General features: G+C 73.3%; 48 protein-coding genes. 23 read left to right on the forward strand and 25 right to left on the reverse strand.

Going from position 1 to position 51,225, the window contains the following annotated elements; genetic code table 11:
* The first annotated feature begins 119 nt into the window (after positions 1 to 119).
* From fahA to glpK, 3 genes are all read left to right on the forward strand, one after another.
* Positions 120 to 1,358: a fumarylacetoacetase gene (gene fahA, locus ACZ37P_RS28560; protein ID WP_467349250.1), complete on the forward strand. Its 1,239-nt coding sequence runs from the start codon at positions 120 to 122 to the stop codon at positions 1,356 to 1,358.
* Between the two features lie 255 nt (positions 1,359 to 1,613).
* Positions 1,614 to 2,468 (forward strand): MIP/aquaporin family protein, encoded by an 855-nt coding sequence (locus tag ACZ37P_RS28565; RefSeq protein ID WP_391048412.1) that lies wholly within the window; start codon positions 1,614 to 1,616, stop codon positions 2,466 to 2,468.
* A 141-nt stretch (positions 2,469 to 2,609) separates the two neighbouring features.
* On the forward strand, positions 2,610 to 4,127 hold the full coding sequence (glpK, locus tag ACZ37P_RS28570) for a glycerol kinase GlpK (RefSeq protein WP_467349252.1): 1,518 nt from the start codon (positions 2,610 to 2,612) through the stop codon (positions 4,125 to 4,127).
* Between the two features lie 135 nt (positions 4,128 to 4,262).
* Here the strand turns inward: glpK and ACZ37P_RS28575 are convergent, their stop codons facing one another.
* From ACZ37P_RS28575 to ACZ37P_RS28585, 3 genes are read right to left on the reverse strand one after another with little or no spacing between them, the layout of a single operon-like run.
* A complete protein-coding gene (locus ACZ37P_RS28575; protein WP_467349254.1) occupies positions 4,263 to 4,841 on the reverse strand; it encodes a hypothetical protein in 579 nt (192 codons plus the stop codon).
* Complete coding sequence (locus ACZ37P_RS28580) at positions 4,838 to 6,418, reverse strand: sensor histidine kinase (RefSeq protein ID WP_467349256.1); 1,581 nt, start codon at positions 6,416 to 6,418, stop codon at positions 4,838 to 4,840. Before ACZ37P_RS28580 ends, ACZ37P_RS28575 begins: the two co-directional genes overlap by 4 nt.
* A complete protein-coding gene (locus tag ACZ37P_RS28585; RefSeq protein WP_391048419.1) occupies positions 6,415 to 7,134 on the reverse strand; it encodes a response regulator transcription factor in 720 nt (239 codons plus the stop codon). The genes ACZ37P_RS28580 and ACZ37P_RS28585 overlap by 4 nt, the downstream gene beginning before the upstream one ends.
* A gap of 162 nt (positions 7,135 to 7,296) precedes the next feature.
* Between ACZ37P_RS28585 and ACZ37P_RS28590 the strand changes: the two genes are divergently transcribed.
* Positions 7,297 to 8,214, forward strand: a complete 918-nt coding sequence (locus ACZ37P_RS28590; protein WP_467349258.1) for a DUF3152 domain-containing protein — start codon at positions 7,297 to 7,299, stop codon at positions 8,212 to 8,214.
* A gap of 172 nt (positions 8,215 to 8,386) precedes the next feature.
* On the opposite strand, the gene ACZ37P_RS28595 is transcribed toward ACZ37P_RS28590, so the two are convergent.
* The gene (locus tag ACZ37P_RS28595; RefSeq protein ID WP_402713001.1) at positions 8,387 to 9,586 is read right to left on the reverse strand and encodes a L,D-transpeptidase; all 1,200 of its coding nucleotides are present in this window, start codon (positions 9,584 to 9,586) and stop codon (positions 8,387 to 8,389) included.
* Positions 9,587 to 9,984: 398 nt separating this feature from the next.
* Here ACZ37P_RS28595 and ACZ37P_RS28600 point away from each other — a divergent pair, with 398 nt between their 5' ends.
* Positions 9,985 to 10,959: an ABC transporter permease gene (locus tag ACZ37P_RS28600; protein ID WP_467349366.1), complete on the forward strand. Its 975-nt coding sequence runs from the start codon at positions 9,985 to 9,987 to the stop codon at positions 10,957 to 10,959.
* Between the two features lie 167 nt (positions 10,960 to 11,126).
* Here ACZ37P_RS28600 and ACZ37P_RS28605 read toward each other — a convergent pair whose 3' ends face one another.
* From ACZ37P_RS28605 to ACZ37P_RS28640, 8 genes are all read right to left on the reverse strand, one after another.
* Positions 11,127 to 11,444: a hypothetical protein gene (locus ACZ37P_RS28605; protein ID WP_401313612.1), complete on the reverse strand. Its 318-nt coding sequence runs from the start codon at positions 11,442 to 11,444 to the stop codon at positions 11,127 to 11,129.
* Positions 11,445 to 11,494: 50 nt separating this feature from the next.
* A complete protein-coding gene (locus tag ACZ37P_RS28610; protein ID WP_467349260.1) occupies positions 11,495 to 12,880 on the reverse strand; it encodes a protoporphyrinogen/coproporphyrinogen oxidase in 1,386 nt (461 codons plus the stop codon).
* Positions 12,871 to 14,502: a class I adenylate-forming enzyme family protein gene (locus ACZ37P_RS28615; RefSeq protein ID WP_467349261.1), complete on the reverse strand. Its 1,632-nt coding sequence runs from the start codon at positions 14,500 to 14,502 to the stop codon at positions 12,871 to 12,873. Before ACZ37P_RS28615 ends, ACZ37P_RS28610 begins: the two co-directional genes overlap by 10 nt.
* Positions 14,499 to 15,542 carry a UbiA family prenyltransferase gene (locus tag ACZ37P_RS28620; RefSeq protein ID WP_391048430.1) on the reverse strand — a complete coding sequence of 348 codons (1,044 nt, stop codon included), beginning with the start codon at positions 15,540 to 15,542 and terminating at the stop codon, positions 14,499 to 14,501. The genes ACZ37P_RS28615 and ACZ37P_RS28620 overlap by 4 nt, the downstream gene beginning before the upstream one ends.
* A 43-nt stretch (positions 15,543 to 15,585) precedes the next feature.
* Positions 15,586 to 17,334 carry a class I adenylate-forming enzyme family protein gene (locus ACZ37P_RS28625; protein WP_467349264.1) on the reverse strand — a complete coding sequence of 583 codons (1,749 nt, stop codon included), beginning with the start codon at positions 17,332 to 17,334 and terminating at the stop codon, positions 15,586 to 15,588.
* A complete protein-coding gene (locus ACZ37P_RS28630) occupies positions 17,331 to 18,947 on the reverse strand; it encodes a CoA transferase (protein ID WP_467349266.1) in 1,617 nt (538 codons plus the stop codon). Before ACZ37P_RS28630 ends, ACZ37P_RS28625 begins: the two co-directional genes overlap by 4 nt.
* Positions 18,944 to 19,783, reverse strand: coding sequence for a class I SAM-dependent methyltransferase (locus tag ACZ37P_RS28635; RefSeq protein WP_391048437.1), 840 nt, complete (start codon positions 19,781 to 19,783; stop codon positions 18,944 to 18,946). The genes ACZ37P_RS28630 and ACZ37P_RS28635 overlap by 4 nt, the downstream gene beginning before the upstream one ends.
* Before the next feature lie 77 nt (positions 19,784 to 19,860).
* Positions 19,861 to 20,367: a hypothetical protein gene (locus ACZ37P_RS28640; protein ID WP_355333292.1), complete on the reverse strand. Its 507-nt coding sequence runs from the start codon at positions 20,365 to 20,367 to the stop codon at positions 19,861 to 19,863.
* A gap of 364 nt (positions 20,368 to 20,731) precedes the next feature.
* Here ACZ37P_RS28640 and ACZ37P_RS28645 point away from each other — a divergent pair, with 364 nt between their 5' ends.
* Positions 20,732 to 21,982 carry a nucleotide sugar dehydrogenase gene (locus ACZ37P_RS28645; RefSeq protein WP_467349267.1) on the forward strand — a complete coding sequence of 417 codons (1,251 nt, stop codon included), beginning with the start codon at positions 20,732 to 20,734 and terminating at the stop codon, positions 21,980 to 21,982.
* 23 nt (positions 21,983 to 22,005) lie between these two features.
* Here ACZ37P_RS28645 and ACZ37P_RS28650 read toward each other — a convergent pair whose 3' ends face one another.
* Together ACZ37P_RS28650 and ACZ37P_RS28655 are read right to left on the reverse strand one after the other, a co-directional pair.
* Positions 22,006 to 23,229, reverse strand: a complete 1,224-nt coding sequence (locus tag ACZ37P_RS28650) for a DegT/DnrJ/EryC1/StrS family aminotransferase (RefSeq protein WP_467349269.1) — start codon at positions 23,227 to 23,229, stop codon at positions 22,006 to 22,008.
* Entirely contained in the window at positions 23,226 to 24,428 is a 1,203-nt protein-coding gene (locus ACZ37P_RS28655) for a DegT/DnrJ/EryC1/StrS family aminotransferase (RefSeq protein WP_467349271.1), read from the reverse strand. The genes ACZ37P_RS28650 and ACZ37P_RS28655 overlap by 4 nt, the downstream gene beginning before the upstream one ends.
* Positions 24,429 to 24,837: 409 nt before the next feature.
* Between ACZ37P_RS28655 and ACZ37P_RS28660 the strand changes: the two genes are divergently transcribed.
* The 7 genes from ACZ37P_RS28660 to ACZ37P_RS28690 are packed head-to-tail and all read left to right on the forward strand — an operon-like array spanning position 24,838 to position 31,315.
* Positions 24,838 to 25,884 (forward strand): Gfo/Idh/MocA family oxidoreductase, encoded by a 1,047-nt coding sequence (locus tag ACZ37P_RS28660; protein ID WP_467349273.1) that lies wholly within the window; start codon positions 24,838 to 24,840, stop codon positions 25,882 to 25,884.
* Positions 25,874 to 26,821, forward strand: a complete 948-nt coding sequence (locus ACZ37P_RS28665) for a sugar phosphate isomerase/epimerase family protein (protein WP_467349275.1) — start codon at positions 25,874 to 25,876, stop codon at positions 26,819 to 26,821. The genes ACZ37P_RS28660 and ACZ37P_RS28665 overlap by 11 nt, the downstream gene beginning before the upstream one ends.
* Positions 26,818 to 28,290, forward strand: coding sequence for a M20/M25/M40 family metallo-hydrolase (locus tag ACZ37P_RS28670; RefSeq protein ID WP_467349277.1), 1,473 nt, complete (start codon positions 26,818 to 26,820; stop codon positions 28,288 to 28,290). The genes ACZ37P_RS28665 and ACZ37P_RS28670 overlap by 4 nt, the downstream gene beginning before the upstream one ends.
* Positions 28,274 to 29,380 (forward strand): Ldh family oxidoreductase, encoded by a 1,107-nt coding sequence (locus ACZ37P_RS28675; protein ID WP_467349279.1) that lies wholly within the window; start codon positions 28,274 to 28,276, stop codon positions 29,378 to 29,380. The genes ACZ37P_RS28670 and ACZ37P_RS28675 overlap by 17 nt, the downstream gene beginning before the upstream one ends.
* Positions 29,377 to 30,315 carry a Gfo/Idh/MocA family protein gene (locus tag ACZ37P_RS28680; RefSeq protein ID WP_467349281.1) on the forward strand — a complete coding sequence of 313 codons (939 nt, stop codon included), beginning with the start codon at positions 29,377 to 29,379 and terminating at the stop codon, positions 30,313 to 30,315. The genes ACZ37P_RS28675 and ACZ37P_RS28680 overlap by 4 nt, the downstream gene beginning before the upstream one ends.
* Positions 30,309 to 30,848, forward strand: coding sequence for a DUF6917 domain-containing protein (locus ACZ37P_RS28685; RefSeq protein WP_467349283.1), 540 nt, complete (start codon positions 30,309 to 30,311; stop codon positions 30,846 to 30,848). The genes ACZ37P_RS28680 and ACZ37P_RS28685 overlap by 7 nt, the downstream gene beginning before the upstream one ends.
* Positions 30,849 to 30,859: 11 nt before the next feature.
* Positions 30,860 to 31,315, forward strand: a complete 456-nt coding sequence (locus tag ACZ37P_RS28690) for a carboxymuconolactone decarboxylase family protein (protein ID WP_391048458.1) — start codon at positions 30,860 to 30,862, stop codon at positions 31,313 to 31,315.
* 12 nt (positions 31,316 to 31,327) lie between these two features.
* On the opposite strand, the gene ACZ37P_RS28695 is transcribed toward ACZ37P_RS28690, so the two are convergent.
* The 5 genes from ACZ37P_RS28695 to ACZ37P_RS28715 form a co-directional block, all read right to left on the reverse strand.
* Complete coding sequence (locus ACZ37P_RS28695; protein WP_355333319.1) at positions 31,328 to 32,095, reverse strand: class I SAM-dependent methyltransferase; 768 nt, start codon at positions 32,093 to 32,095, stop codon at positions 31,328 to 31,330.
* Positions 32,096 to 32,190: 95 nt separating this feature from the next.
* On the reverse strand, positions 32,191 to 32,553 hold the full coding sequence (locus tag ACZ37P_RS28700; RefSeq protein ID WP_188283832.1) for a DUF742 domain-containing protein: 363 nt from the start codon (positions 32,551 to 32,553) through the stop codon (positions 32,191 to 32,193).
* A gap of 49 nt (positions 32,554 to 32,602) precedes the next feature.
* Positions 32,603 to 33,025 carry a roadblock/LC7 domain-containing protein gene (locus tag ACZ37P_RS28705; protein ID WP_355333321.1) on the reverse strand — a complete coding sequence of 141 codons (423 nt, stop codon included), beginning with the start codon at positions 33,023 to 33,025 and terminating at the stop codon, positions 32,603 to 32,605.
* A 99-nt stretch (positions 33,026 to 33,124) separates the two neighbouring features.
* Positions 33,125 to 35,989: a sensor histidine kinase gene (locus tag ACZ37P_RS28710; RefSeq protein WP_467349286.1), complete on the reverse strand. Its 2,865-nt coding sequence runs from the start codon at positions 35,987 to 35,989 to the stop codon at positions 33,125 to 33,127.
* 285 nt (positions 35,990 to 36,274) lie between these two features.
* Positions 36,275 to 37,489 carry a transposase domain-containing protein gene (locus ACZ37P_RS28715; RefSeq protein ID WP_391161235.1) on the reverse strand — a complete coding sequence of 405 codons (1,215 nt, stop codon included), beginning with the start codon at positions 37,487 to 37,489 and terminating at the stop codon, positions 36,275 to 36,277.
* 271 nt (positions 37,490 to 37,760) lie between these two features.
* Here ACZ37P_RS28715 and ACZ37P_RS28720 point away from each other — a divergent pair, with 271 nt between their 5' ends.
* The 3 genes from ACZ37P_RS28720 (at position 37,761) to ACZ37P_RS28730 (ending at position 40,753) form a co-directional block, all read left to right on the forward strand.
* Complete coding sequence (locus ACZ37P_RS28720) at positions 37,761 to 38,585, forward strand: ABC transporter ATP-binding protein (protein ID WP_391048467.1); 825 nt, start codon at positions 37,761 to 37,763, stop codon at positions 38,583 to 38,585.
* A gap of 28 nt (positions 38,586 to 38,613) precedes the next feature.
* The gene (locus ACZ37P_RS28725; protein ID WP_391048469.1) at positions 38,614 to 39,519 is read left to right on the forward strand and encodes an ABC transporter permease; all 906 of its coding nucleotides are present in this window, start codon (positions 38,614 to 38,616) and stop codon (positions 39,517 to 39,519) included.
* A gap of 172 nt (positions 39,520 to 39,691) precedes the next feature.
* Positions 39,692 to 40,753 carry an ABC transporter substrate-binding protein gene (locus ACZ37P_RS28730; protein ID WP_401856319.1) on the forward strand — a complete coding sequence of 354 codons (1,062 nt, stop codon included), beginning with the start codon at positions 39,692 to 39,694 and terminating at the stop codon, positions 40,751 to 40,753.
* 84 nt (positions 40,754 to 40,837) lie between these two features.
* On the opposite strand, the gene ACZ37P_RS28735 is transcribed toward ACZ37P_RS28730, so the two are convergent.
* The 3 genes from ACZ37P_RS28735 to ACZ37P_RS28745 form a co-directional block, all read right to left on the reverse strand.
* Positions 40,838 to 41,806, reverse strand: a complete 969-nt coding sequence (locus tag ACZ37P_RS28735; protein WP_467349289.1) for a pirin family protein — start codon at positions 41,804 to 41,806, stop codon at positions 40,838 to 40,840.
* A gap of 120 nt (positions 41,807 to 41,926) precedes the next feature.
* Entirely contained in the window at positions 41,927 to 42,118 is a 192-nt protein-coding gene (locus tag ACZ37P_RS28740) for a hypothetical protein (protein ID WP_188283824.1), read from the reverse strand.
* Positions 42,119 to 42,187: 69 nt separating this feature from the next.
* Positions 42,188 to 44,110: an acyclic terpene utilization AtuA family protein gene (locus ACZ37P_RS28745; protein WP_467349290.1), complete on the reverse strand. Its 1,923-nt coding sequence runs from the start codon at positions 44,108 to 44,110 to the stop codon at positions 42,188 to 42,190.
* Between the two features lie 126 nt (positions 44,111 to 44,236).
* On the opposite strand from ACZ37P_RS28745, the gene ACZ37P_RS28750 reads away from it, so the two are divergent.
* A complete protein-coding gene (locus ACZ37P_RS28750; RefSeq protein WP_391048478.1) occupies positions 44,237 to 44,779 on the forward strand; it encodes an NUDIX hydrolase in 543 nt (180 codons plus the stop codon).
* Between the two features lie 12 nt (positions 44,780 to 44,791).
* Here the strand turns inward: ACZ37P_RS28750 and ACZ37P_RS28755 are convergent, their stop codons facing one another.
* The gene (locus ACZ37P_RS28755) at positions 44,792 to 45,124 is read right to left on the reverse strand and encodes a hypothetical protein (protein ID WP_391161247.1); all 333 of its coding nucleotides are present in this window, start codon (positions 45,122 to 45,124) and stop codon (positions 44,792 to 44,794) included.
* Between the two features lie 29 nt (positions 45,125 to 45,153).
* On the opposite strand from ACZ37P_RS28755, the gene ACZ37P_RS28760 reads away from it, so the two are divergent.
* From ACZ37P_RS28760 to ACZ37P_RS28775, 4 genes are all read left to right on the forward strand, one after another.
* Positions 45,154 to 46,329, forward strand: coding sequence for a hypothetical protein (locus ACZ37P_RS28760; RefSeq protein WP_467349293.1), 1,176 nt, complete (start codon positions 45,154 to 45,156; stop codon positions 46,327 to 46,329).
* Positions 46,316 to 46,453, forward strand: coding sequence for a hypothetical protein (locus ACZ37P_RS28765; RefSeq protein WP_355333343.1), 138 nt, complete (start codon positions 46,316 to 46,318; stop codon positions 46,451 to 46,453). Before ACZ37P_RS28760 ends, ACZ37P_RS28765 begins: the two co-directional genes overlap by 14 nt.
* Before the next feature lie 74 nt (positions 46,454 to 46,527).
* Positions 46,528 to 46,923, forward strand: coding sequence for a YidH family protein (locus ACZ37P_RS28770; RefSeq protein ID WP_188283850.1), 396 nt, complete (start codon positions 46,528 to 46,530; stop codon positions 46,921 to 46,923).
* Positions 46,920 to 47,279, forward strand: a complete 360-nt coding sequence (locus ACZ37P_RS28775; protein WP_355333345.1) for a DUF202 domain-containing protein — start codon at positions 46,920 to 46,922, stop codon at positions 47,277 to 47,279. The genes ACZ37P_RS28770 and ACZ37P_RS28775 overlap by 4 nt, the downstream gene beginning before the upstream one ends.
* A 57-nt stretch (positions 47,280 to 47,336) precedes the next feature.
* Here the strand turns inward: ACZ37P_RS28775 and ACZ37P_RS28780 are convergent, their stop codons facing one another.
* Positions 47,337 to 48,221 (reverse strand): hypothetical protein, encoded by an 885-nt coding sequence (locus tag ACZ37P_RS28780; RefSeq protein WP_391161252.1) that lies wholly within the window; start codon positions 48,219 to 48,221, stop codon positions 47,337 to 47,339.
* A gap of 44 nt (positions 48,222 to 48,265) precedes the next feature.
* Positions 48,266 to 48,985, reverse strand: a complete 720-nt coding sequence (locus ACZ37P_RS28785) for a FadR/GntR family transcriptional regulator (protein ID WP_355333351.1) — start codon at positions 48,983 to 48,985, stop codon at positions 48,266 to 48,268.
* Between the two features lie 114 nt (positions 48,986 to 49,099).
* On the opposite strand from ACZ37P_RS28785, the gene ACZ37P_RS28790 reads away from it, so the two are divergent.
* Both ACZ37P_RS28790 and ACZ37P_RS28795 read left to right on the forward strand, forming a co-directional pair.
* Positions 49,100 to 49,618, forward strand: a complete 519-nt coding sequence (locus tag ACZ37P_RS28790) for a gluconokinase (RefSeq protein ID WP_355333353.1) — start codon at positions 49,100 to 49,102, stop codon at positions 49,616 to 49,618.
* A gap of 75 nt (positions 49,619 to 49,693) precedes the next feature.
* The gene (locus tag ACZ37P_RS28795) at positions 49,694 to 51,088 is read left to right on the forward strand and encodes a GntT/GntP/DsdX family permease (RefSeq protein WP_391048487.1); all 1,395 of its coding nucleotides are present in this window, start codon (positions 49,694 to 49,696) and stop codon (positions 51,086 to 51,088) included.
* Positions 51,089 to 51,225 lie beyond the last annotated feature (137 nt).

Below are 51,225 nucleotides of genomic sequence, written 5' to 3' on the forward strand. Positions count from 1 at the left end.
GCGTGCCCCGCCCCGGCCGAACTTTACGTTTGCACCGGTAGCAGCTCCAAACCCGGCCGCAGGACCCGGCGGTACCCTCGGGTCGTTTCCGCCGCGCAGGAGCCGCACCTGGAGGTCCGTTGAGCGCCAGCAGCCCGCTCGCCGTCCCGTACGACGCGCCCTTCGGGGTGCGCAATCTGCCGTACGGGGTGTTCAGCACCGCCGACGAGCCCGCCGCGCGGCGGATCGGGGTGGCGTACGGCGATCACGTCCTGGACGCGGGGGCCGCGGCGCGGGCGGCCGGGGCTCCCGCCGATCTGGCCGCCGCGCTCGGCGCGGACTCGCTCAACCCGCTGCTGGCCGCGGGCCGTCCGCTGTGGACGCGGGTCAGGGCGGCGCTGACCGCGTGGCTGACCGACGACACCTACGCCGACGCCGCCGAGCCGTGCCTGCTGCCGCGCGCGGAGCTGACGATGCACCTGCCGTTCGAGGTGGCGGACTACGTGGACTTCTACGCCTCGGAACACCACGCCGCGAACATCGGCCGGATCTTCCGGCCGGGGTCCGAGCCGCTGACCCCGAACTGGAAGCATCTGCCGATCGGTTACCACGGACGGGCGGGCACCGTCGTGGTCTCCGGCACGCCGGTGGTCAGGCCGTGCGGGCAGCGCAAGGCGGCGGCCGATCCGGCGCCGGACTTCGGCCCCTCGCGGAAGCTGGACATCGAGGCGGAGCTGGGCTTCGTGGTGGGCGCGCCCTCGCCGCTCGGCGGCCGGGTGGCGCTGGCCGACGCGGACGCGCACGTCTTCGGGGTGTGCCTGGTCAACGACTGGTCGGCGCGCGACCTCCAGGCGTGGGAGTACGTCCCGCTCGGTCCCTTCCTCGGCAAGTCCTTCGCCACGTCGGTGTCGCCGTGGGTGGTGCCGCTGGCCGCGCTCGCGCAGGCCCGTACCGACCCGCCGGTCCGCGACACCGAGCCGCTGCCGTATCTCGACGACCGCGCGGCGCGACCGCCGTACGGCCTCGACATCGCCCTGGAGGTACGGCTCAACGGGCATCTGGTGTCCCGGCCGCCGTTCGCCGCCATGTACTGGACGTACGCGCAGATGCTGGCGCACATGACGGTGAACGGCGCGAGCCTGCGGACCGGGGACTTCTTCGCCTCGGGCACGGTCAGCGGTCCCGACAGGGAGACCAGGGGCGCGCTGATGGAGCTGGCCTGGAACGGCGAGGAGCCGCTGGAGCTGCCGGACGGGACGCGCCGGTCGTTCCTGGAGGACGGCGACGAGGTGGTGATCAGCGCCACCGCGCCCGGCCCCGGCGGTGCGCGGATCGGCCTCGGCGAGGTCGTCGGCCGCGTCGAGCCCGCCCGCCCCTGACACACACCCGCCTTCAGCGGACCGCGCCCCCGGACGGCCGCGCCTCTAACAGACCGGTCGCCGCTTCCGGTGCCGCCACTCCCGTGTCCGCCTCACCTCTCCCACCACTCTCCCCCGTACGGCGCAATCCCATCCGGCACAGCCGGTTCACACGTGCTTCCGTGTGAAGGAGCATGCGGAGAGCAGAAGACGCATGGCCAAGAGCGGGACGAGCTACAGCCGGTCCATACGGCGGCCGGCGGGAAGCGGGAATCCATGGCGACACGTGCACGCTCAGGACTTCTGGGCGAACTGTCGGCGGAGTTCGTCGGGACGATGATCCTCATTCTGATCGGTGTCGGCGTCGTGGCCCAAGTCGTCGGCGGCGGCGCGCTGACCGATCCGAAGGGCGGTCTCGGCGACCATGACAGCATCGCCTGGGCCTGGGGGCTCGGCGTCACCCTCGGTGTCTACGTCGCCGCGCGACTCAGCGGCGCGCACCTCAACCCGGCGGTGACGCTGACCCTGGCGGTGTTCAAGGGCTTCGACTGGAAGAAGGTCGCGCCCTACGCGCTGGCGCAGACCGCGGGCGCCTTCGTCGCCGCGCTGCTGGTGCGCTGGAACTACTCCGAGATCCTGGGCCACGCCGACCCGGGCCACACCATCAAGACGCAGACGGTCTTCGCCACCCTGCCGGGCAACGGCTCGCTGACGGCCGGTGTCCACGAGTGGGGCGCCTTCCGCGACCAGGTGATCGGCACGGCGATCCTGCTGATCCTGATCCTGGCGGTCACCGATGTGCTCAACACCGCGCCCCGCGCGAATCTCGGCCCGTTCATCGTCGGCCTGATCGTGGTCGCGATCGGCATGGCGTACGGCGCCAACGCCGGTTACGCGATCAACCCGGCGCGTGACCTCGGCCCGCGGCTGGCCAGCTACATCACGGGCTACAGCACGGCGTGGCGCGACCAGTGGGGGAATCTCTACTTCTGGGTGCCGATCGTCGGACCGCTGATCGGCGGCGTCCTCGGCGGCGCGATCTACAAGATCTTCGTCGGCCGCTTCCTGCCCGAGGCCCCGCCGGAGCCCCCGGGACGCGCCCCCGCCTCCGAGGCCGCCGCCGAGGTCTGAGCCCGCGGGTCCACGAGGTCCGTACACCCCCGCGGTCCGTACGCGGGGGTCACGTACACGGCGGCCGTGCGGACGGCGGTCACGCACACCGCGGTCACGTACACCGCGGTCCGGTACACCCACGAAAGGCAGGAAGCACCCATGGCGGACTTCGTCGGCGCGGTGGATCAGGGAACCACCAGCAGCCGCTTCATGATCTTCGACCACGACGGAAACGAAGTGGCCAAGCACCAGTTGGAGCACACCCAGTACCTGCCGAAGCCGGGCTGGGTGGAGCACGACCCGGTGGAGATCTGGGAGCGGACCAACGTCGCGATCCAGAACGCGGTGCGGTCGGCCGGTATCTCGGCCTCCGACCTCGCGGCGATCGGCATCACCAACCAGCGTGAGACCACCGTCGTCTGGGACCCGCGCACCGGTCGCCCGTACGGCAACGCGATCGTCTGGCAGGACACCAGGACCGACTCGATCGCCAAGGCGCTGGAGCGCGACGGCCACGGCGACCTGATCCGGCGCCGGGCGGGCCTGCCGCCCGCGACGTACTTCTCCGGCGGCAAGATCAAGTGGATCCTGGAGAACGTCGACGGCGTCCGCCAGGCCGCCGAGCAGGGGCACGCGCTGTTCGGCACCACGGACTCCTGGATCCTGTGGAACCTCACCGGCGGTCCGAACGGCGGCATCCACGCCACCGACGTCACCAACGCCAGCCGCACGATGCTGATGGACCTGGAGACGCTGGACTGGGACGAGGAGCTGCTCGGCATCTTCAACATCCCGCGCGCGATGCTGCCGACGATCCACGCGTCGTCGCACCCCGAGGCGTTCGGCACCACCCGCACCTCGCGCCCGCTGAGCGCGCCGATCCCCATCACGGGTGTGCTCGGCGACCAGCAGGCGGCCACCGTCGGCCAGGTCTGCTTCGCGCCGGGCGAGGCGAAGAACACCTACGGCACCGGTAACTTCCTGCTGCTCAACACCGGTACGGAGGCGGTCCGCTCCGAGCACGGCCTGCTGACGACCGTGGCGTACAAGTTCGGTGACGCCCCGGCGGTGTACGCGCTGGAGGGCTCCATCGCGGTGACCGGTTCCGCGGTGCAGTGGCTGCGCGACCAGATGCACCTGATCAGCGAGGCCGCGGAGAGCGAGCGGCTGGCGCAGACCGTCGAGAGCAGCGACGGGATCTACTTCGTGCCCGCCTTCTCCGGGCTGTTCGCGCCGTACTGGCGGTCCGACGCGCGCGGCGCCATCGTCGGCCTCGCCCGCTTCCACACCAACGGCCACCTGGCGCGGGCCACGCTGGAGTCCATGTGCTACCAGAGCCGCGACGTGGTCGAGGCGATGGAGCAGGACTCCGGTGTGCACCTGGACGTGCTCAAGGTCGACGGCGGTGTCACGGCCAACGACCTGTGCATGCAGACCCAGGCCGACGTCCTGGGCGTCCCGGTCAGCCGTCCGGTGGTCGCCGAGACCACCGCGCTGGGCGCGGCCTACGCGGCCGGTCTCGCCACCGGCTTCTGGCGCGACACCGACGAGCTGCGCGAGCACTGGCACGAGTCGCGCCGCTGGGAGCCCCAGTGGAGCGAGGAGCAGCGCGCCACGGGCTACAAGGGCTGGAAGAAGGCCGTGGACCGGACCCTGGACTGGGTCGACGTCGAGTAGTCCGGCGCCCGGGCGGCCCCCAGCTCTCCGCAGCCGTCCCCCGTACGCCCCGCCGGTCCCACCACCGGCGGGGCGTACGCGTGTCCGCGGCCCCGCCGCACCGGCCCAGCGGGCTGTACGGTCGCCCGCCGGTCGCTACGACGGGCAGCTCTCCACGAGCCGGGACAGCGCCCAGCCCGCGCCGATGACGCGGACGTCGGGACTGGGCGACGCCGACCGCGGGGTCCCGGCGGTCGGGACGTCGGGTACGGCGGTCGGGACGTCGGGTACGGCGGTCGGGACGGCGCTGGCCCCGCCGGGCGGCGCGGTGCGCTGCGGCCCGCCCGGATTGGCCGCCACCGTGCACACCACCTGGTCCATGGCCAGCGGCGAGAGGCGGTCGACGCCCGCGGGCAGGCGCACGACGGTGGTGACGCCGTCGAAGGCGATCACGGGCGGGCGCGGCAGGGACGGCAGTCGCGTGGTGAGCGTCGTCGGGTCGGCGTCGCCGGGGCCCGCGAACAGCAGCCGCAGCGCGACGACCGGACCGGCGGCGTCGGGCGCGCGGCGGGGAACCGCCCGCAAGGTGTCGCCGGAGAGGAAGTAGACGCTGACGCCGGGGGTCATGCCCACCGCGGGCTCCCCGGCCTGGATGACGCTGGTCGGCGGGACGCCGCAGGCCGCGAGCGCGGCGGCGGACGCCAGGCAGGCCAGCGGACCGGCGGCGCGCCTCATCGGACGTCCTCGCTTCCGAAGGCGGCGGAATCAGCGGAATCAGCGGAATCAGCAGAACCGACGGAACCGGCGCGGTCCCCGGCGTCGGCGGTGCCCGCGGCCGAGTCGCGGCGCAGCGGCAGTTCGACGGTGAGGACGGAGCCGCCGCCGTCCGCGTTGCGGGCGGTGATCCGGCCGCCGTGCAGCCGTACGTTCTCGGCCGTGATGGCCAGGCCGAGGCCGCTGCTCTCACTGCGGCTGCGCGAGGTGTCCGCCTTGTAGAAGCGCTCGAAGATGTGCGGCAGGGCCGCCTCCGGGATGCCGTGGCCGGCGTCCCGTACCTCGATCACCGCCCACGCTCCCCCGGCGGACCGCCCGCCGACCGCGCTCAGGGACAGCACCACGGGCGGCGCGCCGTGCCGCAGCGCGTTGCCGACGAGGTTGGCCACCACCACGTCCAGGCGGCGCGGGTCGACGCGGGCGCGCAGGGCGCCGGGCGCGGGCAGCCGGGTGTCGACCTCCGCCAGCCAGCCGCGCGAGACGAGGGTGCGGCGCACCGACTCGGCCAGGTCGATCTCGTCCAGGTTGAGCCGCGCGGCGCCCGCGTCGAAGCGCGACACCTCCATCAGGTCCTCCACGAGCCGGGCGAGCCGTACCGTCTCCTCGCTGATCAGGCCGACCGCGGTGGCCGTCTCGGGGTCGAGGCGGCCCGCGCCCTCGTCCAGCACGTCGGTGACCGAGGACATCGCGGCCAGCGGTGTGCGCAGTTCGTGCGAGACGTCGGCGACGAAGCGCCGGGCCTGCGCCTCCAGCCGCCGCAGTTCGGTCACCGAGCGCTCCAGGGCGGCGGCCGTGTCGTTGAAGGACCGGGAGAGGTCGGCGAGTTCGTCGGAGCCGTTGACGGCCAGCCGTACGTCGAGGTGGCCCTCCGCCATCCGCCGGGTCGCGCGGCGCAGGGCGCGTACCGGGCGCAGCACGCCGCGCGCGGCGAAGAGCGCCAGGACGACCGCGAGGACCACGGCCCACAGCGCGGCGTCCTTGATGGCGGTGATCATGGCCTGGACGTACGCCTGCTCGGTGTCCTGCGGCACGACCAGGTACATGACGAGGCCGGAGAGCGTCAGCGACTGGTTCTCGGCGGCGCGGTACGCGACCGGCAGGCCGACGACGAGGACCGGGCCGTCGTCCGTGCTCACCCGTTGGAAGACCGCGGCGGCCTGGTCGCGCACCGACCCGAGGAGTTCGGGGGTCAGCCGCTCGAAGGCGTTCTCCGGCGCGGATCCGGCGCGGCGCTCCCCGTACGTGGCAAGGACCTGCCAGCGCTGCGACTGGTGGGCCCTCGCGACCTGGGTGACCAGCGAGTCCATCGCCGCCTGGTCGGGCTCCGCGGGGATCGCGGGGGCCAGCGCGTCGACGCTGTCGCGGAACTGCCGGATGACCGCGTCCTGGCTCTGCTGGAGCACGCCGGTCCGCGCCTCCCTGAAGGCGAGGGCCCCGGTGCTCAGCGCGCTGACGACCGCGACCAGCACGAAGGCGACCACCAGTCGGGTGCGCAGCCCGCGCAGCGCGAGCAGGGCCCTGGAGACGGCGGACCTCATGGGGTCGGCTGGAGCGGCCGCGCGTACGGCGCGCGGAAGCGGTAGCCGAAGCCCCGTACGGTCTCGATGTAGCCGGACCCGGCGCCCGGTCCGCCGCCGAGCTTGCCGCGCAGCCGCTTCACGCAGGCGTCGACCAGCCGGATGTCGCCGTGGTAGCTGTGCTCCCAGACCGCTTCCAGGAGTTGCTGGCGGCTGAGCACCTGTCCCGGCGAGGCCGACAGGGTCAGCAGCAGCCGCAGTTCCGAGGGGGCCAGCGGTACGGGCTCGCCGCGCAGGGAGACCCGCAGCCCGGCGCGGTCGATGGACAGGTCGCCGTGCGACTCCTGCCGGGGCCTGGTGCCGTCGGCGCCGGGTGCGGCGATCCGGCGCAGCACCGCGCGTATACGGGCTTCGAGCACGCGGGCCTGTACCGGCTTGACCACGTAGTCGTCCGCTCCGGCCTCCAGGCCGACCACCACGTCCACGTCGTCGCCGCGCGCGGTCACGATGATGATCGGGACCTGGTCGTGCTCGCGTATGCGACGGCAGACGTCGAGTCCGGCGATGCCGGGGAGCATGAGGTCGAGCACGACGACGTCGGGCCGGAAGGGGCGCAGGTGGCTCAGGCCCTCCTCACCGGTCGCGGCGGCGAGGACGTCGTGTCCCTGGTGGCGCAGGGCCAGCTGCACGCCCTTGCGGACCGCGGGGTCGTCTTCGACGAGCAGAACGCGGGGCATGCAGGTCAGTATGCGTGAGGTCCGGGCGGGCAGGGCCGTGAGAGGGGCTCGGCCGGGCAGCTGTTACGAAGGGGTCATACAGCGGCCGTCCGCCGCCGTGGTTACGCTTTCGTGATCTTCCGGGCCAGGGGCCATCACACGCGGACCGCAGTGTGAACAGCCATGCACCGGGAGAAGAAACGGAAATCGGCGGGGCGGGCGGGGGGCGGCGGCGCCCGCACGCTGCGTTCCCTGGCGACCCTACGGCGGCGCAGGCGACGGCGGACGACGTACACGCTCGGCACGCTGGCGGCGGTCGGGGTGGCCGGGGCACTGCTGGTCGCCGCGCACGGCGGGAAGGACGGGAAGGACGGGAAGGGCGGGCACGCGGCGGACGGGGATACGGCGGGTTCGCCGCCCGCCGCCACCGAACCGGCGAGGACGCCGGCGGCGCCTTCCACGTCACCCGCCGGGCGGGCGCCCGCGTCCGCGCCGCCATCCGCGCCGCCATCCGCGCCGTCGTCCGCGCCGTCGTCCGGCACCGGGGGCAACGGCGTCTTCGACACCGCCCGGGCGTCGGGGACGTCGGTCGGCACCGGCACGCTGCGCCGCTACAAGGTGCAGGTCGAGCAGGGCACGGGCGTCAGAGCCGCCGACGCGGCGCGCGAGATCGAGAGCATCCTCGGCGACCGGCGGAGCTGGATCGCCGACGGCCACGACGCCTTCCAGCTCGTCTCCGGCGGCCGGTACGACTTCGAGGTGAAGATCGCCAGCCCGGACACCGTGGACCGGATCTGCGGGGCGGCCGGGCTGCACACCCGCGGCGAGGTCAACTGCGATGTCGGCGACCAGGTGGTGGTGAACCTCAAGCGCTGGCGGACCGGTTCGCCGCAGTTCCCCGGACCGCTCCACGAGTACCGCGCCCTGATCGTCAACCACGAGGTGGGCCACCGCATCGGGCACGGCCACGAGGGGTGTCCCGGCGCCGGGCGTCCGGCGCCCGCGATGATGCAGCAGATCGACGGACTGCACGGCTGTGTGGCGAACGCGTGGCCGTACGACGCGCACGGCACGTATCTGGCGGGACCGCCGATGCCCTGACATCGATGTCCGCACCGGTGTGTCCCGCGCGGAACGGCCCCGGAACGCCTGAGCGTTCCGGGGCCGCGATCCGTTCGTCAACCACCCGGGACCCGTTCGTCAACCACCCGGGACCCGTTCCCCGGGCCGCTCGGGACGCGTGTCCGGACGGCCGGGGGCCGTGGTCCGAGGGTCAGTTGGCCACCCAGGTGGCCCAGGACATGTTCCAGCCGTTGATGCCGTTGCTCGGGTCGATGACCTTGTCGGGCGAGTGCACGACCTCGACGACGTCACCGATGAGCGAGTGGCTGTAGAACCAGGCGGCCGGGGTGTCCGGGTCGCCGCCGCCCTTCACGTCGTGCAGGCCCACGCAGCCGTGGCTGGTGTTCTCGTGTCCGAACACCGACACCGGGCGCCAGTAGTTGCCGTGCGCGAAGGTCCCCGAGTCGGACAGCCGCATGCCGTGCGGCACGTCCTTGATGTGGTACGAGTTGCCGAGGCCCACGGTGCGGGAGTCCATGTCCACCACCGGGTCCTTCTCCTCGATCACCATCTTGCCGTTGTACGTGGTGTGCTGGGGGTCACCGAGGCTCGCCGGGTACGTCTTGTACAGCTTCCCGCCCCGGTAGATCTTCAGCGTCTTCGCGGTGTTGTCGGCCACCGAGGTCTGCGAGCGGCCGATGGTGAAGCTCACGTCCTTCGACTGCTGGCCGTAGACACCGGGCGACATCTGCACACCGTTGAGGTTCATGTGCAGCGTGACCTTGGTGCCGGGCGCCCAGTACCTCTCCGGCCGGAAGTCGATCCGCTGATTGCCGAACCAGTGGCCCTCGACGGGCACCTGCGGGTCCGCCGTGACGGTGATCCCCTTGTGCGTCGCGGCCTGGTCGGCGACCGGCTTGTTGAAGCGGATCGACACCTCCATGCCCACGCCGTACGTCGAGCCCGGATCCACGTTGAACACGCCGTAGTTGACGGCCTGCGGCTTCAGCGTGGTGAACGACGACCGCTGTACGGTGCTGCGCCCGGCCGAGTCCACCGCCTCCGCGTTCACGGTGTACTTGGTCGCGGTGCGCAGAATCCCGGACGGCTTCCAACTGGTGCCGTCCGCCGATATCGCGCCGTCGACCGGCCGGTGGCCGGCCGCGTCGGTCACCGCGATCTTCACCAACTTGCCCTTGGCGGCCGTGATCTTGAGCGCGCCCGTGGTGTCCACCCCGGTCGCGCCGTCCTTGGGCACGATGCTCAGCGCCACCTGCGAGGCGGGCGTCGTCGTGGCACCGCCCGACGCCGAACCCTTGCCGTCCTGCTTTCCCTTGTCGGTCGACGCGCCCGCGCTCCCGCTGCAGGCGGTCGCCCCCAGCAGGACGGCGCCGAGCGCCAACGCCAACATCCCCTTCGCCACCCGCCGCTTACGCGAGCCCTGAGCGGCGGTGTCAACCGCCGTTGCCGTGATCAATCGAGTCTCCCCATCTCGCCGGTCGCACTATAGGAGAGTACGACCGCCCCAGCGGTTGCAGGTGCCGCATGACTGATACCCAACCCTTAGGCGGCGGTCGGGCCTACGCCGAACGGGTTGCCGGGACGGGCGCCGTGGGCGCGCCCCGGCGACGGACGCCGACGCGGAGCCGAGGATTTGACGACTTCGGCCGGGCTCATGGCCCCGGCGTACCAGAAGGGCGGACAGCGTTGACGGGCACGGGGAGCAGTCGGGTGGTACTCGACAGGCCGGGCAGGCACGGCATCGTGGAGGAGTTGCGGGACGCGATCACATTCAGGGCCGTCCTGGTCATGCTGGGCGTGCTCCTGCTGCAACTGGGCTTCGCGCTGTCCTACATGGGCGCCTTCCACTCGCCCAAGCCCCACCGGGTGCCGATCGTCGTGGTCGCACCGCAGGCCGCGGCGCGGGACGCGGTGGCCCGGCTCAACGCCCTTCCCGGTGAGCCGGTGCACGCCGTCGCGGTCGCCGACCGCGCCGAGGCCAGGGCCCGGCTGCTGGACCGGCGCACCGACGCCGCCGTCGTCGTCGACCCGCGCGGGACGACGGACACCGTCCTGGTCGCGTCCGCGGGCGGCCCCTCCGCCTCGGACGCGGCGACCCAGGTCGTGCGGCTGGCGGGACAGGCGCAGCACCGTGAGGTCGTCGTACGCGACATCCGCCCGCCGGTGAAGGGCGACTCGCGCGGCCTGTCGTCCTTCTACCTCGTCCTGAGCTGGACGATCGGCGGCTATCTGGCCGCGTCCGCGCTGAACATGGCGGCCGGGTCGGCGCGCCCTACCCTGCGCCGCGTCCTGGTGCGGCTGACCGCGATGCTGCCCTACGCCTTCGTCTCCGGCATCGGCGGCGCGGTGATCGTCGGTCCCGTCCTGCACTGCCTGCCCGGCGCCTTCTGGGACCTGGTCGGCATCGGCACCCTGATCGTGTTCGCCTCGGGCGCGGTGGGCGTCGCCCTCCAGTCGGTGGCGGGCACCATCGGCCTCGGCCTGACCATCCTGATCTTCACCGTCCTGGGCAATCCCAGCTCCGGCGGGGTCTATCCGGCCGCTCTCCTGCCGCCCTTCTGGCGGGCCATCGGCCAGATCCTGCCGCCGGGCGCCGGGACGACCGTGGTCCGCAACACCGTCTACTTCGAAGGGCACGACATCACCAGGTCCCTGTGGATCCTGGGCGCCTGGGCCTTCGGCGGCATCGTCGTGTCGGTGCTGTCCGCCGCCCTGCGCGACCGTCGCCGCCCCGCCCCCATGCCCCTCCCGGCGACGGTCTGACCCTCGGCCGCGTCCTCATGGCGATACTCGGCCCGGACTCGCTCCGCGGGACCATGTTCCTGTTCCGAAGGCCGAACCGCCTCACACCCTGACCGGGCCGGCCGCCCCGCCGTACCACCGCACCCCGACGGCGGTGGTACGGCGGGCGCGCGTGCCGCGACCGGTGGTCAGGCGGAGAAGCTGCCGACTCCGGTGACGTGAGTGCCGTAGCCGGCCGGAAGGACGCCGACGCCGGTGGTGGGAAGGGTCGCCGGGACCGTGCAGAAGGGGTCGGCGAAGACCTTGACCGGCTGGTCGGTGAGGTTGTCCAGCACATGCGCCGTCAACGGGAGTCGCTGACAGCCGGTGGGGTCCTGGTAGACCTTGAGCGGCTGGCCCTCGACGGAGAAGACGACGACCTGGCCGGTGGCGGCCTGGGCGGGAGTGGCCGCGAGGCCGACGACGGCCGCCGCGGCCATCGCGATCATGGTGGTGCTTCGACGCATGACAGGTGCCTCCAGTGCACGTGATTCGCGGGTGGGACATGTGCGCCGAATCACGCGGGTCGGCCGGTGGGTGCCGGGCTCACCGCGCGCTTCGGACGAGAGGGGTGGGCCGTGCGCGCGGCGACGCGTCGCGCGGCCAGTTCCGCCGAGCGGACCGCGCCCTCGCTGCTGGGCCGCAGGAGAGTCCAGTCGCCGACGTAGTCGACGGGCCCCGCGGGCCGGGCGGCGAAGGCCGCGCGCAGGCCCAGCGCGGCGGGGGTGGCTTCGGGCAGGCCGTACCGGAAGCGGTGCACGAGCGTGCGGGTGGTGGCCTCGCCGAGCCCCGGCAGAAAGCGTTCGGCCTCGCCGACGAGCGTACGGGTGACCTCGGCGTCGTCGGCGTCCAGCAGGCGGGGGCCGATCGCGGGCGAGGCGAAGAGGCTGACCATCCCGCGGCCCGGCGGGACGCGCCCCTCGGCCTTGAGGTGGTCGAGGAGCAGCCCGCCGCAGATCCGGCTCTCGGTCGCGGGAACGGACAGGGCGTAGCTGGGGGCGCGGGTCGGGCTGGGCAGCGGTCGGTCGAGGAGGCAGACGGCCTTGAGCATGGGGGTGAAGGAACAGGCCGCCAGATAGGCGCGTTCGTCGGGCGACGGGTCGGCGTACAGGGACAGCGCGACCGGTGCCGGTACGGCGATCAGGATCTGACGCGCCGTCAAGATCCCGCCGTCGGCGAGGTGCAGCCGTGCCTCGTCCGCGCCGGTCCGCTCAACGGCCGTGACCGAGCTGCCGAGTTGTACGGGGACCCGTTCGGCCAGGGCGCGCGGGAGGGTGTCCATGCCGGTGGTGTAGGTGGTCCAGCGGGCTCCGGCGCCGCCGACCGCGAGCAGCGTGGCGAGCATGGGGGCGGCGACCGAGCGTTCCGAGTGCCAGCCGAAGCAGTGGCCCGACAGCGGCTGGAGCAGGCGGTCGTGCACGTCGGGGTGGTAGGCGCGGGCGTACTCGGCGAGGGTGGCCGTGCCGGGCGGCGCGAGTTCGGGCCGGTCGGCGTCGAAGTCCCCGCGGCGGCGCAGCAGTCGGGCGGTGAAGCGCAGCCAGTCCAGCCGCCCGCGCCAGGACATGCCCGCCCCGGTGAGCAGCCCCGCCGGGTGGCCGAGCCGGGCGTGGGCGCGGCCCTCGTGCCAGAGGGCGAATCCGGCCCGCACCGGGGTGAGGTGTGCGGGCGGCACGGCGAGTTCGTCGATGAGGCGCCAGGTGGCCTGGTAGCCGCGGGTGGCGATGGTCTCCGCTCCCTCGTCGACGAGGCAGCCGTCGACGAGGGAGCTGGCCATGCGTCCGCCGACGCGTGGGGCGGCCTCGAAGACCCGCACGGAGCGGCCCGCCCGTTGCAGCCGGTAGGCGGCGGCGAGGCCGCCGATGCCGCCGCCGACGACCGCGACGTCGAGGTCCGTCACGTCCATCTCCCGGTTCCGTGGGTGGCGGTGCCGGCGAGGTAGCGGTCGCGCAGCTCGTGGCGGCGGACCTTGCCGGTGGCGGTGCGCGGGACGGCGTCCCAGTCCACCGTGAGGGGTTCGGCGAGCGCGGGCAGGTCGCGTACGGCGTGCCGCCAACGGGCCGGGTCGATGGGCGCGTTGACGACCAGGACGGTCTGCGGGTCGCGGTCCACGACGCCGAGGACGACGGCCTCCTCGACCTCGGGCAGCCGGTCGTGCAGGACGTCCTCCAGTTCCACGCAGCTCAGCCCCGGGATCATGTCGACCTCCCGGTCCAGCAGGATCAGCGAGCCGCCGCGCGTACGGACCGCGAGGTCTCCGGTGTTGAACCAGGGCCCGTGCGCCTTCTCGTCCCAGCGGTCCTGTTCGCCGAGGTAGCCGAGGCAGCGGGCCTTGGTCCGGGTGAGGACGAGGCCGACCTGTCCGCGCGGCACGGGTTGGAAGGTGCGCGGGTCCACCACCCGCAGGCCGACCCAGCCGGGGACCGGACGGCCGAGGTCGCGGGTGGTGGGGTGGCGCTCCGCGCGCCGGGCCAGCGCCCCTCGGGTGAGGAAGCGGAAGGTGAGCGGCCCGGTCTCGGTCTGGCCCCAGCCCTGCATCCACAGCGGCCGGGCGCGCCGGCTGGCGTCGAGGAAGACCCGCACGGTCGGCGGGTGGACGGCGTCGAAGGTGGAGATGTACATGCGTACGTCCCGGAAGGGACTGTCGGGCTCGGCGGCCAGGCGCTGCCAGCGCACATACGTGGAGGGCAGCGCTTCCAGGACGGTGGGCGGGTGCGCGGTCAGGGTGCGGCGGGCCGCGTCGGGATCGGAGTCGGCGACGATCACGGCCTCGCGGGGCTGGTGCCACAGCGCGCTGACGGTCCAGGCGAGCGCGCGGCCGTGCGCGAAGGAGATGGCGCTGGCGACGGTGTCGCCGGCGCGCGGGGTGACCACGGGCCAGCGCCTGGCCTCGAATCCGGCGAGCCGCCGGATGAGCGTCGTGGTGGAGTGGACGACCAGCTTGGGCACGCCGGTGGTCCCCGAGGTGTGGTGCACGGCCAGCGGCTCGCCGTCACCGCGGCGGTGGATCGGGGCGAGCGGCCGTGCGGGCAGGTCGTGGAAGGAGCGGACCGGCTGGGGCGGCCGGGTGTCGTCCGGTACCGAGTCGTGCAGGCTCGCGCTGTCCAGGGTCAGCGTGCACGCGCTGTGGCGCGCCAGCTCGACATCGGCTCTGGCGGCCTTGCGCAGCAGGTGCGTCTGGGTGACCAGGACGGCGGGGCGCAGCCGTTCGAGCAGGGTGTCGAGCACCTCGGGGGCGAGGTGGTCGGAGAGCAGCGCGGGGACGGCGCCGATCCGGACGGCGGCGCAGGCGAGCAGGACGTAGTCCCAGTGGTTGCGCTTGACGACGGCCACGTGGTCGCCGGGGCCCGCTCCCGCCGCGGCGAGCCGGGCGGCGGTGTCCCGTACCAGGCCGGCCAGTTGGGGCACCGTCCACCGGGTGCCCTCCTCGGGCGCGAGGTCGAGGGGGCGGCTGAGGTGGACGACGGTCGGCGAGCCGCGGCGGGCGAGCGCGTCGAAGACGATGCCGGGGTCGAGGGGCTTGGTCACCGGGTCACCGCCAGCAGCAGGTCGGCCGCGATCATCAGCGCGGTGGCGAGGCGGTGCAGCCGGATGCCGCGGGTGCGGGCCCCCAGGACGTCACCGCGCCGATTGCCGCGTACCCACTGGCGGGCGCGCAGCACGAGGACGGGCGACATGAGCGGCGGGAACCACCACGGCGCGATCCCGGCGGCGGCGGGGACGACGATCAGCAGGGCCTCCAGCCCGGAAACCCCGGCGATGAAGGCGGAGTTGCCGCGCTCGGAGGCGACGGCGGCCACGGTCAGCCGCCCGACCGCGTGGTCCCCGTCCCGGTCGTTGATGTTGGAGTAGACGCCGAACAGCACGGGGCCGAGCCCGAAGATCAGCGCCTGCACGACGACGAAGCCGGGTGCGCCGCCGTTCAGCAGGCCGAAGAGCGGCAGCACATAGCCCCAGCCGAGCGCGGCCAGGAAGATCTCCTGGCCGCCGCGGTAGCTGAACTTCAGCCACCAGGAGTACTGGAACCCGAAGAGCGCGCAGGCCGCCGTGCCGAGCACCGCCCACAGCGGCCGGGCGGGAGCGGCGAGGACGGCCGCGCCCCAGAACAGCGCGCACAGCGCGACCGCCGCCCAGCCGAACCGGATCGCCTGCCGCTCGGTGAGCGTCCCGGCGACCAGCGGTTTACGGGCGAGGCGGCGGGCGGCGGCGTCCGGGCCGTAGTTGGCCGCGTCGCTGCCGTCGCGGTAGCCGGTCACGTCGTCGAAGGCGACCATCCCGGCCACCATGGTCAGTTCGCCCAGGAAGAACAGGACCAGCACGAGCGCGGCGCGTCCCGTGGTCTCGGGCCGGAGTCCGGCCCCGGTGACGAGCCCGGCCCCGGTGACGACGCCGAACGGGACGAGCATCGCGGCGGCCAGCGGGATGCTCAGGTAGTAGTCGAGGATGTCCAGCTTGGCCAGCTTGGCGTAGGCGCGCCAACTGCCGGGCGCGATCGGCGAGGTGTCGGCGGCGGGAACGGCGCCGACGGGGGGCCTGGCCGCGGTGTCGAGTACGGGCGCGGGTTCCATGGGCGGGTGCTCCTCCTGCGGTGCGGTGTGGCTCAGGCGCTGCTCAGCGCCGGGGGGCGCGTACCGGGTCTTCTGGCGGGCGGGCGAGGGCCGCGGCGGCGAGGGTGCGGCGGCAGACCTTGCCGGTGGCCCCGATCGGCAACCGGTCCAGGTGCAGCACGAGTTCGGGCAGCTTGCGCCGGGCCAGACCGCGCTCGCCGGTCAGATACGCGGACAGCGCCGCGACGGTCAGCGGCTCCGTGCCCGGTCGCTGGACCAGGAAGGCGCACAGCCGCTCGCCGAGATCCGGGTCGGGGACGGGTACGCAGGCGGCCTCGGCGACGTGCGGGTGGGTGTGCAGCTCCGCCTCGACCTCGGCGGGGCTGATCGTCCAGCCGCCGCGGATCACGGTCTGCCTGATCCGGTCCAGGACGCGCAGCGAACCGTCGGCGTCGAAGACCCCGAGGTCACCGGTCCTGATCCAGCCGTCGTCGGTGCGGTAGCGCAGGTCGAGGTCGGGCGCGCCGACGTAGGCCAGCGGGCTCATCGGGCCGCGGGCCTGGATCTCGCCGCTGTGCCCCGCGGGCAGCGGCCGGTCGTCGGCGCCGCAGACGCGCAGGTCGGTGACGCGCGGGTCCGGGTGTCCGACGCGGCGGACGTCGCCGTCAGAACCGGTCCAGGTGATACGGCAGTTCACGCCGTCGCTCGACCCGTAGACGTTGGTGACCGGGCGGCCGAAGCGGCGCAGCGCGGCGGCGAGGACGGTGGAGGTGAGCGGGGCGCCGCTGGAGACGACGGCCCGCAGCGAGCCCAGGTCCTCGCCGGGCACGGTGGGGTGGTCGGCGATCCGGCCCAGCATGGTGGGTACGGCGACGACGTGGGTGGGCCGCCAGTCGGTGACGGCGCGCAGGGCGGCGCCGGGGTCGAAGCGGTCCAGCAGGTGGAGGGTCGCGCCGCAGCGGGCGAGGGCGACCAGTCCGAAGGAGCCGAAGGAGGAGGCGAGCGGGACGAGGACGAGCGCGGCCGGGCCGCTGTCCTCGGCGCTTTCGCCGGTGCCGGGGTCGCCGCCTGGCGTGTCCTGGCGGGTGCCGGTGGCCGTGTCGTGTCCGCCGCCGCCGCGCAGCACCGCGTCCACGTAACTGCCGCGTCCGCCGAGCAGCGCGTTGTGGCTGTAGGCGGTCATCTTGGGCGCGGCCTCGGAGCCCGAGGAGACCAGGACGCGGGCCGGGTCCTCGGGGTCCACGACGGCGGGGACGCATCCGTCGGGGTCGCCGTAGAGGAGTTCCCCGACCGTGGTGAGGCGTTCCAGGTACGGGAGCGGGCCGTGCCGGTGGTCCAGTGGGGTGTCGCTCACCATGTAGCGGGCGCGGGACAGCTCCAGCAGGGCGTGGCTCTCGCGGGTGCCCTGCCCTGTGGGCCAGGGTAGGGCGACCGCGCCGACGGCGGCGACGGCGAGGTCCGTGGCCAGCGCGGGCCAGCCGCCGTTCAGCCGGATGCCGACCACATCGCCGGGGCCCGCGCCGAGCGCGCCCAGCGCCGACGCCATCCCGCGTACCCGCACGTCGAGTTCGCGGTAGGTCAGCGCGAGGCCGGGAGTGCGTACGGCCGTCCGGTCGCCGTGGTCGCGTACGTGCTCGGCGAAGGCCGCGTACAGCCCCGTGTCGGGACACTCCTCACGCCGGGCCCAGCGCCGCCGCAGCGGGGCCGGGACCGTGTCGCGCAGCACGAGGCCGTTGCGGGACCGCCATGTGCGTCCGGCCGCCGCCCGTACGGGAGGTGTCGCGTCGGTCGGCGTCTCCACCGGAGTGGTCATCGGTGGAACTCCCAGGGGTTTGCGGCCCGCGTGCACAGGTCGCGGTCGAGGGCGGGCGCGAGGCGGGGGTCCGCCGCGAGGTCGGTCAGGTCGGCGCGGTCGGGGACCGTCGTCCGCGCGGGAGCCGAGCGGAACCGCGGCCCGCACAGCAGCCGGGCGGCGGACAGCAGCGAGGAGGTGACGGCCTGTCCGCGCCCGGTCCGCCGGGCCGCGAGCAGCCCCGCGACGGCGCCTTCCGCGCAGATCACGCCGCCGAGCACGTCGGTGAGGGTGAGCAGGGACGGTGTCGGCGGCAGTCCCGGCGGGGTGACCAGGGCGGCGAGGCCCGTCCACGCCTGTACGGGGAAGTCGGTGCCGACGGGAGGCCGGGAGCCGCGCTCGTCGCCCCAGCCGGAGGCGGCGGCGTGCACCAGGCCGGGGCGGTGGGCGGTCAGGGTGTCGGCGTCGAGCCCGGACCGCCGGTCCTTGCCGGGGGCCAGGCTGTGCAGGAACACCTCGGCCCCCGCGAGGAGTTCGCGGACCGCGGCGCGGCCGGACGCGGTGGTGAGATCCGCCTCCACCGTCTCCTTGCCGTCGTTCAGGGCCGTGAAGCGGGCCGATGTGCCGCCCGCCATGGGCGGCATGCCCCGCATCGGGTCGCCGCCCGGCGGCTCGACGCGGACGACGCGCGCGCCGAGCAGCCGCAGCAGGTGCCCGGCGAGCGGTCCCTGGACGCGGCGGCACACCTCGACGACGGTCACCCCGTCCAGCGGCGCCCCGGTGCCGGGCGCGGCCTGCGGCGCGGCCGTCGGGCCGGTGGGGCGCAGCCGCCAGGGCCGCTCGTCGCCGTCCGCCCACGGGGGCGGCCCCGCGGCGACCGGGGTCAGATCCACGCCGATCGCGTCGGCGAGGCGGCCGAGTTCGGGGAAGGGCAGCCGGGCGACGGCCTCGTGGAGGGCGGGCGGGAGCGGGCAGACCGCGGTGGCGTACCGCTGCTGGAAGGGGAGCCAGCCGCGTGCGGCGTCCGCGCGGTCCACGCCGAGCGCGGACCAGAAGCCGCGCCACGCCTCGGGGTCCAGGGTCTCCAGTTCGAACCGGACGCCGTCGGCGGCGGCGAAGGGCGGGCCGCCGGGTGCGTGGCGTTCCGGCCAGTCGTCGGCCGCGGTCGCGGCGGCCAGGTACTGGCCGACCGAGAGCAGCGCCGCCTGGGCGACCGAGGTGGTGACGCGGATCTCGCCGCCGTCGTCGGCGGGCCCGGCGGCCAGCGCGGCGAGGGTGCCGGTGGCGGCGAGCGCGCCCGCGACGCAGGAGGCGTAGTCGACGCCGAGCGGGGTCGGTGCACCGTAGCGGCGGCCGTGCACCTGCGTCAGACCGCACGCGGCCTGTACGTCGGCCTCGCTGGTCAGCGGGAGGTCCACGGGCCCGGCCCAGCTCACCTCGCAGCGCGCGCGGACCAGGCCGTAGTGCGCGGTGAACGCGCCCGACCTGCCGTGCTCGGTGCCGCAGCCGAGCGCCCGCAGGTGGGCGACGGCGAGCCGGACGGCCGTGGCGGGCGCGCCGTCGCGCGCGGAAACCGGCGCCGTGCCGATACGCGGCGCCGCGGTGGTACGGGGGCCGGCCGCGGTGGCCGTCACTCCGGTCGCCTCGCCTGGACGCAGTACAGGACGCAGGAGGCGGCGCGGAAGTCCGGGTGGCGCATCGCGTCGCGCGCCGCGAGCAGTTCGTCCTCCGTCATCCCGTGCTCCAGGAGCGCGTCCCGCAGGTGGTAGGTGTGGTGCAGTTGCAGCCGCAGGCCCGGGGAGTCCGCCGTCCAGGGCACGAGGTGCGGTACGGGTTCGATGTCGGTGAATCCGGCGGCCCGCAGGTCGGCGGCGCAGGTGCGGCCCCACGCGGGGTCGGCCCCCGCGGCCCGCAGCACGCGGCCCTTGGCCGCCCGGAACGCCTCGTAGCCCGCGCGGGTGCGCTCGTCGGGGGCGAGGAGCACCGGCGCGTAGTCGATGTCGAACTCCTCCAACTGGAGGTGCCCGCCGGGCCGCAGGGCGCGCAGCAGCCGGCCGAGCACGGCCCGCCGCTGGGGCAGGTGGGTGAGCACCAGGCGGGAGTGGACGAGGTCGAAGGCCGCGTCGGGGAGCGGGTCGCGCACGATGTCGTGGCGGCGCTGTTCGAGACCGGGGCGGGCGGGGATGTGCTCGGGCTTGATGTCGGTGGCCAGCACGCTGCCGCCGGGCGCGGTGCGGTCGGCCAGCCACAGGGCGACGCTGCCGCCGCCCGCTCCCGCCTCCAGGCAGTCCCAGCCGGGGCCGACGCCGGTCTCCGCCAGCCGCGCGGTGGTGATCGCGTCGTGCGCGGCGGCCAGGCAGCGGTGCTGCTCGGTGGCGTACGGGCTGTCGTTGTCGAAGGCGTAGTCGCCTTCGGGGCGGTCGGCCGTCGCCGCCGTGGCGGTGGTCGTGCCGGGACTCGCGGCTGGCATGGACTCTCCGGTGCGTGGGCGGGGTGGCGGTGGGCCGCCGTCCGGACGGCGGCCCACCGGAAAGGACTTCAGATCCCTCAGGCGTCCCAGCTCACGGTGTAGACCGCGAGCGCGGTGTTGGTGAAGTGGGCCGCGCCGGTGAGGCCCTTGTAGGCGCCCGTGCCGCCGACGACGACGCCGTCGAAGGACTTCGGGTAGGTCGCGGTGAGCGGGTTCTGGATCGGGAAGACCACCGAGAGGGCGACCTGGTCACCGCCGTTGAAGACGATGTTCGCGTGGCAGAACGCGGTCACCTCCTTGGCGGAGATGGCGTCCTTGTCGCACATGTCGTAGGCGGTGCCGACCGGCTTCCCGGAGGAGTCCTTGACCGTGGCGCTGCCGCCGAAGCCCGCGCCCACGGTGCTGGCGGCGGCGCCCGCGCTGTTGTTGCCGCTGAAGTCCAGCGTCAGCGACGGCGGGGTGGCGCGTACCTGCGTGGCGGTCGCGGTGGCGGTGGCGGAGGAACCGGCCACCAGGGCGAGGGCTGCGGCGCCGGTGGCGGTGGCTGCGACAGCGGCACGCTTCGCCGTGACAAAACGGGTCATGAACTCTCCTCGAACGGTCCGGACCGAATGTCCGGGTTCGCACGAAGTGGACCATATCGGAAGAAGGTTCGCATATGACTGCGGGATGTGCCGCCGTCGCCGTGTCGCGGGGAGCCCGATGGCCCGATCGTGGCCCGGCCCGCTGCTCGTCGGCGCCGGACGCGGGTCGTCACCGGCCGCTCCCGGCTCCCGCGAAGGCCGGACCAGCGCCGACAGGGTGAAGAATTCACCCTCATGACCGCCGCCCGGCCGCCACACGCACGGGCCGGGCGGGGACTGGTTCAAGATCGCGGTGAGCGGGCCCCGGGGCGCCTTCCCGGACCGCCCGTCGCGCAGCGCCCACCGTCCCCGGGGAGTCTCGGTCATGTCCTTCGATCTGCTGGTGGTGGGCCTGGGATACGTGGGTCTGCCCCTCGCCCGCGCCGCCGCCGACGCCGGGCTCGCGGTGGCCGGATACGACATCGCGCCGTCGACGGTCGCCGCGCTGCGCGGCGGGCGGTCCCCGGTCCGTGACGTCACCGACGCGGACGTGACCCGGATGCTCGCCGCCGGTTTCGCCGTCGACACCGACCCCGCGCCGCTCGCGCGGGCCCAGGCCGTCGCGATCTGCGTCCCCACCGGCCTGACCCGCGAAGGAGGCCCCGACCTCGGCCCGCTCACCGCCGCCTGTCGTACGGTCGCCGCGCATCTGCGGCCGGGAACGCTGGTCGTCGTCGAATCGACCTCGTTCCCCGGCACCACCGAGGAGTTGGCCAGACCGCTGCTGGAGGCGTCGGGGCTGGTCGCGGGGAGGGACTTCCACCTCGGCTACTCCCCCGAGCGCGTCGATCCGGCCAACCAGTTCTTCGGCATCGGCAACACGCCCAAGGTGGTCTCCGGGGTGACGCAGGTGTGCGCCAAGCAGTGCGCGGCGCTGTACGAGCGTTTCGTGGACCGGGTGATCGTGGCCCGCGGCACGCGCGAGGCGGAGCTGGCGAAGCTGCTGGAGAACACCTACCGCAGCGTCAACATCGCCCTGGTCAACGAATTCGCCCGCTACTGCCACGACGTGGGCGCGGACGTGTGGGACGTGGTGGCGTGCGCGGCGACGAAGCCCTTCGGCTTCCAGTCGTTCCGCCCCGGCCCCGGCGTCGGCGGGCACTGCATCCCGGTCGACCCGGTCTACCTGCTGCAAGGCGCGCCCGCCGACGCGTTCCAGGTCGTACGGGCCGCCCTGCGCGCGAACCGCGTCATGCCCGGCCATGTCGTCGCGCGCGCCTCGCGGTTGCTCCAGGACCGCGGGGTGCCGCTGCCGGGCGCCCGCGTCGCGCTGCTCGGCGCCGCGTACAAGCCCGACACCGACGACCTGCGCGAGTCGCCCGCGCTCGAGGTGGCGAGCGGGCTGCTCGGCCTCGGCGCGCGGGTCGGCTGGCACGACCCGCACGCGGCGGACCTGCCGCTGGCGGACCCCCGGCTGCGGCGGTACGACGACGCGCTGTCGGCCGCGGCCGAGGCGGACCTGGTCGTCCTGCTCCAGGCCCACCGCGCCTACGACCTGGGCGCGATCACCAAGGCGGCCCGGCTGCTCTTCGACACGACGGGCCGGCTGTCAGGGGAGCGCGTCGTACGGCTCTAGCGCCTGTCGGCGGACCGCGGGCGTCAGGGGGCCAGGGCGAACTCCCTGACGGCGTCGGCGATGTACTCCACCTGCGCGTCGCTCAGGTGCGGGTAGACGGGCAGGGAGAGGATCCGCTCGCCCGCGCGTTCCGCGGCGGGCCAGCTGTCGCCGGGGGCGGCGAAGCCGGAGAAGGCGGGCTGGCGGGGCAGCGGCAGCGGGTAGTAGACGTGCGAGTCGACACCGCGCTCGGCCAGGTGCGCCTTGAGCGCGTCGCGCCGGTCGCACTGGAGCGTGTAGACGTAATAGCAGCGGCCGTCGCGGCCGGGCGGCGGGGCGAGGACACCGCGCTCGGCGAGGTCGGCGAAGCGCTCGGTGTAGTGACCGGCGATCCGGGCGCGGCGCTCCAGACGGCCGGCCAGCCCCGGCAGGCGGTGGAGCTGGAAGGCGGCGAGCACCTCGTCGAACCGGCTGTTCCAGCCGATCCGGTGGTGGACGAAGCGGTGGACGCCGTCCTGCCCGTGGTTGCGCAGCATCCGTACCGTACGGCCCAGTTGCGCGTCGCGGGTGACGACCGCGCCGCCCTCCCCCGCCGTGCCGAAGGTCTTCACCTGGACGAAGGAGTAGACCCCCGCCTCGCCCGCCAGCCCCGCGGGAACCCCGCCCTGGACGCCGCCCTGCGCGACGGCGGAGTCCTCGACCAGCCGCAGCCCGCGGTCCCGCGCGAGCGCGGTCAGGCGCGGCATGTCCGCCATCACCGAGAACAGGTGAGCGGGCATCAGGGCCTTGGTGCGCGGGGTGATCCGGCGTTCCATGTCGTCGGGGTCGACCACCATGGTCCAGGGGTCGATATCGGCGAAGACCGGTGTCGCGCCGAGCGCCACGACCGAACCGGCCAGCGGCGCGCAGCCGAAGGCCGGGACTACGACCTCGTCGCCCGCGCCGACGTCCATCGCGGCCAGCACCAGGGTCAGCGCGCTGGTGCCGCTGCCGCAGGCGACGACGTCGGCGGCGCCGAGCTGTTCGCGCAGGGCCTGCTCGAAGCGGGCCGTGTGCTCGCCGAGGATGAACTTCTGGGCCGGTCCGGTGCCGGTCTCGCGCACGACGCGCAGCAGGTGCTCGCGGTCGGCCTCGAACAGGTCGGGGGGGAAGAACGGCAGCCGCGGGCGGTCGCCCCGGGCCGTCGCGGGCGCGGGAGGCGCAGGCACGGTGGTGGGCGTCGGAGGCACGGGAGCGGTCGCGGGCGTCGGCGTGGTCGCGGGCGTCATGGGCGGGCTCCGGCTCCGGAGAAGAAGTCCTGGACCAGATCGCAGACCCGGTCCACGGCCTCGGTGGTCAGATCGGGGTAGAGCGGCAGCGCGAGGGTGCGCGCGCAGGCGGCCTCGGCCACGGGGAAGTCGCCCGGCTGGTGGCCGAGTTCGACGAAGCAGGGCTGGAGGTGCAGCGGGCTCGGGTAGTACGTCTCGGTGCTCACGCCGTGCGCGGCCAGGTGCCCGGCCAGCTCGTCACGGCGCTCGGCCTCGATCAGATAGACGTAGAAGACCGGATCGGCCGTGCCGCCGCGGGCCACGACCGTCGGCAGCCGCAGGATTCCCGGCGTTCCGGCCAGCCGCCGGCTGTACGCGTCGGCCAGCGCTTCCCTGCGGGCGATGTCCGCGTCCAGCCGGGTGAGCTTCGCGAGCAGTACGGACGCCTGCACGTCGTCCATCTTGCTGTTGCAGCCCGGCAGCGAACTGCTGGTGTTGATGGTGGTGAAGTCCGCGATGGTGCGCCCGAACCGGCCGTGGTGGCGCAGCGCGTCCACGGTACGGGCGATCTCGTCGTCGTCGGTGAGCACCGCCCCCGCGTCCCCGATCGCGCCCAGGGTCTTGGTCGGGAAGAACGACAGCACCCCTCCGGCGCCGAACAGCCCCGCGTGGACGCCCTCGCGGCGCATGCCGATCGCCTCGGCGCTGTCCTCGACCACGGTGAGCCCGTGCCGCCCGGCCAGTTCGCCGAGCCGTTCCACGTCCGCGAGCTGGCAGAAGAGGTGGACCGGCATCAGGAAGCGGCAGCGCGGGGTGAGCACGCGCTCCACCGAGGCGGGGTCGAGGGCGTACGTGACCGGGTCGATGTCCGCGAACACCGGCCGCCCGCCCGCCAGGACGACCGAGGAGGCGGAGGCCACGAAGCTGAAGGCCGGGACGACGACCTCGTCCCCCGGCCGCAGACCGGCCGCGCGCAGCAGCAGGACCAGGGCGTCGGTGCCGCTGTTGACCCCGATGACGTGCCGGGCGCCGGTGTAGGCGGCGAGCGCCCGTTCCAGCTCCGCCACCTTGCTGCCGTGGGAGAACTTCCCGTCCTCGAACATCTCCGACAGGTGCCGCTCGATCCGCGGCCAGAGGGCGGAGAAGGACTCGGCCTGGGTGAAGAAGGGCACGTCGGCGGGGGCCGGTTCGCGCGGGTCGACGGTGTGCTGGAGGTCCATCTCCGCCTCTCTGCTGCCCGGATACGCCGGGTACGCCGAATGCGCTGGTCCATCCGGACGCGGTCGCTCATCCGGACGCTGTCGCTCGTCCGGACGCGGCGGTTCGCCCGGTCGTGTCGGACGAACCGGGCGTCCCGGACGCGCTGGAGGCCGACGCTATGCCAGGCCCTCGGCCGGACGGGGGTCGGCGGCGCGGCCGACGGGGGGATTCACACAAAAGGGCGCTATCGGCGCGTTTGTTTGACTTCGCCCGGTTCGGGCGAGCAGGCTGACCGACGTCGTCGCGCCCTGCCCTCATTTTCCGCAACTCCCCCCGGCGCCCGGCGCTTTCCCCCCGCTGTCCCGTACCGCCCTGTTCCGCTTCGTTTCCCCCGCCCCCACCGAAGTCGACGGAAGGCTGACGCAGGAGATGCCGCTGCGCACGATGGTCCTCGGCCTCGGCCGCGCGGGGGCGGGTCTGCACCTGCCGGTCCTCGCCAAGGCGCGGGACCTGCGGCCCCGGCTCTTCGCGCCGGAGCCGGTGATCGCCTTCGACCGCGACCCGGCCGAACGGGCCAGGGCGGCGGGCGACACCGGTCTGAGCGTCGTGGACTCGCTCGCGCGGGCGCGGGAGTCGCTGGACCCGGAGCACACGGTCGTGCACATCTGCACCCCGCCGCTCGCCCGCGCCGAGGTCGTGGCCGAACTGCTCCGACTCGGCTTCCGCAGGCTGCTGTTGGAGAAGCCGCTCGCGGCGGGTCCGCGCGATCTCGCGCGGCTGGTGGAGCTGGTGGGGCGGCCCGGTGTCCAAGCCACCGTCGTGGCGCCCTGGTTGGCGAGCACGCTCACCGACCGGCTGATCGCCCTCGTGGAGGAGCGGCCCGGTCTCGGCGCGCTGCGGCAGATCTCGGTCGTGCAGGACAAGCCGCGCTTCCAGCGCACGCTCGCCACCTCGGGGCACCCCACGGCGTTCGACATCGAGATCCCGCACGCGCTCGGCGTCCTGCTGCGACTGGCCGGGGACGCCGAGGTGGTCGGCGCCTCGTGCACCGACCTGGACGTGGACGGACGGCGGCTGCCCCGGCTCGGCGGCGCCGAGGTGCGCCTGGCCCACCGCGACGGCGTGCTCGCCGACATCCGCTCCGACCTCACCTCCCCGGTGCGCGAGCGCCGGATCACGCTCGGATTCGACGGCGGCACCGCCGTCGGCCACTACCCGGCCGACGCCGGCGACCACTACGCCCAACTGCGGCTGACCACACCGGAATGCCCGGCCGGGGACCGCGAGGTGTTCCGCGACGACGCCCTGACCGCGTTCATGCTCCGCGCCTACGCCGACTTCGCCGGGGACGACGGCCCCTGCCCCACGGACTTCGCGCGACAGGCGCGCGTGGTCGGCCTGCTCACCGACGCCAAGAATCTGGCGGCCCCGCCCGACGCCTCGGGCCCACGAAGGGAGTTGGCCGGTGCCCACTGAACAGCAGACCGCCGTACGGGCGGACGAGCCGTTGCGCCTCACCGGGATCGGCGACGAGGCCGCGCTCGGCGTGGAGGGCCAGATCGCGGCCGTCAGCGCCTTGGGCTGGCGGTCGGTCGAGCTGCGGACCGTGGACGGCACGCCGGTCGCCGACCTGTCCCCTACCGCCTTCGACCGGGTCGCGGGGACGCTCGCGGACGCCGGGGTGTCGGTCGCCGCGGTGGACGCGAGGATCGGCGGCTGGGCCCGCCCGGTGACCGGTGACTTCGCCGCCGACCTGGCCGAACTCGCGGTCCTGGAACAGCGATGCGCCCGGCTCGGCACCCGCTTCGTCCGCGTGATGTCCTTCCCGAACGACGGGCTCGACGCCGACGCCTGGGAGCGTGAGGCGCTGCGCCGCGTCCGCGAACTCGCCCACCGCGCCGCCGAGTCGGGCCTGACGCTGCTGCACGAGAACTGCTCCGGCTGGGCGGGCGCCGACGCGACCCGTACGGTCCGCCTCCTGGAGACCGCGGGCCCGGGGCTCGCCCTGCTCTTCGACACCGGCAACGGCCCCGCGTACGGCTACGACGGCCACCGGCTGCTGACCGAACTGCTGCCGTACGCCGACCGAATCCTGCACGTCCACGTCAAGGACGCCGTCATCGCCCCCGACGGCCGCCCCGCCTACTGCGAGCCGGGCACCGGCGACCTGCGGATCGCCGACTGTCTGCGCGCCCTGCTGGCCCACGGCTACCGGGGCGCGCTGTCGATCGAACCGCACATCGCCGTACGGCCGCACGAGGACCACCGCGATCCGGAGGAGCGGTGCCACGCCGCCTTCGTCAGGAGCGGGGTGGCGCTGCGGAATCTGCTGGACGCGTGCGCGCGGGTGCCCGGCGGCACCATCGCGCACACCCCGCCGGACGGGGCGGCGCTGCGGGAGCCCGCTCGGTGAGCCCGCTCAGCTCCGCCGACCGCGCCCTGCTGCTCGACCTGCTCGCCCTGCCGACGGCCGGCCCGCTCGAATGCGGCCCCGACGCGCCCGCACCCGCGCTGTGGGAGGCGCAGCGCCGTTACGCGGGGGCCGCCGCCGAACTCGGTTTCACCGTCCTGCACCACGCGGCCCCGCCGCCCGCCTGCGTCGACCGCGACGACGTACCGCTCCTGGTACGTCAAGCCGCCGCCGAGCGGCCGGAGTTCCTGGCCTGCCAGCCCAGCCTGGTGCTCGCCCTCGGCCCGGCCGGGGCACCGCGCGACCGTACGGTGATGTTCAACGTCCACCTCGACACCGTCGCGGGCCTCGAACCGGTCTCGTTCGACGGTGACCGCTTCCACGGCAGAGGCGCGATCGACGCGAAGGGCCCGGCCGTCGCGCTGCTGGCCGGACTGCGGCGTGCCCTGCGGGAGCGGCCCGAACTCCCCCGCGACACCCGGATTCTGGTGCAGGCCGTCTCCGGCGAGGAGGGCGGCGCGCTCGGCGCCTTCGGCACCCGTCCCCTCGTGGACGCCGGGCACCACGGGCGGCTCAACGTCTTCTGCGAACCCACCGGCGGCCGGGCCCTGACCCGCAGCACCGCGGCCATGACCGCGCGGCTGAGCGTCCGCGGCCGTGACGCGATCGACGACCGGCCCGGGGCGGGGCACAACGCCACCGTCCTGCTCGGCCATCTCGCCCAGCACCTCGCCGCCGCGCTCGACCCGCGACTCGACCCGGCCGACGGGCAGGTGTGCGTGGCGGGCCTGCGCACCGGCGACCTGCACAACCGCGTCTACGGCAGCGGCGACCTGCTGCTCAACCTCTCCTACGGCTCGGCCGCCACCGGACGGCGGCTGGAGCGGCTGCTGGGCGACGCCGTCGCCGAGGGGCTGGAGTCCTTCTGCGCCGCCTTCCGGCACAGCCGGCGGTTCGCCCGCACCGCGGCCGACGCGGCGGACATCCTGCGGCTGGACTGGCTCAAGCGCGGCCTGCCCGCGCTCGACGGCGACCCGTCGTGGCTCGGTCCGCTGCTCGACCGCGCCGAGGTGCCGCGGTGGCCCGCCGCCGAACCCGCCTTCACCTGCGACGCGATCTGGATGTCCGGCGTGCCCGACGCCCACACCGTCGTCCTGGGCCCCGGCAGCCTCGACGCCAACCGCGCCCACGCCGCGGGTGAGTTCGCCGATCTCGCCGACCTGGACGCCTTCGCGGCCACGGTCCCGCGCCTCCTGGCCGCCTTCGACGCGGCCGTGTCGCCTGCCGTGCCCGTGCCCGCGCCCGCGGTACCGCTCGCGCCGTCCGCGCCGCCGTCACTTCCCGCGCCGTCCACGCCACTTGCGCCGTCCACGCCCGTCAGCAGGAGGAACGAGCCCCATGCCGTTGTCGAGCCCGCCGCAGTCGACCCTTCCGGCGCGGGCGCCGGACAGTACCGTGCGCCTCGCGTATGAGGAGTTGCTGACCTTCGTCACCGGCGTCTTCACGCGGTGCGGTCTCGCCGGGGAGCGGGCGGCCACGGCGGCCGAGGCGCTGTGTTACGGCGATCTGGCCGGGATGAGCTCCCATGGCGTGACGAATCTGACCCTGCTGTATCTGCCGCTGTTCGAGGAGCGCCGCGCCGACCCGGCGGCCGAGCCGGACCGTACCGTGGATCTCGGGGCCGCGGTCCGCCTGGACGCCCGGCGCGCGCTCGGCCTGTGGGCCGCGGCCGACGCGATGGACCTGGCCGTCGAGCGCGCGGAGCGCTTCGGCGTCGGCCTGGTCAGCGTCCACAACGCCACCCATCTGGGCTGCGCCGGGTACCACGCGGCCCGCGCGGCGCACCGCGGCATGGTCGGCCTGGTGGCCTCCAACTGCGGCCGTCAGCGCATCGCCCGCCCGCCGGGCGGCCGGGTCACGATGCTCGGCACGAACCCGCTCGCCGTCGCGGCCCCCGCCGGGCCGCGCCACCCGTTCGTGCTCGACATGAGCACCACCGTCGTCCCCACCGGACGCGTGCGCGCCGCCGCCCGCGCGGGCCGGGCGGTGCCCGAGGGCTGGCTGACCGACGAGGCCGGGCTTCCGGTCACCGACCCGGCGGCCTTCGACCGCGGCCAGGCGTACCTCGGCTGGCTCGGCGGCGCGCCGGAGACCGGCGCGTACAAGGGCTACGGGCTCGGGCTCGCGGTGGAGGTGCTGGCCGGTCTGGTCAGCGGCTCCGGCCTGGGCCCGGCCCCCGAGGCGCTGGACGGGGACGGGCGCCCCTCGGGCCGCGACGACGACATCGGCACTCTGGTCGCCGCCATCGCCCCCGCCATGCTCCGCCCGCGGGAGGACGTCGCCTCGGACGCCGACTCGCTGTTCGGCAGCCTGCTCGCCTGCCCGCCGGTCGACCCCGCCTCCCCCGTCCGCTACCCCGGCTGGACCGAGGGCGCGACGGCCGACGCCCACCGTGCGGACGGTGTGCCGGTCACCGCCGGGCAGTACCGCGAACTCGGCGATGTGGCAGGGCGGTTCGGCCTGACCGCGCCCGCCCCGCTGGACGGGGGCCTTCGCCGATGACCCGGCACCCGATCGCCGTCGTCGGCCTGGGCGTCATCTCCCGCTTCTACCTGGCCGCCCTCGACGCCTCCCCGGCGGCCCGCCTCGCCGCCGTCTGCGACCGCGACCCGGCCGCACTCGCCGCCAGGGGCGGACAGGACGCGTCCGGGGCCGTACCCGCCTACCGCGACCACCGCGAACTCCTCGCCGCCGGGCCGCCGCTCGACGGCGTGGTGATCACCGTCCCGAACGGCGCCCACGCGGCGCTCTGCGCCGACTTCCTGCGCGCGGGCGTACCGGTGTGCGTGGAGAAGCCGCTGGCCCTCACCGGCGCGGAGGGCGCCGGACTGACCGCGCTCGCGCAGGCGTCCGGGGTGCCGCTGTTCACCGCCTTCCACCGGCGCTACAACGCGGCGGTCAGGGCGCTGGCCGCCGGGCTGCCGCGGGACGTGCCGGTCGAGCGGGTCACGGTCCGGTACTTCGAGCGGATCGAGGAGCACATCGGGCGGGACCGCTGGTATCTGGACCCGGCCCGGTGCGGTGGCGGCTGCGTCGCCGACAACGGGCCCAACGCGTTCGACCTGGTACGGCTGTTGCTGGGCGAGGTGACCGTCGAGACCGCCCGGATCGGCTACGACGGGACGGGGCTCGACCGCACCGCGACGATCGGGCTGCGCTCCGTCTCCGGCGCCGCGCGTGCCACGGTCGAGCTGGACTGGTCGTATCCGGGCGAGTTGAAGGACGTGACGGTCACGCTGGCCGACGGGTCCGTGCACCACGCCGACATGCTGGCCGGGCACCAGGGCTTCAAGTCCTCGCTCCGGCACGAGTACGCGGCGATCCTCGCGGACTTCACCGCCCGGCTCCGCGGTCCGTACCGCGCCGACCACGGCGGTACGGCGGCCCTGGAGCTGGTCGAGGCCGCGTACCGGCGTACGGAGGTGACGGCGTGCTGACCCCGCCCGCGGCGCACGAGCCCGCCACGCACGAGGCCGCCACGCACGAGCCCACCGCTCAAGAACCCGCCGCTCAAGAGCCCACCGTTCAAGAGCCGACCCCCGAAAGGGCTGCCGCCCCGCGCGAGGACGGCCTCAAGCGCACCGTCCACGGCTGTCTGGTCAAGGTCCTGATCCACCGCCGCGACGACCGCGGCATGGCCCTGGAACCCCACGCCAGCCGCTGCGTGCGCGCGGGCGAGGTCCATGAACTGGTCACCACCGACCACACCGACAGCGCGCCGGGGGCGCGGATCGACCGCGTGGGCTTCCTCGGCTTCGTCGAACTGGACCGCGGCGGTGTCATCGACCGCGGCGACACCGTCCGTATCGGCGGACGGACCGTCGGCACGGTCCTCGGCTTTGACGCCTGCCACTTCCCCAACCACTACAACATCCTCATCCACGCCGACGCCCCGGTGACCGGCGCCGACCTGGAGCTCACCCCCGAGACACCGGTCAGCTTCGAACAGACCCCGCCCCCACACCCCTGAGAGCCACGCCCATGCCGCAGGTCAACCCCACCGCCGCCGCCCCCGACGCCCTCCAGGCGCTCACCGAGCTGACCCGGGTCTCCGCCGAGGGCCTGGCTCCCGAGATCGCCGAACTGGTCAGCCTGCACGTCTCGCAGATGAACGGCTGCGCCTACTGCACCGCCCTGCACCACGAGGCCGCCCTCGCGGCGGGCCACCCTCCGCTCAAGCTCGCCGCTCTCCCCCAGTGGCCCGACTCCCCCGACTTCACGCCCGCCGAGCGCGCCGCCCTCGACCTGGCGCGGCACCTCACCCGCCCCGCCGACGGCGCCGTCCCGGCCGCCGTCCACGCCGAGGTCACCACCCTCCTCGGCCCCGACGCCACGGCCCGCCTGATCTGGACCGTCGCGGCGACCAACGCCTGGAACCGGATCGGCATCGCCACCGCGACCCGGCCGGCGGAGGCCGAGGAGCCCCGCGCGAACTGACCGCCCGACGGATCAGGAGGCGGTCAGGCGGGTGCGCCAGCCGTGGCAGATCATGGGCATCACGACCAGGCCGTCCCGCATCTCGGCCGTCTCGCGGACCTTCGCCCCGATCAGGTCCGCGAGTTCGCGCTTCTGGCCGTCCGGCAGGGCGATGTACCTGCTGTAGGTGGCGAACATCGCGACGACCTCCTCGACGGTCAACTCGGCCGTCCAGGTGACGACATGAGCCTGCGGCGGCGCGAAGGGGACACCGTCGGGGAGCCACGGTCCGTCGGACATGCGCTGGATCAGGTCGCCGATCCAGTCGTCGTTGCCCATCTCGTCGTGGACGTAGGCGTCCAGCACGTCCACCCAGGGCACCCGCCGGTCGCGGCGGGTGTAGAGGATGCCGAGCGAGCCGCCCGGGGTGAGCACCCGGGCGATCTCGGGGAGCGTGAGGGCCGGGTCCATCCAGTGCCACGCCGAGGACACCGTGACCGCGGCGACCCGCGCGTCCGGCAGCGGAATGCGCTCGCCGAACCCGTGGAGCACCGTCGCCCGCGGGCAGACGCCGGTGAGCACCCGCCGCATGCGCGCGTCGGGTTCGACCGCCACGACGTCCTCGACCCGTTCGGCGAGCCACCGGGTCAGCAGACCGGTCCCGGCGCCCAGGTCGAGCACCGAGGGGCAGTCCGCGGGCAGCAGCCAGTCGAGCATCCGGGCCGAGGGACCCACCCGGTAGCGGTCGTAGTCCCGTGCCGCGGCCCCGAAGGACAGGGCGAGGCTGGACAGTTCGGGCACGGCACTCCGTAGGTCGTCGGGCGCGGCCGTCGTACGGCCGGGAACAGGGCAGGACCGGCGCGGGACCGGACCTCGGGTACCGCGACCGCGCGGCCTCAGAGGCCGCGCAGCCCGGTGAGCACCCGCTCCAGCAGCGTGACGTCCGGCCGGCCCTCGGCGTACGTGGGCTGCTGGACGATGACGAAGCCGCTCTCGGCGAGGTCGCCCACCAGGACGCGGGTCACGCCGAGCGGGATGTTCATCAGCGCGGAGATCTCGGCCACCGATGTGAGGTTCATGCACAGCCGGCAGATCGCCTGCTGCTCGGGGAAGAACCGCACACCGCTCTCCCAGGCGAGAGCGGTCGTACCGACCAGGGCCTCCAGCGCGAAGTCGGTCCGCGCCGTCGTCCGGCCGCGGGTGACGGCGTACGGACGGACGAACGGCGAGTTGCGCCTTCGGTCTCGGTCTCCACTCACGAACGCACATCCTTCCGGGTGTGATTCGGACGGCCCATCGCGCCGGCCCTCAGCCGGCCAGCGCGTTCTGCAGTTCCCTGCGCACGTCGGGCGTGAGGACGTCGCCGGTCCGCTCGACCAGCAACGCCATCTCGTAACCGACGACCTTCATGTCGCAGGTCGGCGAGGCCAGCACCACCAGCACGGAGCCGTCGCTGACCGACATCAGGAAGAGGAATCCGTTCTCCATGTCGACGACGGTCTGCGTGACCACCCCGGCCTCGAAGAGCAGGGCCGCGCCCTGCGTCAGACTCGCCAGGCCCGAGGCCATCGCGGCGAGTTGCTCGCCGCGGTCCCTGGGCAGGGACGCGGAGGCCAGGAGTTGAACGCCGTCCGAGGAGATCACGACCGCGTGCGCGACTCCCGGCACCTGCTTCACGAAGTTGGCGATGAGCCAGTTCAGGTTCTGTGCTTCGTTGCTCAGATCGCTCATGGGTGTAGCTGCTTCCTATGCTGCCGAGGACGTCGTCCGACGGCGCTACGGACAGGGGAAACACGGGAAACACGGAGGTCGTGGGAGCTGTGAGTCCGCTCATAGCGGACCCGATCCGCCCGGCGTCCGGCCGGGCCCCTCGCGGTCGGACCCATCCTTACCCTGTCTGACCCCTTGGTGGAAGTTCGACAGCCGATCCCTCATCAGGTTCGCCGCGCGGGGGGCGGTGGGCGCCGCGTTCGGCTGCGGCACCGGGCCGCGCGGGCGCGCCTCGGCCGAGAGGTTGTTCAGGGGCACCCGCCGGGGCAGACCCTGGGCGGTCGTGCCTCCGGTCGCCTGGCCGCCCGCGTCCTCGGGTCCCGGCCGGGCCCACGAGGGCGACGGGTGACCGGGGTTGCCCGGCGGCTGGGCCGGCGGGCGGGGTTGCGCCTGCGGCCGGAGCTGCGCCTGGGGTTGGGGCTGCGGCAGGGGCTGCGGACGCTGGGCCGGCGGCTGGACCCGCTGGTGGGGCAGCGCCTGCGGCTGCGGCGGGACCTGCGGACGTACGTGCCCCTGCGGGGGCCGCGCCTGCTGCGGTCCCTGCCCGGCCGGCCACTGCGACCTCATCGCGTCGAAGATCGGTAACCGGTCGGACCCGTGCCCTTCCAGGCGTGCGACCGCCTCGGCCTCCTCCTCTTCCGAGGCGAACCACGAGAAGTCGCCGTCGGGGCCGCCGCCCTCCTCCTGGTCGTGGAACCACGGAAAGCCGCCGTCGGGCTGACCGGAGTGGCGGCCCGCAGGAACGTCGTCGTACGACCGGCCGCGCGAGGGCGTGCCCGCGGGCCCGTAGGGGCCGTCGAAGCGCGGGTCGCCCGCCTGTCCGGCCGCGACCCCGCCGCCCGGCAGCCCGGCCGTCTCGCCGGTGTCGTACGGTCCGGGCCGCAGCGCCGACTGGTCGAAGACCTGCGGGCCGTCCACCTCCAGCTCGCTCGCGGACACCAGCAAAGTCAGTGGGATCCGGATGAGCGCGTTCAGGCCGGTCCTGCCCGTACTCGTCAGCCGCACCTGGATGCCGTACTTGGCCGCCAGCCGGCCGACCACGAACAGGCCCATGCGGCGGGAGGTCGCGACATCGAGGACCGGGGGCTCGGCGAGCCGCCGGTTGATCCGCTCCAGCTCCTCGGGCCGGATGCCGATGCCCGCGTCCGCGATGTCCAGGACCACATCGCCCGCGGTGAGCATCTTGGCGCCCACCAGCACCTGGGTCTCGGGGCCGGAGAACGTCGTGGCGTTCTCGATGATCTCGGCCATCAGGTGGACGACGTCGGTGGCGGCATGTCCGACCACCGCCACGTCGGGCAGTTCGTAGAGCACCACGCGCTCGTACTGCTCGACCTCGGCGGTCGCGGCGCGGACCAGGTCGAACAGCGACACCGGCTGGTCCCAGCGGCGGCTCTGCTCCTCGCCCGCGAGCACCAGCAGGTTCTCGTTGTTGCGGCGCATGCGGGTGGCGAGGTGGTCGAGCTGGAACAGGGCGGTGAGCTGACCGGGGTCCTGCTCGCTGTTCTCCAGGTCGTCGATGAGCTGGAGTTGGCGCAGCACCAGGCTCTCACTGCGCCGCGAGAGGTTGGTGAAGATCGCGTTGACGTTGGAGCGCATCCGCGCCTGCTCGGTGGCGAGCCGGACCGCCTCGAAGTGCACGCGGTCGAAGGCGCGCGCGACCTGGCCGACCTCGTCCTGCGACTGCACCTCGATCGGCTCGACCCGTACCGGCCGGTCCGTCTCCGAGGGGTTCACGTCGCGCAGTCGGCGGACCGCGCCCGGCAGCCGGTTGTCGGCCACGTCCAGTGCGGACACCCGCAGTTGGCGCAGCGGCCGGACCACGGACCTGGCCAGGATCAGCGCGCCGAGGAAGGACAGCGCGACCACGGCGACGATGATGGCGATGTTCTGGTAGAGCTGGGTGCGCACGGCCGACAGCAGGTGCGAGGACCGGTCGTTGAGGTCCGCCACGGTCTGCCGTTCGACGGTGCGTACGGCGTCGAGCTTGTCGGTGATCTGCTGGAACGCGGTGGCCTTGGTGATGCCGAGGCTGTCGAGCGGGATGTCCTCCTGCGCGGCGGTGGCGACCACCTGGATGGTGCCGTCGGCCGCGCCGACTTTGTCGCCGCTGACCGTCGACTGGTACAGGTTGAGCAGCGAGGTCGACGCGTTGTTCGTGAAGGTGCCGTTGGCGGTCTCGAAGTGCGCCTGCTCGATGTTCTCCTTGAGCTCCAGTGTGAAGCCGCGGTCGAGCGCGTCGACGATGAAGCCGCGTTCGCTCGACGTCTGCTGCTCGATCTGCTCGATCGAGGCGAGCGTGGTGACCAGGCTGCCGAGCGTGTGGTCGGAGCCGACCGCCGCGAGCTGCTGGCTGAAGTCCAGCAGATTGCCGATGATCGTGCTGTAGGCGCTGAAGGTCGGCGTGTTGGCGCCGTGGGCGAGGCCCTTGGTCGAGGCGCGCAGCGGGGTCAGGTCACCGAGCCGGGCCTCGGCGCGCACGCCGATCAGGCGTACGGCGGCGGGCAGCGCGTCGACGCTGCTCCGGTGTTCGTCCAGGCTCTGGCCGAACGCCTTCACCTGCGCGTTGGTGGCCTGTTGCGCCGCCGCGAGCTTGTCGTCCTTGGCGGTACCCGACCCGGTGAGTGCCAACTGGGTGAGGTCGCGTTCGTCGTCGAGCGCGCTGACCAGCGTGGACACCTGCCGGGCGAGTTGCGCCTGCCCTTGGATATGGGCCGCGCTCCGGAGGTTGCCGACCGCGGAGAACACGCGCACGCCCGCCAGCGGAATGATCGCGATCAGCGGGACGAGCACGAGGAGCAGCATGCGATTGCGCAGCCGCCAGTCACCGAGCTTGCGTTTGGTCCAGAGCCTGGAGCCGAGCCCGGTGAGGGGGGAGATCCATTTCGGTGCGGGCGCGCGACCCCGTCTCCGCGCGCTCGTCATGCCGTCGCCGCATCGTGCTGTGTCAAGCGGTCCCCGCATGTCAACGGATTGCCGGCTCCGTGAGACCGCTGGTCTTCCATTCACTAACCCTTAACCCTCATAACGCCGCCGCATGGCGCGGCGACGCTTGATTATCCGGTTCACCGCGATGAGACGTTCGGCTCCGACCGCATACCTCTGCGTACCAGGTCGGAGGCTCTTTGTGTCTGTTCACTTCCACGCCCTCTGCGGGAACTTTATTGCAGCACACGCGTGCCCGCAGGAGCAAAGGGTTGCGCTACTGACTTAACGCGGCCTCACCGCCGCCCACTCCCCCAGTCCAGTGGTCGGATCGGTCGAAATCGGACCCACCGAAAGCGGCGGCGATACCAGGTGTCCGACGGCATGATAGGTGCACAGGAGGGCATATATTTCCTGCTGCACGAGTTCAGGGCTTTTCGACCGTAATAGCACCCGTGGCCCGGTGATCTGCTCGACGAAGTGGGCGACCCCGTCGCCGCTCGCGACGGCCGCCTGTTCGTAGCGGGCCCTGATCTCGTCGGCCGGCACCGTGCTGTCGAGTACCGAGGTGACCAGCAGCGGAGCGCCCAGCACCGGTCCCGCCGCGGCGGCTCGCGCGGCCGTGCGGTCGCCGCACGGCACCACCCGGACCGCGGTCCCCGGCCCCGGACCTTCGCCGGGACCGGCGTCCGTCGCCAGTTCCGACAGGTAGGAGCCGTCGGGGAGTTCGCGCATCACCGGCAGTGAGTACGGGGCGGGTCCGAGGCCGCCGGAGCGCCAGATCTGGTCGGCGCCGGTCTCGGCCAGCGCCGACCACAGCGCGACCGGGATCAGTTCCTCGTCGCCGACCACCAGCGCCCGCTTGTCGAGAAGGTCTTCCGGCCACTGCGCGAGCAGGCCCTCGGCGCCTTCCTCGGCCCGGGGCGTGATGGCCGCGACCGCCGAGACGCGCAGTCGGCAGTCGGTGAGCGAGGACACCCACACGTCGAGCGACCGGTGCTTGTCCAACCGGGGCGCCGTGGTGTCGGGGGAGCCGTAACCTGCCCTGTTCGCGGGGGTGTCCGGCACTTCCATCGCGACGCTCTCGTAGACGAAGACCCGCTCGCCGTCCAGCCGGGTCCCGTGGCCCGCGGCGTCGGCGAGGTGGCCGCAGAGCGCCTTGAGGGGTTCGACGCCGAGCCGCATGCGCGCCCGCGCGATGGCGGCCGCGCTGGCCACGTCGCCCGATCCGCCGACGCCTGCGCCCGGGAACATCTCGGGCAGACCGCCGGTGAGTTTGGCGAGCACCTCCTCATAAGAGGAGGCCCCGAAGAGCCACATCGCCAGAACGAAATACATCATGAGCTGTGCGGGCAGGAGACGCCTGCGGCGCTCTCGGCGCTCGGTTTTGTCCACGAGCCGGTCCATCACATCCGGCCGGAAAGTCTCCACGAGCATGCGCAGTGCGAGCCGGTCGGGAAGATGCGTTTCAGGCGATATGTCGAGATGGCGAAACGTCATTCGCCAGAAGCTACCCCCGGAGAACCCTCCGCGTCTAACCCACTATGGATAGTCGGGAGAAAGAGGCACTAGACGGAATTTCTCCGGACAACGACGTCGACGGAGAGTGAGGTCAGCGGCCTCCGGACGCTTAAGTCAATGCACCCTTGTTCGACGAGGTTGGTGTCTGCCCGTCGGTTCTGGCAGCCTCACTCGCGTGGCAAGCGAATCCCAGCACGGGCACAGCAATGGTCTAGTCAAATCGCCGCAACCGACGACATCGCCTATCGCGATGCGCGACGTGTGCAAGTCCTTCAGTACCCCGCAGGGCGGAAATCATGACGTCCTGCGCAACATCGATTTCACCGTCAGGCCCGGAGAGTTCACCGCGGTCGTGGGTCCCACCGGATGCGGGAAATCGACGACTCTCTCGTTGATCTCCGGCATGGAACGTCCGGACAGCGGTGAGGTGCTCGTCGACGGGCGCCCGGTGGAGGGCATTGGCAAGGACGTCGGGTTCGTCTTCCAGACGGACGCGGTGTTCCCCTGGAAGACCGTCATCGGCAACGTCGCGGCGGGTCCGCGCTTCCGGGGCGCGTCCCGCAAGGAGGCGCACGCCGCCGCGGCCGAGTGGATCCGCCGGGTGGGCCTCGCCGGGTTCGAGCGGTACCACCCGCACCAGCTCTCCGGCGGAATGCGCAAGAGGGTGGCGCTCGCGCAGACGATGATCAACGAGCCGCGGGTGCTGCTGATGGACGAGCCCTTCTCCGGGCTCGATGTGCAGACCCGTCAGATCATGTCCGACGAACTGCTCTCGCTCTGGGACCTGACCCGGCCCTCGGTCGTGTTCGTCACGCACGACCTGGAGGAGGCGATCTCGCTCGCCGACAAGGTCGTGGTGCTGACGGCGGGACCGGCCACCGTGAAGGAGGAGTTCGAGATCGATCTCCCCCGGCCGCGCAATCCCCGCGAGATCCGGCACACTCCCGAATTCGTCAAGCTCCACGAACGGGTCTGGCAGGCGCTGCGGGACGAGGTGCAGCTCGCGTACTCCCGCACGGCCGCGCGGCCCGAGACCGTGTCGGCCGAGACCGTGGCGCCCGAATCGGCGGCCTGAACCATCCGTACGGAAGAGGCATGAGCCTATGAAGACCGACACCGCGACCGGGTCGGCGACCGACGAGATCCTCGCGCGACCCGAACCGCCGAAGAGCGACGCCGGAGCGGCCCGCGCCGCGCTGGCCAGGCGACAACGGGCCAGGCGCCGCGTGTGGGTCAACGTTGTCAGGGCCGCCGTCCTCGCCGCGTTCATCGGCCTGTGGCAGGTGCTCGCCTCGACGGAGGTCGTCGACCCGTTCTATTCCGGCAAGCCGTCGGGCATCTGCTCGAAGCTGTGGGGCTGGGTGCGCGACGGTACGTCGCAGGGACCGCTGTGGGACCAGGTGTGGGTGACGTTGCAGGAGACCCTGATGGGCTTCGGCATCGGGGTCACCCTGGGTGTCGTCCTCGGCATCGTGCTGGGCCGGCTGCGCTTCCTGGCCGATGTCTTCGCCCCCTACATCAAGACCCTGAACTCGATCCCGCGCATCCTGCTGGGCTCGGTGTTCGCGATCTGGTTCGGTCTCGGCATCAGCTCCAAGGTCATGCTGGCCGCCGTTCTGGTCTTCTTCGGCGTGTTCTTCAACGCCTTCCAGGGCGCCCGCGAGGTGGACCGCAATCTCCTCGCCAACGCCCGCATCCTCGGCGCGAGCAACACCCGGGTGACCTTGCACGTGGTCGTCCCGTCCGCGCTGAGCTGGATCACCACCAGCCTGCACGTGGCCTTCGGTTTCGCCATCACCGGCGCGATCGTGGGCGAACTGCTCGGGGCGCAGCAGGGCCTCGGGCTGCTCATCTTCCAGGCGCAGGCCAACTTCGATCCCAACGGGGTCTACGCGGGACTCGTCATCACCGCCGCGTTCGCGCTGGCGGCCGAGGGACTGATCTCGCTGCTGGAGCGGTGGCTGCTGAGCTGGCAGCCGCGTCCGCAGAAGTCCGGAGCGCAGGCGTGACCGCCGTGACCGGCGACAGCACCGCCGGGACCGGGGACGCCTCCGCCACTCCCGCCATCCCCGCCCATTCCGCCATCCCCCCGACGGTCAACCGCCCCGCGGCGACTCGCGGCCCGCGGCACGACCCGAGACGGCGCACGACCCACCCGCTTCCGAGGAGAAGACAACGCACATGTGGCACAAGAAGATCGTTCTCGCAGCCGCGACGGTAGTCCTGGCGACAGGCGTGACGGCCTGCTCGGACAGCAAGTCCGACAAGACCACCGACGCGGCGAGCGCGGGGTCGCTGGAGACGGTGACGATCGCCCTGTCGAACCAGGCGAACCAGAGTTACCTCCCGCTGATCCTGGCGCAGCGGATGGGCTACTTCACGAAGCAGGGTCTGAACGTGAAGATCGCCAACCTCCAGGGCACGCCGCAGGTCTCCGACGCGCTGCTCAAGGGTGACGCCCAGGGCATGATCGGCTTCTACGACTCGAACCTCAAGCTCCAGCTCAAGGGCAAGAACACCCAGGCGGTCGTCCAGCTCCTCCAGGCGCCCGGCATGGTCGAGATGGCCCGTACGAACGCGCCGTCGATCAAGTCGCCCGCGGACCTCAAGGGCAAGAACGTCGGCGTCACCTCGCTCGGTTCCGCCAGTTCCACCATCGCCTCGTACCTCGCGATCCACAACAACATCGCGGTGGCCGACACCCACTTGGTGGCGGTGGCGGCCGGTGCCACTTTCGTGGCGGCCTTCGAGCACAACCGGATCGACGCGGGTGTCACCACCGAGCCGACCATTTCGACGCTGCTCAAGAAGCAGCTCGGGACGATCATCGCGGACATGCGCACCGCGGCGGGCACCAAGGCCGCGCTCGGCGGCCCGTACCCCGGCACCGCGCTGACCGTCCAGACGGCGTGGGCCAACAGCCACAAGGAGACCGTCCAGAAGATGGTCAACGCCGTCTACCAGACGCTCCAGTGGATGGAGTCCCACTCGGCCGCGGAGATCACCGAGCAGGTCCCGGCCGACTTCTACGCCGGCAGCGGCAAGGACCAGTACGTCCAGGCGCTGGCCAACGAGATGGGCATGTACAACCCGACCGGCCAGATGCCGGCCGACGCCCCGCAGACGGTGCTCCGCGTCCTGACCGCGGTCGACCCGACCGTGAAGGGCAAGACGATCGACCTGTCGAAGACGTACACCGACGAGTACGTCCAGAAGGCGGCCCAGGACCACTCCGCGTCCTGACCCCCCGCTCCCCCCAGGGCCCCTGCCCGGCGCGCCCCGCCGCCCAGGGGCCCTGCGCCGTTCCCCGCCGCGACCCCGGCCCGGTCAGCGCTCCCGGCCGCGCGCCTTCAGCGGGCCCGGCGGGAGGTCGGGGGCGGACAGGCGCTCGCCGTCGTAGCCGCGGACGTCGCCGAAGCGGGTGGCGGACTGCCAGGCGGTACGGGCCTCGGTGATCTCCTCGCTGGTGCGGGCGACGAAGTTCCACCACATGATGATGCGTTCGGCGAAGGGCTCGCCGCCCAGCAGCATGAGGGAGGCGGGGGTGTCGGCGCGCAGGGGGAGTTCGCGGCGGCCGCAGCCGAGGTAGAGCAGGGAGCCGGGGGTGAGGGGGACACCGTCGACGTGGGATTCGCCGGACATGGTGAGGACGGCGTACTCGAAGTCGGGGTCGAGCGGGAGCCGGGCGTCGGTACCGGCGGCGAGGGTGAGGTCGGCGCCGACGAGCGGGGTGTGGATCGTGCCGGGCGAGGCGGCGCCGTCGAGGTCGCCGAGGATGACGGTGGCGTGGAGTCCGCCGCCGCCGGTGACCTCGGGGAGTACGGGGTGGTGCTCGAAGGAGGGCGCGGTGTCGCGGGTGGCGTCGGGCAGGGCGACCCAGAGCTGGGCGCCGTGCAGGTAGCGGGCGTGGTCGCGCGGTGATTCCTCGGAGTGGGCGATGGCCCGGCCCGAGGTCATCAGGCCCAGCTCGCGGGGGCGCACCGTCTGGAGGCTGCCGAGGCTGTCGCGGTGCAGCACCTCGCCGTCGTGCAGCCAGCTGACGGTCTGCAAGCCCATGTGCGGATGGGGCGGCACCTGCATGCCGGGCTCGTCGGCGATGTCGTCGGGCCCGTAATGGTCAACAAAGCACCAAGCGCCGACCATGCGCCGTCCGAGGTTGGGGAGCAGCCGCCGTACCTCGGTGCTCTCGCCGAGCTGGACGGTGCGGCCGGCGAGCAGGTCGCGGACCGGTGCGGCGGAGACGTCGGCGCGCCCGCCGCAGCGGGTGGCGGCGGGCGTCGTGTCGAGATTGCTCATGGTGCCGATCATGCCGCGCGCGACCGCCCGAAGCGAGGAGGGGACCGGGCGGTCGCGCGGGTCAGGGGGTCCGTCGGCCCCGGGCGGCGGGAATCCCGAGGCCAGGGGCCGGGCGGGCGGTTACCGGGCGGGCGGCGCGGAGTGGGCGGGGTGGATGCCGTGCACGAGGTCGCGGGCCTCGCTGACGTACATCTCCCGGTCGCCGAGCGTCAGGCCGGGGAAGTAGTCCTTGAGCCTGGTCACGACCTGCTGCTCCGACTCGTGGCACTCACGCAGCAGAAAGATCGCCTTGCGCAGGATGTCGCCGTCCATGGGGACCGCCCTTCACTACCCCCGCGGGCCCGTCGCCCTCGGACGATTCCCATCATGACTCCACGAATGTCACCTCTTGGGCAACGGCGTGTACTGGCTCTGCAAAAGATCCACCAGCTTTTCCGGCACGTCCGCGAGGCATCCCCGAAGCCGCTCCCCCAGCGCCTTGGCCTGCGGATCGGCCCTGGTGGAAGCGGCGACGCCGTCGCCGAGCAGCCCGTGCACGACGAAGTTCACCGCGCGCAGATTCGGCAGTTCCCAACGGCTCACCGGCAGCGTCGCGGTCTCCGGCAGCAGGGCCCGCAGCCGGGGTACGTCCAGATACGCGCGCAGCCACGCGTACCCCTCGTCGTCCCGTGCCCACAGCCCGACGTTCGCGTCGCCGCCCTTGTCCCCCGAGCGCGCCCCGACGACGGTCCCGAGCGGCAGCCGTACCGTCCGGCCGAAGGGCTCGGGCGGCCCGGTCCGCGCCTGGCGCGGCGCGGGTCCGGTGACCGGCGACACCAGCGGCGGCGGTACGGGACCGGAGTCGGGCACCGGACCCGGCCGTCCCTCGCGGAGGTCGGTGGCGCCGTGCGGCGGGCGCGGTACGGGCAGCCGGGTGCCGTCGGCGAGCACGGTCACGGCGGTGACCTCGTCGGCGGCCACCAGCGCGGGCCAGTACACGCCGTACTCGGTGGGGCGCGGCGAGGCGTGCTCCAGGTAGAGCCCGGGGTAGCCGGCCAGCGCGGAGCCCGCGACGTCGGTGAAGAAGCCGCGGCCGACGGTTTCGAGGTCCGGGTCCTTGACGGTGAGCGTCAACCGGTCGGCCTCGCCGCCGTGTTCGCGCCGCAGGTCATACCCGGCGAAGCGGCCCGGCCCGCCGGTCGCGTCGCGCAGGGTGGCCTCGGCGAAGTCCGCCTTCGCGTCGAGGTCGAGGCCGGTGAGCACGAAGGTCGCGGAATTGCGGTAGCCGCCGCGGTGGTTGAGGCAGACCTTGAGGGTGTCGGGCGCGGGCTCGCCCGCGACCGGGCCGACGGAGACCCGGTCGGGGCCCTGCTGGATGAGCCGGACGGTGTCGAAGCGGGCCACGACGTCGGTGTTGAGGTAGCCGGGTCCGCCGATCTCGTACAGGAGTTGGGCGGTGACGGTGCCGATGGTGACGGCGCCGCCGGTGCCGGGGTGCTTGGTGATGACGCTGGAGCCGTCGGCGTGGATCTCGGCGATCGGGAAGCCGGGGTGCACCGGGTCGGGGATCTCGGTGAAGAAGGAGTAGTTGCCGCCGGTGGCCTGGGTGCCGCACTCGATGATGTGGCCCGCGGTGACGGCGCCCGCCAGCCGGTCCCAGTCGTCGAGCGCCCACTCGAAGGCCCAGGCGGCGGGCCCGACGACCAGCGAGGCGTCGGTGACCCGGCCGCAGATCACCACGTCGGCGCCGCCGCGCAGCGCCTGCGCGATGCCCCAGCCGCCGAGGTACGCGTTGGCGGTGACCGGCTCGACGCCGGAGCCCGCCAGCGGGCGGCCGGTGGCCAGGTGCGCGAAGTCGTGGCCGCGGGACTGGAGTTCGGGCAGCCGGTCCAGCAGGTCGTCGCCCTCGACGTACGCCACGGACGGGTGCAGGCCGCCGACCGCGGCCAACTCGGCGAGCTTGGCGGCCAGTCCCGCCGGGTTGAGGCCGCCCGCGTTGACCACGATCTTGATGCCGCGCTCCAGGCAGGTGCCGAGCACCTCGCGCATCTGGGCGAGGAAGGAGACCGCGTAGCCGCCGTCCGGGTCGCGCTGCCGCGCCTTCCACAGCAGCAGCATGGTCAGTTCGGCCAGGTAGTCGCCGGTGAGGACGTCGATGGGGCCGCCCTCGACCATCTCGCGGGCGGCCGACAGCCGGTCACCGTAGTAGCCGGAGCAGTTCGCGATCCGCAGCGGCGCCCCGCGCTCCCGCTGCGCCCGCGGTGCCCGCCGGCCCTGTCGCGTCTGGGGCGCCTGCGGTACCTGGGGCGCCTGGTGTGCCGTCATCCCACACTCCCGTCACTCCCCCGTCTCACCGAACCGGGACGATCATCTTGCCGGTGTCCGCGCCGCGCAAGACCACCAGGGGGCGCGCCCGGGGCGGGTCCGGCGGCCGGTGGTTGAATCGGCTCCATGAACGAGCCCACACCGCGACCCCCGCTGTCCGCCGACGAGATCATCGACATCGTGGACGAGCACGACCGGGTCGTCGGCAGGTCGCCGCGCGGCGAGGCGTACGCCAGGGGCCTGCGGCACCGTTGCGTCTTCATCCTGGCCAGGGACGCCGAGGACCGGATCTTCGTGCACCGCCGCACCGCGGAGAAGCTGGTCTTCCCCTCCCTCTACGACATGTTCGTCGGCGGTGTCGTCGGCGCGGGCGAGTCCTACGAGGAGGCGGCGCTGCGCGAGGCGGAGGAGGAGCTGGGGGTGAGCGGACTGCCGCGCCCCGAGCCGCTGTTCCGATTCCTCTACGAGGACGGGCCGCGGACGTGGTGGTCGTCGGTCTACCAGGTGCGGTGCACACTGCCGGTCGCCCCGCAGGCCGAGGAGGTGGCCTGGCACACCTTCCTCACCGAGGAGGAGCTGGCCGCCAGGCTCACCGAGTGGGAGTGGGTGCCGGACGGCCTCGACGGCTACCGCAGGCTGCTCGAATGGCGTGCGACGCACGGGAGTTGACCGCCCGGCGGCTCAACCGGCCACCAGGAGACCGGCGATGACCGAGGCGCAGTTGGCGGCGACCGAGGCCGCGTACGGCAACGGGCCCCGCAGCCGCAGCAGTCGGCCGAGCAGCAGACCCTCCACGAGGCAGACCGCGCTCTCCGCGACGGCGAAGGCGGGCCAGTACGCGGCGCCGTGCGTCTGCCGCAGGAACCACCACAGCGGCGGGTGCGTCACACAGTTGACCATGACGGCCGCGAGAGCGGTCCGCGTCGGTCGGACGGCGGACGCCGCGGTGACCGCCGCGACGTAGCAGGGCACCTCGACGAGCAGGGTGAGGGCGAGGGCCAGCGGATACGGCACGGGCGGATCGTGCCACGGGGAGGGGACGAGTGGCCAGCGCGGTGGGGGCGCCCCTGGCGGGCGGTGCGGGCACGGGCGATACGGGCACGGCCGATACGGGACGCGCGGGGCGTACGCTGCCGGTCGCCGGTTTCGTCCTGGCGGCGGCGGTGGCGCTCGCCGTCTCGCTGCGGCTGCCCGCGGGCACGGCCGTGCTGGGCCTCGCGGTCTTCGGCATTCTGCACAATGTGCTCGAACTGCGGTACGTGACCGGCCGGTTCGAAGGCGTCCTGCACGGCCCGTTCCTGCGGCTGCTGGGCGCGCTCATCACCGGCATCGTCGTGTGCCGCCTGCTGCCGCCGTCCTCGGGCACCCGTACCGCCGAGATCCTGCTCGCGTACCTGCTGCTCGCCGCGGCGTGCGTACACGCGCTGCGGACCAGGCCCGTACCGCTGGCCGCCTCCTGCGCGCTGCTGGCGGGCGCTGCCATGGCGTCGCTGGCCTTCCCCGCCTACCACTTCGTGGTGCTGGCCCATCTGCACAATGTGGTGCCGCTGCTCTTCTTGTGGGAGTGGTCGCGCGCCATGCCGCGCGGCCGTGCCGCCTTCCGGGCGGTGCAGTGCGGGTGGGTGCTGGTGATTCCCGCGCTGCTGCTGTCCGGCGCCCTCGACGGTCTGCTCGGCGCGGGCTCGGGCTGGACGGACCGGCTGGCGCTGTCGTACACCCCGCCCGCCTGGCAGCACACGCACGCCGGGCTGCGCTTCGTCGCGGTCTTCGCCTTCCTCCAGACCATGCATTACGTGGTGTGGGTGTGGTTCATGCCGCGGTACGCGCCGGACGCGACCGAGGCGTTCGAGCGGCGCGCGCCCGTGCTGCGCGGTGTGCGGGCCTGGGCGCTGGGGCTCGGCGGGGCGGCGGCCCTGTCGGTGCTGTTCGTCAGCGACTACACGCGGGGCAGGTCGCTGTACGCGGCGGTGGCCAGCTACCACGCGTATCTGGAGTTCCCGGTGCTGCTGATGCTGGTGCTGGGGCTCGGGGAGCGGGGCCCGGCGGCCGGGGCGGACCTGACCGGGACGAGGCCGACCGGGACGAGGCCGACCGGGACGAGCGCGACCGAAAAGAGGCCGCCCGAGAAGAGTCCGCCCGAAATGGGCGCGACCGAAGAGAGCGCGACCGACGCGCGTGCGACCGACGGAAGGAAGGAGTCCTCCGATGCTGCTCGCTGATGTCGCGCCGCCGCAGGACGGTGGCGGCGGCTCCGCAGGCCATGTGGTGATCGCCGTGGTCGGCGTGGTGCTGCTGGCCGCGGTGCTCGCCGTGATCATCGCGGCGGTCTCCCGCCGGAAGTGACCGCCCGCGCCCGCTTCCGACCTGGTCGTTAGTGTGGACACGTGAGCGCTTTCGCCCAGGAGCTGCCCGCGCGGCTGCGTGCCGCGCGGGATTCCGTACGTCTGTGGTTCGCCCCCGCCCGCGTGCGGGACGAGGGCACGACCCCCGACTACCGCTTCTCGCTGGCCAACGAGCGGACCTTCCTCGCCTGGATCCGCACCGCGCTCGCCCTGATCGGCGGCGGTTTCGCCGTCGACCAGTTCCTCACCGACCACCTCGCGCACTGGGTACGGGTCTCGCTGGCGCTCGTCCTGCTGGCCGGTGGCGTCGCCTGCACGCTGCGCGCGGTCAACCACTGGGCCCGCTGCGAACGCGCCATGCGCCGCGGCGCCGACCTGCCCGTCTCCCGCTTCCCCGCGCTGCTCGCCGTCGCCATCGCGGTGATCGCCGTCGCGATGGTGTGCGTGGTGCTCTTCGGCTGGGCCGGATGAGCCACGACCGCCAGGACGGCGGCCCGTCGGGAGTCGGCGGCCGACCCGGTGACGACCGGGATCCGGGGCTCCAGCCGGAGCGAACGCGGCTGGCGTGGCGGCGTACGACGCTGTCCTGCGCGGTGACGGCCGTGCTGGCCGGGCGGCAGGTGCTGCACCACGAGGGCGGGGCGCTCCCCGCGGTGGCCATCGGTCTGACCGCGCTCGCGTTCCTGGCCTTCCTCCGGCTGGCGCACCGCAGGATTCAGCAGCTCGGCGGCGCGCCGCACCCGGCGGTGATGGCGCCGGGCGCCGCCGTCGCGGTGGTGGGCTGCACGGTGGCGCTCGCGGTGTTCGGCGCGGCGCTGGTGTGGTGACGCGCGCCCTCGTGTGGTGACGCGCCCAGCTGTGGTGAGGCGCGCCCGCCGCGCCCCTCAGCGTCGTCGCAGCACGCTCACCAGCGCCCGGACCTCCCGGTCGGCGAAGCCCGGCTCGCCCGCGACGGTCCGCACGAGTCCGTCCCGCACGGTACGGCTTCGGCCGGCCTCCACCAGCGCCAGCGACTCGGCCAGCGCCTGCGGGAGCGCCTGGTGGTACCAGGGTGTGTCCGCGTCCTCGTCGAACCAGCGGCTCGGCGGAAAGGTGCCGTTGAGCTTGGGCTGCGCATTGCCGTACCAGCCCCATTCGGGCCAGGGCAGCGACACGTTGACCACGTGTCCCGCGGGCAGCGTCCGCACCCAGCGGGCGGAATCGGGCGACTGCTGCCAGCGGTCGGCGTTCGGGCCGCTCTTGCCGCGGGGCGTCACCCCGACGTAGCGCAGCTTGCGGCGGATCACCGACCAGGGTTCGCGGCTCTCGGCGATCCACGCGGCAAGTTCACGGTGGAGCGCGTCGAAGGTGGAGCCGCTGTGGACCACGTCGACCACGGCCAGCGGGCGCTTGCGGCGGGCCAGGGCGCGCGGTTCGAGGCCCGCCGCGGCCAGGTGCTCGCGCAAGCGCTCCCGCTGGGGCTGCGGGAGGCGGGCGGACCGGCGGATCGACAGGGGGAGCCGCAGGAGTCCGCCAGGGCGGTCCGCGTGTTCCAGCGCGCCGGTGAGCAGGTCGTACATGCTGTCCAGCGAGCGGCCGACGAAGCGGAGGTCGGCGGCGCGGGAGCGGGCCAGCACCTTGCCCGTGCACTGTGTGAGCGCCGGAAGGTGCCACAGCCGTACGGGTTCCGAGCCGTCCGCGAGCGTGCCGAGGCGGTCCGGCGGGCGGCCCTCGTACGAGGACAGCGCCCAGCGGAAGGGCTGCGGCGGGGCGGGTTGACGAGCGGTCACGCGTATTAGTGCAGCACTGCCGGGCCGTGCGGGTAAACGGATTTTCAGGGTGCCAGGATGTCCAACTCGTGCAGGGCGCCCACGCAGATCTCGCGCATCAGGTCCTCGGCGGCGGCGGCTTCGCGGGAGCGGATCGCCTCGGCGACGCGGACGTGGAGGGTGACGGCGGCGGGGTCGGGCTCGGCGAACATCACATGGTGTTCGGTGCGGCCGGTGAGGACTTCGGCGACGACGTCCCCGAGGCGGGCGAACATCTCGTTGCCCGAGGCGTCGAGGACGACGCGGTGGAAGGCGACGTCGTGCACGAGGTACGCGTCGAGGTCGGCGGCGCGGGCGGCGGCGGCCATCTCGGCGGCCAGCACGGTGAGTTCGCGGCACTGGGCGGGACCGGCGGCGGTCGCGGCGAGCCCCGCGGCGACCGGTTCGACGGCGGTGCGCAAGGTGGTGAGGGAGCGCAGTTGGCGGGGGCGGTCGGCGCCGGCCAGGCGCCAGCGGATGACGGCCGGGTCGAAGACGTTCCACTCCTCGCTGCGCAGCACGGTGACGCCGACGCGGCGGCGGGACTCCACGAGGTGCATCGCCTCCAGCACCCGGACCGCCTCGCGGACGACGGTGCGCGAGACGCCGTAGCGCGTTTCCAGTTCGTCGATGCGCAGAACCGTCCCTGGCGGGTAGTCGCCCGAGGCGATGGCGGGGCCGAGTTCGGCCAGAACACGGGCGTGCAGACCCCCGGCGTCGTCCCGCGGTGCTTCCTGCTGAGGCATGAGGACAGCTTATGCGGCAGCACAGTCATGTGACTTTTACATCACAGACTCTTGAATAAGTAGTACCTATGGCGTTGAGTGTCCCCGACCGCTTGCACAAGGAGGTTCGAGCGCATGACCAGCTCCCCGCGCCCACCGCACTCCCCCGTCGTCGTCGTGATGGGGGTCTCCGGTTCGGGCAAGTCGACCGTCGGCGGCCTGCTGGCGGATCGGCTGGGCGTCCCGTACGCCGAGGCCGACGACTTCCACCCGGCGGCCAACATCGCCAAGATGTCGGCCGGTCACCCGCTGGACGACGCCGACCGGGCGCCGTGGCTGGACGCCATCGGCGCGTGGATCGCGCAACGCGAGGGCAAGGGCGGGGTGGTGAGCTGTTCCGCCCTGCGCCGCCGCTACCGCGACCACCTGCGTCAGAGCGCGCCCGACCTGTTCTTCCTGCACCTGGACGGGTCCCCGGAGCTGATCGCCTCCCGACTGGCCGCGCGGATGCAGCACTTCATGCCGTCCGAGTTGCTGCGCTCGCAGTTCGCGACGCTGGAGCCGCTGGAGCCGGACGAGGCGGGCGCGGTCGTGACGATCGAGGGCGGCCCGCGGGAGATCGCGGACCGCGCGCTCGCCGCCGTACCCCGCTGACGTCGTCGGACTGACCCGCCCCACCCGTTCGAACCCCCTCCCCCCCTGTCCCCGTCCTTCCCCCTGGAGTCCTCCGTGTCCGCACTCAGCGTGGAGCTGCTGGCCGCCGATCCGTCCCCGATCACCGACGCGGGCAACACCCGCCTGGCACTGGCCGCCCTGGCCGGTATCGCCGTCATCGTGCTGCTGATCACCCGCTGGAAGGTGCACGCCTTCCTCGCCCTGACCATCGGCTCCGGTGTGCTCGGCTCCGTCGCGGGCGCGCCGCTGGCCAAGACGATCACCAGTTTCTCGACCGGCCTCGGCTCGACCGTGGCGAGCGTCGGCACCCTGATCGCGCTCGGCGCGATACTCGGCAAACTGCTCGCGGACTCCGGCGGCGCGGACCAGATCGTCGACACGATCCTGGCCCGTACCAGCGAGAAACGGCTGCCGTGGGCGATGGCCCTGATCGCGGGTCTGGTCGGCCTGCCGCTCTTCTTCGAGATCGGCATCGTGATCCTCATCCCGGTGGTGCTGCTGGTCGCCAAGCGCAGCGGCCAGTCGCTGATCCGACTGGGCATCCCGGCGCTGGCCGGCCTGTCGGTGATGCACGGTCTGGTGCCGCCGCACCCCGGCCCGCTGGCCGCGATCGGCGCCATCCACGCCGACATGGGCATCACCCTCGCGCTCGGCGTGCTGGTCGCGATACCCACGCTCGCCATCGCGGGTCCGCTCTTCGGCCGGGTGGCCGCGGGCTGGGTGGACGTGACACCGCCGGAGCGGATGACGCCCGCGCGCGCCTCCGACGACCTGGAGCGGCGGCCGAGCTTCGCCGCGACGACCTGCACGATGCTGCTGCCGGTGGTGCTGATGCTGGCCAAGGCCCTGGTCGACGTGATCGTGGACGACCAGAGCAGCCTGACGTACCGGATCTTCGACGTCATCGGCACGCCGCTGGTGGCGCTGCTGGCCGCGGTGATCGTGGCGATGTTCACCCTCGGGCGGGCCGCGGGCTTCAGCAAGGACCGCATCTCCTCGACCGTGGACGCCTCGCTCGGCCCGATCGCGGGCATCCTGCTGATCGTCGGCGCGGGCGGCGGCTTCAAGCAGACCCTGATCGACTGCGGGGTCGGTCAGATGATCCTCGACTGGTCCAAGAGCTGGCACATCTCGGCGCTGCTGCTCGCCTGGCTGATCGCGGTGCTGATCCGGGTCGCGACCGGTTCCGCGACGGTGGCGATCATCTCGGCCGCCGGTCTCGTCGCGCCGCTCGCCGAGGGCATGTCGTCCTCGCACACCGCGCTGCTGGTGCTGTCGGTGGGCGCCGGTTCGCTGTTCTTCTCGCACGTCAACGACGCCGGGTTCTGGCTGGTGAAGGAGTACTTCGGGATGGACGTCCCGCAGACCCTCAAGACCTGGTCGGTGATGGAGACGGTGATCTCGGTGGTGGCGCTGGGCTTCGTCATGCTGCTGTCGCTGGTGCTGTGAGGCGCTGACGTCGTGAGGTGTGTGGGGGGGGGGGGGGGGGGGGGGGGGGGGGAAACCGCCCCCCCCCCCCCCCCCACCCCCCCCCCCAACGAGGAAGAAGGGGGAGAGTAAGTCTATCGATGACAGGAAGGGGGGGT

The sequence above is a fragment of the Streptomyces sp. NPDC024632 genome, from assembly GCF_055559175.1.

Bases quoted from the DNA above. Each gene is read 5' to 3' on its own strand.
- ACZ37P_RS28565 (WP_391048412.1), top strand. From the start codon at position 1,614: ATGGCGACACGTGCACGCTCAGGACTTCTGGGCGAACTGTCGGCGGAG.
- glpK (WP_467349252.1), top strand. From the start codon at position 2,610: ATGGCGGACTTCGTCGGCGCGGTGGATCAGGGAACCACCAGCAGCCGC.
- ACZ37P_RS28575 (WP_467349254.1), bottom strand. From the start codon at position 4,841: ATGAGGCGCGCCGCCGGTCCGCTGGCCTGCCTGGCGTCCGCCGCCGCG.
- ACZ37P_RS28580 (WP_467349256.1), bottom strand. From the start codon at position 6,418: ATGAGGTCCGCCGTCTCCAGGGCCCTGCTCGCGCTGCGCGGGCTGCGC.
- ACZ37P_RS28585 (WP_391048419.1), bottom strand. From the start codon at position 7,134: ATGCCCCGCGTTCTGCTCGTCGAAGACGACCCCGCGGTCCGCAAGGGC.
- ACZ37P_RS28590 (WP_467349258.1), top strand. From the start codon at position 7,297: ATGCACCGGGAGAAGAAACGGAAATCGGCGGGGCGGGCGGGGGGCGGC.
- ACZ37P_RS28595 (WP_402713001.1), bottom strand. From the start codon at position 9,586: ATGTTGGCGTTGGCGCTCGGCGCCGTCCTGCTGGGGGCGACCGCCTGC.
- ACZ37P_RS28600 (WP_467349366.1), top strand. From the start codon at position 9,985: ATGCTGGGCGTGCTCCTGCTGCAACTGGGCTTCGCGCTGTCCTACATG.
- ACZ37P_RS28605 (WP_401313612.1), bottom strand. From the start codon at position 11,444: ATGCGTCGAAGCACCACCATGATCGCGATGGCCGCGGCGGCCGTCGTC.
- ACZ37P_RS28610 (WP_467349260.1), bottom strand. From the start codon at position 12,880: ATGGACGTGACGGACCTCGACGTCGCGGTCGTCGGCGGCGGCATCGGC.
- ACZ37P_RS28620 (WP_391048430.1), bottom strand. From the start codon at position 15,542: ATGGAACCCGCGCCCGTACTCGACACCGCGGCCAGGCCCCCCGTCGGC.
- ACZ37P_RS28625 (WP_467349264.1), bottom strand. From the start codon at position 17,334: ATGACCACTCCGGTGGAGACGCCGACCGACGCGACACCTCCCGTACGG.
- ACZ37P_RS28635 (WP_391048437.1), bottom strand. From the start codon at position 19,783: ATGCCAGCCGCGAGTCCCGGCACGACCACCGCCACGGCGGCGACGGCC.
- ACZ37P_RS28640 (WP_355333292.1), bottom strand. From the start codon at position 20,367: ATGACCCGTTTTGTCACGGCGAAGCGTGCCGCTGTCGCAGCCACCGCC.
- ACZ37P_RS28645 (WP_467349267.1), top strand. From the start codon at position 20,732: ATGTCCTTCGATCTGCTGGTGGTGGGCCTGGGATACGTGGGTCTGCCC.
- ACZ37P_RS28650 (WP_467349269.1), bottom strand. From the start codon at position 23,229: ATGACGCCCGCGACCACGCCGACGCCCGCGACCGCTCCCGTGCCTCCG.
- ACZ37P_RS28655 (WP_467349271.1), bottom strand. From the start codon at position 24,428: ATGGACCTCCAGCACACCGTCGACCCGCGCGAACCGGCCCCCGCCGAC.
- ACZ37P_RS28660 (WP_467349273.1), top strand. From the start codon at position 24,838: ATGCCGCTGCGCACGATGGTCCTCGGCCTCGGCCGCGCGGGGGCGGGT.
- ACZ37P_RS28680 (WP_467349281.1), top strand. From the start codon at position 29,377: ATGACCCGGCACCCGATCGCCGTCGTCGGCCTGGGCGTCATCTCCCGC.
- ACZ37P_RS28690 (WP_391048458.1), top strand. From the start codon at position 30,860: ATGCCGCAGGTCAACCCCACCGCCGCCGCCCCCGACGCCCTCCAGGCG.
- ACZ37P_RS28705 (WP_355333321.1), bottom strand. From the start codon at position 33,025: ATGAGCGATCTGAGCAACGAAGCACAGAACCTGAACTGGCTCATCGCC.
- ACZ37P_RS28710 (WP_467349286.1), bottom strand. From the start codon at position 35,989: ATGACGAGCGCGCGGAGACGGGGTCGCGCGCCCGCACCGAAATGGATC.
- ACZ37P_RS28715 (WP_391161235.1), bottom strand. From the start codon at position 37,489: ATGACGTTTCGCCATCTCGACATATCGCCTGAAACGCATCTTCCCGAC.
- ACZ37P_RS28720 (WP_391048467.1), top strand. From the start codon at position 37,761: ATGCGCGACGTGTGCAAGTCCTTCAGTACCCCGCAGGGCGGAAATCAT.
- ACZ37P_RS28725 (WP_391048469.1), top strand. From the start codon at position 38,614: ATGAAGACCGACACCGCGACCGGGTCGGCGACCGACGAGATCCTCGCG.
- ACZ37P_RS28730 (WP_401856319.1), top strand. From the start codon at position 39,692: ATGTGGCACAAGAAGATCGTTCTCGCAGCCGCGACGGTAGTCCTGGCG.
- ACZ37P_RS28735 (WP_467349289.1), bottom strand. From the start codon at position 41,806: ATGAGCAATCTCGACACGACGCCCGCCGCCACCCGCTGCGGCGGGCGC.
- ACZ37P_RS28740 (WP_188283824.1), bottom strand. From the start codon at position 42,118: ATGGACGGCGACATCCTGCGCAAGGCGATCTTTCTGCTGCGTGAGTGC.
- ACZ37P_RS28745 (WP_467349290.1), bottom strand. From the start codon at position 44,110: ATGACGGCACACCAGGCGCCCCAGGTACCGCAGGCGCCCCAGACGCGA.
- ACZ37P_RS28750 (WP_391048478.1), top strand. From the start codon at position 44,237: ATGAACGAGCCCACACCGCGACCCCCGCTGTCCGCCGACGAGATCATC.
- ACZ37P_RS28765 (WP_355333343.1), top strand. From the start codon at position 46,316: ATGCTGCTCGCTGATGTCGCGCCGCCGCAGGACGGTGGCGGCGGCTCC.
- ACZ37P_RS28775 (WP_355333345.1), top strand. From the start codon at position 46,920: ATGAGCCACGACCGCCAGGACGGCGGCCCGTCGGGAGTCGGCGGCCGA.
- ACZ37P_RS28785 (WP_355333351.1), bottom strand. From the start codon at position 48,985: ATGCCTCAGCAGGAAGCACCGCGGGACGACGCCGGGGGTCTGCACGCC.
- ACZ37P_RS28790 (WP_355333353.1), top strand. From the start codon at position 49,100: ATGACCAGCTCCCCGCGCCCACCGCACTCCCCCGTCGTCGTCGTGATG.